Here is a 55,693-nt window from a genome sequence, read left to right as displayed (position 1 = left end):
CACCGGAGGCTGACATCCCCACCCATATGACCCGCGTCGACTTCGAGGAAGCGGTGTCCGACGCTCTCGACACACTGCCGCGAGAACTCACCGACTTCATGAACAACGTCGTCGTCCTCGTCGAGGAGGAACACCCCACCGAGGACATCCTCGGGTTGTACGAGGGAATCGCGTTGACCGAACGCTACGAATACAGCGGCCACTTGCCCGACGTCATCACGATCTACCGCAAACCGATCCTCGACATGGTCGACGACGAACACGAGGCTCGACGCGAAATCGCCATCACCGTCGCGCACGAAATCGGCCATCACTTCGGCATCGACGACGAACGCCTGCATCAACTGGGATTCGGCCTGTCTCTTGGTGCCCCTGTCCCACCGCAACAGGCGTGGTCGCAGGCACCCGAACCCGGCCCTGCCGGTTCCGTTCCGCCGAACTCGACGCGCCAGTACTCCCGCGCTGCCGAGGACGAGGCCGGGCGCACCGGGTACGCACCGCGCCAACAACCGGAACCGTACGTCGACGAGCGCAGGCAGCCACCGGCTTCTCCGCAGCGCGCCTTACGACGACCGGAACCAGCTCGGCCACAACGCGATTCACGTCCCCCCAAGGTTGCGAAGCCGCGCAAGCGTCGGCGCTGGGGCCGTCGCTTCCTGATCGTTCTCCTCGTCCTCGTTCTGGGCATCGGCGGCATCGTCTACTACGTCGACAGTTCGCTCACGCGAGTCGACGCCCTGACCTCGTACCCCGGCAGGATCGGCGACACCCCGGGCACCAATTGGCTTCTCGTGGGATCGGATTCACGAGCCGGCCTGACGCCGGAGCAGGAAGCATCTCTCGCGACCGGCGGCGAAGTGGGCCCCAGCCGCACCGACACCATCATCATGATCCACATCCCCGAGGGCGGCGGGGCGACGACGATGGTCAGCCTGCCCCGCGATTCGTACGTGCCGATTCCGGGTAACGGCGAGGACAAGCTGAACGCGGCGTTCGCATTCGGCGGGCCGTCCCTATTGGTGCAGACGGTCGAGGGTGCGACGGGTGTACACATCGATCACTACGCCGAGATCGGCTTCGGTGGTTTCGCCGGAATCGTCGACGCCGTCGGTGGAGTCAACGTGTGTGTGCAGAACGCGATCGACGATCCGTTGGCGGGCATCAACATTCCCGCGGGCTGTCAGGATCTCGACGGTTCCGAGGCACTCGGCTTCGTGCGATCCCGCGCGACCGCATTGGCCGACCTCGACCGGATGAACAACCAGCGGGCCTTCATGTCCGCTCTGCTCGACAAGGCAACCAGCGCTTCCACTTTCCTCAATCCTTTGAAACTGTGGCCGTTGGTGTCCGATACCGCGTCGTCGTTGAGTGTCGACGACGGAGACCACATCTGGAACCTGGCCGGGTTGGCCTGGGCGATGCGCGGTGGGCCGGTGACGACGACAGTGCCGGTCGGCGGCTTCCAGGACTCCGATGTCGGCAACGTCCTCGTGTGGGACGACACCAGGGCACCGGCATTCTTCGACGCCATCGCTCAGGATCGGGAAATTCCGGCAGATCTGCTGACCGGCGGCCCCTGACGGGGGGCGTGCGGCCGGTACGTTGTGGATCATGACATTGCCGTCGCATGAGCCCACCACCTCGTTTCACGATCTACTGCGCGCCCAGGTTCGGTACGAGTTCACCGCCTCGCAGCAGTACGTCGCCATCGCGATCTGGTTCGACCGCAACGATCTTCCGCAGTTGGCGCACCGCTTCTACGCCCAGTCGGCCGAAGAGCGTCGGCACGCCATGATGATGATTCGGTTCCTCATCGACAACCGACTCGAGGTGGACGCGTCGGGCATCGACGACGTGGTGACCGCGTTCGATTCGGTCGCCGAACCGGTGGAGTTGGCGTTGGCGCAGGAGGTGGCGGTCACCGATCGGGTCACCGCGCTCGCACAGGCGGCCAGAGCCGAGGGCGATTACATCGGGGAGCAATTCATGCACTGGTTCCTCACCGAACAGGTCGAGGAAGTAGCCGCGATGCAGAGCCTGCTCAACATCGTGCGGCGAGCAGGTTCGGATCTGTTCGACATCGAGCAGTACGTGGCACGCGAGCTCGGCTCGGTGACCCGCGCCACCAATGCACCCAAAGAGGCCGGAAGCGCGTAACTTACGCCCTGCTCAGAGGGGACATTTAGGATTCACTGTATTAGGCTACGTTCGCCTCAATAAGGCTCGACTTGGATGACAATGCCCTCTGACCAGGCATATTGTTCTCACCATGAGCGCAGACATCAAAGAAACGAACCACACCAAGTTCCACGCACTTCTTCGCGACCAAATCCGCAACGAGTTCAACGCCTCGCAGCAGTACATCGCCACCGCCGTCTACTTCGCCAATGTCGACCTGCCGCAGCTGGCCAAGCACTTCTACGCGCAGTCGGTCGAAGAGCGTAACCACGCGATGATGATCGTCCAGTACTTCCTCGATCGCGACATCACCGTCGAACTGACCGGTGTCGACGCCTCGAAGTCCGTGTTCACGGACCCGCGTGAGGCCATCGCCCTCGCACTGGCACAGGAAGAGACGGTCACCGAGCAGATCATCGCTCTGGCGAGCACCGCCCGCGAAGAGGGCGACTACCTCGGCGAGCAGTTCATGCAGTGGTTCCTCAAGGAGCAGGTCGAGGAAGTTGCCAGCATGAAGACCTTGCTCAACATCGCAGACCGCGCCGGCCACAACCTGTTCGACCTCGAGCAGTTCGTTGCCCGCGAGATGAACACCAGCGTCGTCGCCGATGCAGGCGCACCCACCGTCGCCGGCGGATCGCTGTAATTTCGCTTCACGCGACACGCATCGACGAGTAACGCGAGAGATCTCGCGCTCATACGGGTGGTCGTCGGACAAGCAGCCCCTTGTCCGACGGCCACCCGACGTGCGTTTCGGTGCACCGACTTTCGGGCCGCCGCACCTCTCGGTTGGGCTCGACTGCTCAGCGCAGGGTGACCTGACGGCCACGAAGGCCGTCCCGCGAACGCAGCTGCGCTCCCGTGAGCGGGGCGTCGACGGCAAGAGCCTCGTTCAGCTTCTCCCCGAACTCCTTTGTCGGAGCAGCCCATTCGGTGGGATGCATCTCCGGATCGAGATCGAACACCGGCACCAGCAACCCGTGCGTACGGAACGAGCCTGCGTACCGCGAGCCCTCACCGAGATTCAGGTCTCCGGCAGCGTGCAACCGTGCGAGGGCGAGCATGACGTCGTCCTCGCTCTCCGGGCGAACCCACCGGATGTGCGCCTTGTCGCCGGCATCGACCCACCATGCTGCAACGACACCGTCGGCCTCGATCCGCGCCGAGGGCATGATCGCCTGATTCGCGCGCTCCACGGTTGCGGCCACATCGGCTGCGGGAGTGGCACTTTCCGGGATCCACCAATTGAAATCCTGATGCACGGTGATCTCGAGGAGTGCAGACGGGTCGAGGACATCGGTCAATGCGGGGGTATTCTCGTCCACCGTCGAGGCTTCGAGCGACTCACCTGCGGGAGCGGCGGCGACCCAGCCCAACGCGCTACTGATATCTGCGGCAACGTCTTTCGATTGCAACTGAACCTGCAGGCCGACGAATCCTTCTACAGTGCCCGCCTCTTCGCGTACCAGAGCGGCGACGGCTCCCGGCAATACCGTTGCCAGAGTGACGGTGCGGCCGCCGGAGATGATCGGCGCGGTGGCGGTGGCCGAAGGCACGAATTCGCGCAGCGCCACCAGGTCGCATTCTGCGGCCAGGCCCTCGAACGGCCGCGTCGTCCCCGACTCGAGGCTGGCGCGCTCGGCCTCACGCTGCGCGAGCTTGGCCGCCCGGTTGCTGTCCTGCTTCGGTCCGCTGTTTCTTTTGCTCTTACCCACGCCAGAAAACCTACACGTTCTTCGATTCCAGCCAGGCGCGCGTTCGTCCGGGATGGTTGGTCGCGATCCACCCGACACCGAGTTCGCGGCACAGGTCCACGTCCTCTTTCTCGTCGACCGTCCACACGTAACTGGCACGGCCCGACGCGGCTGCTCGATCGACGAGCGTCGGGTGCTCACGCAACGCCCGGATCGACGGACCGACCGCGGTGGCACCGACGGTCGTCGCTGCTCCGCCGCCCAGATAGTGCGAGCTGTCGCCGAGGAGGACCGTCGGAAGCATCGGTGCCGAGCGGCGCACTCGCCACACGGCCGAGGGCGCGAAAGACATGATGACCGCCCGCGAATGATCCGCCGAGGCAGGCGCTCCGATGCCGAAGTGGTGCAGCTCGGCCAGCACCGAGGCCTCGATCAGCGAGCCGAAGCGCACCGGATGCTTGGTTTCGATGAAGAGCTTGACCGGCTTGCTGGTCCAATCCAGAATCAGCGCGATCAGGTCGTGCAGCGTCAGAAGTTCGGCGGGTTCGTCAGCATCGCCGTAGTTCAACCGGGCGAGCTCGTCGAAGGTCATCTCGCTGACGATTCCGGTGCCGTTCGAGGTTCGGTCGACGCGGCGGTCGTGCACGCACACGATGCGGCCGTCCTTCGTGAGCCGGACGTCGCATTCGACGCCGTCCGCTCCCTCCCGCAACGCGAGATCGTAGGCGGCGAGCGTGTGTTCCTTCTTCGCCGCAGATGCACCTCGGTGCGCGACGACCAAAGGGCCGCGTCGGTCCGGGCTCACGAGACCGTCACCGCCCGGTTGTCCTTCTCGGCCCCGGAGTCCGTATGAGCTGCGTCGGCCGGCTCGGTCTCGGTCCGCTCGGTCTCGGTCTCGGCCTGCTCGGTCTCAGCCTGCTTGGTCTCGGACTGCGTGGTCTCGGACTGCGTGGTCTTTCGCTCGACGCTGGGTGCGATGACCCAGCGGGTGGGACGAGACAACGCCGAACCGCGCAGGGTGCGGCCCTCGAGTCGGCGCATGACGGCCAGCGTCAGCACCGCGGAAACTGCAGCCACGAGCGCCACGACGGCGGCGAGCAGAACGCCGTCGGCGCGGGCTTGCAGTGTGTTGCGCAGACTCCACAGCACCTGCACGACGACCAGCGCGTTGCTCGTCGCCCAGACGGCCCACCAGATCCGGATCAAGGTGAGCTCGCGGTACACGTCGCCGTCGGCTTCGGCTCGGAGGCGGACGATCTCCGTCAGGTACACCCCGGGCATGACGATCCGAACCAGAGGCAGCATCGAGAGCAGCAGCATCCATCGCACCGACCGCGGCTCGGTCGCCCCGACCGATGCGTAGGCCAGCCGGCGTTGCCGAACCAGCCAGCAGGACGTCGTGATCAGCGCGAGCAGACCGACGATGAGCGCGCCGACCTGTGCGAAATAGACCAGCGCATCGGAAATTGCCAGCGTGATCGGCGACAGCAGTCGGGTGCGGTTGTACAGCAGAATTCCGTAGCGAAACAGCTCGGCGAACGCCGCCAGCCCGAGCAGCAGCGCCGTGATCCAGACGAACGTCTGCGCGTTGGCTGCGTACTGCTCGACGCGCCCGGCGGGCGTGTGTGCTGCGGGGTCGCGTGGGGTGTCGCGCAGCCCCCACGTGGGCGTCGAGTCGTACCGCGGAGTGGGGGTCGGTGCCGCGACCCGGGCGGGACCGACGGCTTTTCCCTTCGACGACGCGGGCCGCGCAACCCAACGGAAATTGCGGCGGCCCTGTGCCGGTGCCCGAGCGGACACCGGCGAGAGCAGCACGCCGTGGCAGCGGGGGCACCACGTACCCGGCCGTGCGCCGACCGCCCAGCGAGTGCTGCAGCGGGCGCAGACCTGGAACGCCTGTGCGCGCCCCTGCGGTGCCGACATCTAGATGATTCTCGCTTCGTCCGAATCGTCGTCGCGCTGGATCGGCCTACCGGCGGCATGCCAGTCGAGCATCCCGCCCTCGACGTTGATGGCCTCGTAGCCCACGCGATTGAGGTACTCGACGACCCGAGCCGAGCGCCCGCCGGCTTTGCAGACGACGTAGATCTCGGATTGGTTGTCGATTTCGCCTGCTCTGGACGGAATGTCGCCCATCGGGATGTGCACGGCACCGGGTGCATGTCCGGCCTGCCACTCGTCGTCTTCTCGGACGTCGAGCAGCACTGCCGCTTCCGGGAACGGCACCGGAAGGCGGTCTACGGTGACGGCGGGCGACTGCTCGGGGTGAGACACCTCTCGATCTTGTCACGGGTGCGATCGCGACTGCCACTCGTGCCCGCCTGACGATGGACGGCCCCAGCTATGACGTACGTCACTTTGCCTCACGAAAGTTATCCACAATATCCACAGGTTGATGCACAGAATCGGGGCCCGTGCCGGTTTCTATCCACAGGTCACGGCCTCACAACTGATTGCCGGTGTATCGAGTACCAACGAAGGCTGTGGATCGATCGTGATTTGACACAGCTGTTGTCTGCGGTCGTTTATCCAAGCTGATTACCCTGGCAAACATGACTTCTCACTCCTCGGTCGAGCTACGCGTCTTCACCGAACCGCAACAGGGCGCCACCTACGACGACCTCCTCCGGGTCGCCACAGCCGCGGAGGAATTCGGCTACGGTGCCTTCTTCCGATCCGACCATTACCTCGCAATGAGCGGCGACGGGTTGCCCGGCCCCACCGACGCGTGGATCACCCTGGCCGGCCTGGCCCGTGAGACGTCGACCATCCGGCTCGGCACGCTCGTCACCTCCGCCACATTCCGCTACCCCGGCCCACTCGCCATCAGCGTCGCGCAGGTCGACGCCATGAGCGGTGGCCGCGTCGACCTGGGGTTGGGTGCCGGCTGGTTCGAGGACGAGCACAAGGCGTACGGCCTGCCGTTCCCGGCGCTCGGTGAACGCTTCGACCGACTGGAAGAGTCCCTCGCCGTCATCACCGGGCTGTGGGAAACACCGACCGGCGAGACGTTCTCGCACGCGGGAACCCACTACCCCGTCACCGATTCCACCGCCCTCCCCAAACCGGTCCAATCGCCGCGTCCACCCATCCTCATCGGCGGTGGAGGCAAGAAGCGCACCCCGGCCCTGGCCGCGAAATACGCGGACGAATTCAACATCCCCTTCGCCTCGCTGGCCGACACCGAAACGCAGTTCGGACGCGTCCGCGCCGCCTGCACTGCCGCCGACCGTGACCCCGATTCCCTCGTCTACTCCAACGCACTCGTCCTGTGCTGCGGCCGCACCGAAGAGGAAATCGCCCGACGCGCGGCCGCCATCGGCCGCGACGTCTCCGAACTCCGCGAGAACGGGGCCGCGGGAAGTCCCGCCGAACTGGTCGACAAAATCGGCCGCTTCGGGGCCATCGGCGCGACTCGCGTGTACCTGCAGACCCTCGACCTCACCGATCTCGATCACCTCGAACTGGTCGCCTCCGAGGTCATCCCGCAGCTCTGATCTCCCCCGCCTCCCATCCGCCCCAGTCCACTCAACGTGACATTGACCCCCGAAAAGGCCACCAAATGTCACATTGACTACCCAGCGGGGATGCCTACCCAGCGGGGCTCACTACCCAGCGGGCTGGGGTCAAGCGGCAGATCGGGTGCGTAGTTGTCGGTATCGCGTGCTGATGTGTCGTGCTGCGGGCAGTTCGATCCAGCGGTAGATGATTTCGGCGAGTGCGGCGGTGCCGGTCAGGAAGGCCAGGACGGCGGCGGTGGGTCCGAAGTGCGGTTCCACGGCTGCGTAGATGCGGTAGAGCACGAGTGTGTGGATCAGGTAGATGGCGTAGCTGCGGGTGCCGATCCAGCCGATGATGGGCCAGCGGGTGATGGGTCCGTCGTATCGGGCCAGGATCAGCACGGTGCCGGTGACGACGAGCAGTGACCACAGGTAGGTCTCGCCCATCCAGAAGGTGTGGACGTCGATGGCGAGGCGGATCACTTCGATTTGTGCGACGACGCCGATGACGATCCAGCGCCAGGTGACGAGTTTCGCCCAGCCGAGGTAGAAGATCTGGCCGAGGAACAGGGTGGGCAGTACTCCGGCGACTTTGGTGAGGAACGGGATGGTGTACGGCTGGGGCAGGTAGAGGTTCCAGAGGATCACCAGTGTGCAGAGTGCGGCTCCGATGAGGGGCACGGTGATCGGGCTTGCGCGTAGTGCCGAGCGCATTGCGACGCAGTAGAGGTAGAACACGATCTGTACGACGAGTGTCCAGGTGACGCCCAGTACGGCGACCTCGGGTCGGAGGAAGAAGCCGCCGAGGAAGAAGCTGAGTACGGCCTCTCCGTTGCTGATTCCGGGTTGTCCGCTGAACATGCCGTTGACGCCGAGTTTGACGAGTACGACGGCCAGGGCGATGGCGAACCAGAGGGCGGGCACGAGTCGGGCGAGCCGCGCGACCATGAAGTCCCGACGCGATTGCCGCATAGCTGATCGGGTGATGAGCAGCCCGGTGAGCAGCATGAACATGCTCACGCCCACGAAGGAGAGGTGGAGGTTGAGGCCTACGTCGTCGATGAGGACGAGGTTGACGATGTCGAGCATCCACCAGTCGCCGCCGACGTCGTCGAGTAGGTAGAACGAGATGTGCGAGTAGAGGACGGCGCAGACGGCGATGACGCGCAGAAGATCGGCACCGTTCATTTGGACGCGGGGCGCGGTCACGGCCGGTGCGGCGGCGGACTCGTCGACCGAATTTCGGTTCGGACGGTCCCCTTTCACACCCTCGAGTTTAGGTTCCGTTCATGGTGTGGACCAATTCGGCGCTGTTACGCAACTATTTCGTGACAATCGCAGGTTTTCGCAGCCCAGGAATTCGACTGTCTTGTTCACGTGGATTTATTCCGAGAAAAGCATCTCGGTTACAACGGTTGCACAAGGGGTAGGAATGAGATTGGGTTGAACCCTACGAAAGATCCGCAGTAGGACGAACGTGCCCGCATCACGCGATGGGCACGGCGTCGTTAGAGAAGGGAACCACGTGTCCGAGTACACCTTGCCCGACCTTGATTTCGATTACTCCGCCCTCGAGCCGCACATCTCGGGCGAGATCAACGAGCTCCACCACTCCAAGCATCACGCCACCTACGTCGCCGGTGCCAACACCGCGCTCGAGAAGCTGGCTGCAGCCCGCGAGGCCGAGGATCACGGCAGCATCTTCCTGCTGGAGAAGAACCTCGCATTCCACCTCGGTGGCCACGTCAACCACTCCATCTGGTGGAAGAACCTCTCGCCCAACGGTGGCGACAAGCCCGAAGGCGAACTCGGTGCCGCGATCGACGACCAGTTCGGTTCGTTCGACAAGTTCCGCGCACAGTTCACCGCTGCTGCCAACGGCCTGCAGGGCTCCGGCTGGGCAGTGCTCGGCTACGACTCGCTGGGCAAGAAGCTCCTCACCTTCCAGCTCTACGATCAGCAGGCCAACGTGCCGCTGGGCATCATTCCGCTGCTGCAGGTCGACATGTGGGAGCACGCCTTCTACCTGCAGTACAAGAACGTCAAGGCCGATTACGTGAAGGCGTTCTGGAACGTCGTCAACTGGGCCGACGTCCAGGCTCGTTTCGAGGCCGCCACGTCGAAGACCCCGGGCCTGATCTTCCCGTAGGTTTCGAGATTGCCGCATGACGCGCAATCGCAGACAGGGCCACCGCGTTCGACGCGGTGGCCCTGTCGCATTTCGAAGGTCACGCCCTCCCGGCGGCGGGCACCGACCCGATGGTCGTGACGCCGTGGTCCGGTCTCGCGACGTCCTCGGAACGGCAGGTCGTTCGGCGCGGGGGCTCGGGATCGGGTGTCACGTGTACCTGCACGGTTCCCGACGTCGTCACCACCACAACATCCGACGCGACAACATCCGACGCGACAACATCCGACGCGGCATCGGATGACGTGACATCGGACGGGTGGACGTCGTCGATTCCGGTGAGCCCGTATTCGGTTCGTACTGCGTGTTCGGCGATCTGGGCGACGGTGTCGTCGGTGCAGCGGCCTCGGTAGTGGCGCAGCGTGAGGTGCCCGCGGTCGTGGTCGTCCACGACGGCCTGCGCGTTGGTCGGTTCGAGGTTGCCGTAGTAGCTGCCGTCGGGCAGGGCCACCATGCCCGCTGCGTATCGATCGCCGCCCAGGTGCGTCGATTCCCATACCCGCCCGCTGGGTCCGGCGAGGGCCGCCGCCACCGGCCGACCGAGCACCGCGCAGCACGGATCCTTCTTTCCGTGCGTGCAGACGAGGTAGAGCCGCTGGTCGACGCGAGTCCCGATACCAGGTGGGGTGCCCGCCGCAGCGGCTTCGATCGGTAGTTCGAGAATCTGCTCGACGGTGTCGACCGTGTATCTCTCCAGCCACGGGCCGCGGCGACCCGAGTGCGCAAGAAACACCTGTCGCGTCTCGGTGGGTTCACGCCTGCCGTGCGTTTCTCGCACCAGTTGCGGGCGTACCCCGACGGCCTTGCAGCGACGCGAGAGTTCGGTGCCGATTCCACCCAGCGGACCGTCCGGCCCCCACGGTTCGCGCCCCCACGGGCCTCGGTGCTCGATCAACACCCAGCCGTGTGCCCGTGCAGCTGTCCCGCGCAGCGATTCGTCGTTCTCGCGCGCCACTGCAGCGCAGCCGACCCAGCGTTCGGATGCCGGCACGTCAGCCCCCGATTTCGGTCGCGGTCTCGACCAGGGCCTGGGCGGTCAGCACGTTGCCGAAGAGAAAATCCTTGGACGGCAGCTCGGTCACCCGAGCTCCGAGACCGGTGAAGAGCGGGTTCTGTCGCAGTTGCGCCACGGCGTCCTCCGTCCCGGCATCGGTGAGCAGAAGGATGTCGTCGGCCGCCAGCACGTCGATCAGTTCCGGGCTGACGTCGACCGTCTGCACCGCGTCGGATCCGCGATCCTGCTGTGCGGGCGCGCGGTAGCCCAGATCGGCCAGGACGGCGTAAGGAAACGATCCGTCCTGCGTCATGTACCGCAACGAGTCGGTGCGCACTCGCGCGACGGTCAACGTGCTGTTTTCCCGAGGTGAGCGTGACTCGGATTCGTCGACCGCCTGTCGATAGTCCGCCAGCAAACCGTCGGCGATCTCCTGCCGATCGAAGATTCCCGCCAGCTGCTGCAAGGTGTTCTGCCACGAGGCCGGGGTGTATTCCACGACGACGGTCGGCGCGATCGGGGCGACCCGGTCGTACAGCGCTCGGTTGTCCTCACCCGTCGTTCGCATGACGATCAGGTCCGGTGCGGCAGCCGTCAGAGCCTCGATGTCAACGTCGGCGTCGACGGATCCGATGTCGATCGGTTCGGTGGTGAGCCGATCCCGGACGACGGGTGCGTAGTCACCGGTGAGCGGCGGCTTCACCGCCGCGACGGGCTGGATGCCCAACGCGACGACGGCTTCCAACGTGCGGTCGCCGTCGAGCACGGCCACGCGCTGTGGATCGACGGGAACACTCGTCTCACCGAATGCATGCTGCGCGGTGCGGACCTCGCCGCCGGTCTCGCCCGGGGTCGATGCTTCCCGACTGCATGCGGCGACACTCAGCAGTAGCGCCATGGACAGCAACGAGACGACGGTTCGCCGGGCGGATCCTCTGTTTTTCACCGCAGCAGCGTATCGGCTGCCGAGCCGCAGTGGGCCGGCTACGTTTTCGGCTGGCACTCTCCCCATCTTGTGTGCCAGCCGTTTTCGGGTCATTCTTCTCCTTACCCAACGTCGTGTACCCGGCTTCTGCCTCGTACCTGTCTGGGAGGGATGCGCAATGGACGATCGAGATCTCATCGGTGTCTCGCCTTTTCACGCCGCCGGTCTACTGCGCGGGTTCGTGATCTCCGGTCGTTGGCCGGACACCACCAAGGAGTGGGCTCAATTCCTGGCGCTGGCCGTCCGGGTCGCGTCGATGCCGGGTCTGTTGGCGACGTCGACGGTGTTCGGGGTGCGGGAGGAGCTGCCCGAGGATCCGGAGCCGGGGACGGTCGGCCTGGTGTTGGCCGAGGGACCGGTGATCGGCGATTTCGCGTTGGCTCCCGGACGGTTCTCGGACCATCAGCCGGCCGCATTGCTGATGCTGCACCCACCGTCGGAGACGACGCCTTCTCTGCCGGAGTGTGCAGGCGCGGCCTCGGGTTGCGTTCTGCTGCCCGGTCTTCCGCATCTGGGCCTCGATCACCGGGCCGCGTGGGTGGAGGCAGAATCCGACGGCACCGTGACGTCGATGATCAGTCGGGTCGGCCTCGATCCGATCAGCGATCCCGACACCGCAGTTTTGGCGATGCTCCTCGCATCCTGACCGCTCCCCGTACACGATTTTTCGGGTCCCCAAACTTATTGGCGCATTGGACAATTGGAGAAACGGCACTTAAAGTCGTCTGCAGCGAAGGGGAGTAGCCCCCAATCAACGTGTCGACATACTGGTCGTTTTCCACGACCCGGCACCTGAACCGGTACTTCCGGTGGGCGAGACCTTCGGTCCGTTCGACGACCGAGGAGTCTGCTGTGCTGTCCGCTCTACTGTTGAGTTTCGCTGTCATTTTCGTGGCCGAGCTGGGTGACAAATCCCAGCTGATGGCCATGACGTTTGCCTTGCGCTACAAGTGGTACGTCGTCATCGGCGGCATCACGGTGGCCACGACCGTCGTGCATCTGGTCTCGGTCGCCGTCGGCCATTTCCTCGGTGTGTCCATCCCCACCGAAGCCATCTCGATCGTCGGCGGGCTCGCGTTCGTCGTGTTCGGTCTGTGGACCCTGCGCGGAGATTCGCTGTCCGACGACGAGGGTGCCAAGGCGTCGCGAGTCACCAAGTCGGCCTTCCTGGCCATCGCGTCCGCGTTCTTCCTCGCCGAACTGGGCGACAAGACGATGCTGGCCACCGTCACTCTGGCCGCCGACAACGATTGGGTCGGAGTGTGGATCGGCTCGACGGTGGGCATGGTCGCCGCCGACGCCCTCGCTATCGTGCTGGGTGCCGTTCTCGGAAAGCACTTGCCGGAACGGATGATTCAGTACGGTGCGGCCATTCTGTTCTTCGTCTTCGGCGCGGTCCTGTTCTTCGAGGGCCTGATGCCGGGTACGTCGGCTCCGTACGTGGCGGCCGCAGTCGTGGTGGCGATCTCGGCCCTCGTCGTCGCCGCTGCGTTCGTCCGACGCTCCCGCAGCGACGCACCGCAGGAAGTGGAGAAGCGCAGCACCACCGAAGACGTCTGACCTTGGTTTACACTCCTCGCGGAGGGGTGAATGAACGACAACCTGCAGGCGACGGGTAGCGACGCGGCACACCGTTCGACCGATCGGCTCATCAGGATCTTCGGCCGGTTCGTCGGTACCGGCTACGCGGCATATCTACTGCTGCTCGTTCCCGACATCGCACGCAGCAGCGTCACCGTCCCCGGGTGGTGGACCCCGGCCGCCGTGATCGTCGTGTTCGGTACCGGTCTCGCGTTCGGAGCCTTCACCTTTCACCCGAGCATCAGGGTCAGCCAGGTTGCGGGTTCGATCGCAGCGTTGGCATTCCCGGTCATGGCCCTGCTGTGGTGGGTGGCCTGGGACGGGACCACCTTCGATCGGAGCGGAATGTTCCTGTCCGCATTCCCCGGCCTGGCCTCACTCGCGGCCGCGACCGTGTGGCGACCCATCCCGGCATTCGTGCACACGGCCGTCTCGGTGGTGATCGTGCAACTGATCAATCAAGCTGTGCGAGAGCCGTTTCCTCGCAGCAACATCATCGCCGAAATATTCTTCGGGCTGATGTTCTGCACGGTGTTCGTCGCGGCGACTCTGGCCGCACTGCGTACCGGTCGCATTCTCGACGCCACCATCAGCGCCACCCACGGCGATGCCGCACGGGCGGCTGCGGCGAATGCACGCGAAGTCGAACGGGAACGGTTCGACGCCCTCATCCACGACGAGGTCATGTCGTCACTGCTGGCGGTCGCTCGCCAGGGCCGCACTGCCAGCCTGGCCCGTCAAGCACGTTCGGCATTGGCCCATCTGGACGGACTACACACCGACACTGCGACACACGATTTCACCGTCGACGACACGATCGCTCTGATGCGGGCCTCCGCATCGACGGTCGACGAGTCGATCGATTTCAGGGTCCGCGAGGACCCCGCCGATTCCTCGGCGAACTACCCTGCCGATGCGGTCCGGTCGATCGCGGGCGCACTAGCAGAAGCACTGCGCAACAGCGTCGTTCACGCTCAGGCGTCGACCAGATCGGTGACGGTCGAGCTGGCCCCGTCGGCACTGCGCGTCATCGTGCGAGACAACGGTATCGGCTTCGATCGACGCTCGGTGCCTCCGCACCGACTCGGCGTCGCCGTCAGCATCGAGGGGCGGATGCGTCAGCTCGACGGTGGTTCGGCCGAGATCGACACCTCCCGCCGCGGAACCACTGTGCGATTGAGCTGGGCGCGATGAACGGCGAGGATGTTCGCGACCTGCTGTCGATGAAGTCGGGGGCCGCGTACGCCGTCGCTGGCTTCTACATCCTCGCGTGCGCCGTGTGTGCGTCGGCGACGCTGAAGGGTATGTCCGCGGTGTGGCCGCCGTTCGTCTCGGTGCTGGTGTTCTCGGCCGCGGTCATCCTGCTGCTCAGAGCGCCGGGGGATCCACTGAGCCCACGGTCCACGGCGCTGCTCACGGTGTCCGGGCCGGTGGCCGCGTCGTTCGTCTTCGCCGTGGTGCCGGTGCCGCTGACCGGCAGTCTGCAGTCCTGGCCTCTGGGTATGTCCGTCGTGATCTACACGTTCATGTGTGTCCGTGGCCGCACGCCGGCCGCGTGGTTCGGACTCGCGCTCACGATGTCTGTCGTCGTCGGTTGGGCAGCCTGGACGGGTCAAGGCGCACTGTTCGGGTTGTCGTTCAGCGCCATCAATATTGCTCCGTTGTTGATGGCGACGTTCTTCGCCTTCACCATCCGACCCCTCGGTGCAGCGATCTTCGAGCTCCGTGAACAATCCACCATCCGCATCGCCGCCCAGGCCGCCGCTGCGGCGGTACTCGAAGAACGTGACGCACGCCTGGCCAGTCTCGATACGCTCGCCCGCCCGCTCCTGCAGCGCATCGCGGACGGCCCCGATCTCACCGACGAGGAAGTCCTGGCGTGCCGACTCCTCGAAGCCGAGCTCCGCGACACCCTGCGGGCTCGCGGGCTCGTACTGCCCGAGTTGGCCAGAGCGGCACGCTCGGCTCGCGCCCGTGGCGTCGAGGTCACGATGCTCGACGACCGAAGCCCCACGGCACTGAGCGAGAAGGTCCGCAACGACATCGCGGCGGGGGCGTCGAGCAGTCTGGACGGTGCCGTGACGGGATCGGTGACGGTTCGCTTGCTGCCTCCGGGCCGACCGGCCGCGGCGACGATCCTGCTCGACGACCTCGGTGACGGCGCTCAGCGAGTCGAGTACGACGACTCCGGCCGCATTCTGCCCTGATCGGCGGGTGCCTGGGAGTGGGGTGAGGTCCCCCGCCGGTTATGGTGCAGAACACAGCGTGGTCGCTGCCTGTGCCGCGACCCGACACCGCTAACGAAGGGGATCGTACGACGTGGAGATTTCAGGAACAGCAGCACTCGTCACCGGTGGCGCGTCGGGCCTCGGAGCAGCAACCGCAGCACGTCTGGCAGGCGCGGGCGTCACGGTGTTCGGTCTCGATCTGCCGCAGTCCATCGAGCGCGCCGGAGACAGTGTCCCGGACGGCGTGACCCTCATTCCCGCCGACGTCACCAGTGAGGCCGAGGTCGAGGCGGCGCTGGACACCATCGTCGAGTCCGGTGTGCCGCTGCGCATCGTCGTCAACTGTGCAGGCGTGGGCTGGGCGGGTCGCATCCTGTCCAAGAAGGGACCGCACGATCTCGAGCTGTTCCGCACGGTCATCACCATCAACCTGCTCGGCACGTTCAACGTGATGCGGCTGGCCGCCAACCGCATTCAGTCGCAGTCCACCGTCGACGACGCCGGCCAGCGCGGCGTTGTCATCAACACCGCATCGGTCGCCGCATTCGAGGGTCAGATCGGCCAGATCGCCTACACCGCCTCCAAGGGCGGCGTGCACGCGATGACCATCACCGCGGCCCGTGACCTGGCCCAGGTCGGCATTCGCGTGAACACCATCGCCCCCGGCATCGTCGACACCCCGATGCTCGCCGGTGTCACCGAGGAATACCGTCAGGGACTCGAGGCGTCCGTGCCCTTCCCGTCGCGTCTCGCACAGCCCAGCGAGTACGCCCAGCTGGTGCAGATGATCGCCGAGCACGACTACCTCAACGGCGAAACGATCCGCATGGACGGCGCGATCCGGATGGCACCGCGCTAGAAGTCCTTTCGCGTGTGGCCCCGACTTCTCGGGCGCGGGGTCACACGCGAGCGCGCAGGTCCGCCACGGTCGGGATCTCGTCCTGGGCGCGGTCGGACATCCACTCGCGCAACACTTTGGTGGCGAGCACATCGTCCTCGTTGTAGACGAGTAGCCGTTCTCGCTGGGTGTGATCGGGATCGGCGTCGTATCCGACGGCCTCGCGGTACCAGCCCATCGACGCCTCGCCGCCGGCTTCCTCGTCGCGCCAGGAGAATCCGGCCACCGGGGCAATCTTCTTCAGCCCCTTGCCGTTCGGGCAGATGAACTGGTCGCTGACGGCCTGATAGATATCCACCCACTGCTCGCTGTCGATGAATTCGCGTATCTGCGCCTCGGTGGGCACTCCGGGGACGTCGGCGAAGCGTCGGGCCGAGTCGAGTAGCCATTTGTCCTCGGCTTGTCTCGAATAGCAATACGCTGCAAAGGTTTTGCCGCGAGCCGCGGCATCGGCCCGCGTGTCCATCAACCAGTTCCAGAACACCGCGAACGAGCGTCCCTCGTCGACGGTGGGCAGCGGATCCCACGTGACGAAGCCGCGATACTCCGGCGGCGGTCCGCCTGCCTCGGTGAGGAGCGTGCCCCACAGGTACGCGCCGTGCTCCTGATAGCTCTCCATGTCGACGTCCACCTCCACGTCGGCGCGGTGGACCGTCACGGTCTCCGATCGACGCAGAAGCGGCACGTCGGCGCGCCAGGCCAGCGCCGCGGACACCGCGTCGTCGAAGTTGCCGAAGGGCCACTCCTCGGGAGCCGGACCGGTCCATTGCGCCAGTTCGTCGATCGTCCGCACTCCAGCGCTGCGCAGCACGTCCGCTCGAGATCCCGATGCGACGAGTGAGACGTCGCGGGCCGCCACCAACTGCGGCTTGCAGTCGAACCACCAAGCACACGAACGGCATTCGCTGATCTGCGAGGGAACGGTCACCGCGTCACCGCTCGCGACAGCAAGCCGGTCCGCGAAGCGAATGTCGTATTCGTCGAGCGCGGCAGTCAGGTCGTGTACCAACACGCACTCTCCGCGATAACCCACTGCGCCCCCGACCGGGGTAGCCGTGGCCAAGCCCTCGTGGGCGAGCATGCGGTACAGGTGCGCGAGGCGGAGCTGATCGCGCAGCTGGCTGCGCACCTTGCGGGTCTCGTCGACGGCCGGAGCCCAGTGCGTGAGCGGTGTGGTGCGCGCACCGCGCCCGGGGTCGGTCACCTTGTGATTGACGACGATCACCGGAATGTAGCCGCCCGACGCGTCACGCACGAGAAGCTCGCTGCGTCCGCGGCGGCCGGTATCGCGTTCGAGTGGCAGAACTGCATTCCAGATACGTTCGACGCCTGCGCGGCAGGCCGCGATGGTCGCATCGGCCGCGGCACGGGCCGTGGGCTCGTCGATCTCGGTCCACTGCATGGGGTCGGCCGCTGCCAACTGCGCGCGAATGTTCTCGCGATGCGCCTGGGCCGCCTCTCGGCGTTGCCGCACCCCGGGATTTTCGGGTTCACCGCGCAGTAGCGCCCCGTAGGCGGTGTCGAGATAGAGCCGGTGCCGACATCGCGTCAACGATCCGGCGTCGAGCAGCACAGGTGCGTGCGACGCTGCCGCATCTCGTTGACCGTTCACACCGCTAGACATTAGGTGAGCCCTCCGACAGCCGAAGAAGAACAGCTGCCTATCAGGCGGGAGTGGAGCCTGCGGAATGACCCATTAGGCTGTGTGGAACGCACCGTTACCGCCTAGCAGCACATGTCAGGAGCCTTGTCGATGGGTCTGTTCCGTAAGCGCAAAGGTCGTGCCACTCGCAAGGCGGAGGCGAAGGCCCTCAAGCACAAGGCCACTCTCGAGGCGAAGCTCGGCGCGAAGAACGAGCGCAAGCAGCTGAAGTCGATCGCCAAGGCGCAGCGCAAGCTCAGCGCGGTGGAGGCGAAGTCGCAGAAAAATGTCGAGAAGGCGCAGGTCTCGGCGTTGCGGGCGCAGCAGAAGGCGGCTGCGGCCGGCACGCTGAACGTGGCTCAGATTCGTAAGTATCTCGGTATTGCTCGGCTTCTGCTGCCGGTGCTGGCTCCGATCGCCTACCGCGCTGCCACCGTCGTTCGCGGGCAGCTCGACAACCGCAAGGCGCAGCAGCTGGGTGTCGCACCCGATCAGCTGAGCGAGTACTCGGGCCACGGCGGCAAGCTCAGCGCCCGGATCGCCGGCGCCGAGAAGTCGCTGAGCACCATCGGCTCGCGTCATTCGGATCCGGAGACCAAGAGTTTCGGTGCCGCGATCAGCGAGCGTCTCGACGATCTGACCACCGCTGTGCGCGCCGCCGAGCAGATGCCGCCGGCACGCCGCAAGACTGCCCACGCCGCCATTTCCGCTGAGCTCGACGGCATCGAAGCGGACGTGCTCGCTCGCCTCGGCGTGCGCTGATCTCACCGACCATCCGATGACCGACGGCTCTGCTGCACCGCTTCGCGGCGGAGCTGTCGGTACGGTCACCGCCGCGCTGGCGGTGGCTGCGCACGGAATGGCGGGCGGCGGCTATCTCAGCGGATCGGGATTGGCTCTGCTGATCGTGGTCAGCCTCGGCGTGGGTGCCATGACTGCCGTTCCGCGTCGCTCGACCGTTCTGTTGCCCGCCCTGATGGGTGGCCAACTCCTCGCTCATACCGCACTGAGCCTGAGCGACATGGCCGGCATGTCGGGCTCGTCACACAGCCATTCGCTGCTGCCCAGCGTCGCGATGATCGGCTTTCACGCGGCCGCGTCGCTGGTCGCCGCGCTGTTGATCGCCGCAGCCGAACGTCTCTACGGCCCGATCACATCGATCGTTCGTGCCGTTCTCGCGCTCCTCACTCCCCTGCCCGACGGTTCTGCTGTCGGTCGCGTCCGGTTCTCCGTCGCGATGCCGTCGGCGCACGGTATTGCCCTGGACTGGGCCATTTCTCGTCGTGGGCCCCCGATGTCGGTCAGCTCGTAACTCTGATCCGACATCCCCTTTCACCTTCGTACAGAAATGACCCAACAATCATGAAGAGTTCCATTTCGCGTGCCTTGTTCGTATCCGGTGCCACCGTCGGCGCACTGCTGATCGGCGCAGGCGCAGCCTCCGCCCATGTGGTCGTCTCCGCGCCCGACGCCGCGCAGGGCGGCTACTCGGTCCTGACGTTCCGCGTCCCCACCGAGTCCGATACCGCATCGACCAACTCGGTCAAGGTCACCTTGCCCGGCCTCAATTCTGCTCGCACCCAGCCCATTCCGGGGTGGACGTCCACCGTCGAGAAGGACTCTGCCGATCTCGCCGTGTCGGTGACGTGGACGGCGAATCCCGGTGCCGAGGTCGGTCCGGGCCAGTTCCAGCAGTTCCTGCTCTCGGCGGGGCCACTGCCCGAGCAGGAGACCGTGTCGTTCCCGGCCACCCAGACCTACACCGACGGTGAGGTCGTGCAGTGGAACGAGCCGATGACCGAGGACGGCAGCGAGCCCGAATTGCCCGCTCCCACACTGACCCTCGCAGCATCGAGCGGTGACGCGCACGGCGGAGCCCACGCCGAGACGACGGACGCAGCCGAGCAGACGTCCACGTCCTCCTCGGACACCACCGCCCGTTGGATTGCCGGTGCCGGGCTCGTTCTCGGTGCCGTCGGTGCCGGCCTCGGAATCGGTGCAACCGTACGGAGCCGACGCTCGTGAGGGCGCTGACCGTGTCCGCCAAAGCGGTGGTCGTATCGGCGGTGGCCTTGCTGGCACTGCTGGTCGCGGCTCCGATGGCCTCGGCACATTCGCAGGTCACCGGGTACAGCCCGGCCGACGGCTCCTCGCTCGACGCATCTCCGGCGACGGCATCGGTGACTTTCAACGAGGTGCCGCAGTCGCAGTTCGCCACGCTCAACGTCGTCGGCCCCGACGGCAACATCTGGTCGAAGGGCGATGCTCGCATCGAGGGCCAGAGCGTGGTCGTCGATGTCGGTGATCTGGGCCCTGCCGGCGAGTACACCCTCGCCTACCGGATCACCTCGGCCGACGGTCATCCGGTGAGCGGCACGGCCACGTTCACGCTGACGCAGGAAGGGTCCGGAACACCCGGGGCACCGGCCGATGCGTCGGGTACCTCGGAAGAGTCCGAGGACGGGTTCCTCGGCGGCTACGGTCCCATCGTGCTGGTCGTGGTTGCGGTCCTCGCCTTCGGCGGAGCATTGGCATTCGCACTGCGTAAGCCAAAAGACCAGCGCAAGCCGAAAGACCAGCGCAAGCCAGAAGACCAGCGTAAGCCGAAGAGCGAGAAGTAGATCCGACGTGGCTGCGGTGAGCGAGAGGAGCGTTCGGCTCGTGCTCGCCGCCGCAGCCTCGGCGGTGGTGGGGGTCGCGGCAGCGTTCGCGCTGGCGTACCCCACCTTTCCCAGCGGGTCGTCGTGGCTCCGCGTCATCGCTGTCGCGTCGGGTTCGGTGGTGTTGGGGTTCGGAATTCTCGCTGTCCTGGACGGTAATTCCGCATCTCGACGCCCCGCCCTCGACTCGCTGGTGATGTGGCGGTCGATCGGGTTCCTGTCGGGTCTGTGGGCGGTGGCCGAGTTCGTCCTGTTGGCAGCGGCCGCAGCCGAGGCCGAGGGCCGAGCAGTGACGGCGCTGTCGCCGAGTGCATTTGCGGCCTTCGTCGCGTCGATCTCCGTCGGTCGACTCGGCGCGACGACGGTGCTCCTCGCGCTCGTTCTGTGCGCCATGGGCGTACTCGGATATCGACGAGACGCATCCTGGTCCCCGGTTCCCGTGGTCACGCTGGCGGCGCTGGCCCTGGTCGCGCGACCGATCACCGGACACATGTCGCAATTCGCATTCGGGTCCATTGCCGTTGCCGTGCATGTGGTGTGCGCCTCGGTGTGGCTCGGTGTGCTCGGCGCGATGGCGCTGAGTCTGCGGACCAAGACAGCCTGGGCGACGCTTTTACCGGCCTACTCCCGGATCGCGCTGTGGTGCGTCGTCGGGGTGACCCTGACGGGCGTATTCGACGCGGTACTGAAGTTGGAGAGCCCGGCGGCTGCGATCGAGACTGGTTACGGCCGAATCGTTCTCGCCAAAGTCGTGATGACCGTGATCCTGGTGGCCCTGGCATCTCGGATCCGCCGCACGTGGTTGCCGACCGCCACTGCGCACCGCTCCACGGCGGACTACTCGGTGGGACGAGCTGCCGCCCATGTCTGTCTGCTGACGGTGGCGTTCGGACTGGCGGCGGCGTTGGCGACCACGGCCTAAGCGAGTCTGTCGGGGCTCTGTACTAGCCTGAGTGCATGCCGAAGTTGACTGTGGTGCCGGGTGGTTTCTCGGTGTCCGCGCGCGATCGGATTCCCACGGTCGCCGAGTTCTTCGCAGGTATTGGTTTGGTGCGAATGGGCTTGGAGCAGGCCGGTTTCGAGGTGTGCTGGGCCAACGACATCGAGCGCGACAAGCACCACATGTATCGCCAACACTTCGGTGACGACGCGGCCCATTTTCAGCTCGGGGATGTTGCCGGCACGCGCGGCGACGATCTGCCGGACGGTCTGTCGTTGGCATGGGCGTCGTTTCCGTGCACGGATTTGTCTCTGGCCGGGGGCCGGGCCGGTCTCGCCGGTAAGAACTCCTCGACATTTCGGCACTTCACTCGGGTGCTGGACGAAATGGGTGACGGCCGTCCCGAGGTAGTAGCGCTGGAGAACGTCGTCGGCCTGGCCACCAGTCATGGGGGCGACGATCTGGCGGCTGCGGTCCGTGAGCTCAACGAACTCGGTTATTCGGTGGACGTCCTCACCATCGATGCTCGACGGTTCGTCCCGCAGTCCCGTCCTCGTCTGTTCCTGATCGGTGCGCAACATCCGCCGGAGGATGCCCGCGATCCCAACAGTGAACTGCGTCCGGATTGGTTGCAGGCGGTCTACGGCGATTCGACGCTGTCGACGCATCGGGCTCCGCTGCCCAGCCCGCCGATCCCGTTGACCAGTGGTCTCGGCGATCAGGTCGAGCGGATGGATTACCGCGACGAGCGCTGGTGGGATGCAGACCGCACCGAGGCGTTCGTACGCTCGTTGTCTCCGATTCAGTTGCAGCGCATCGAGATCCTGAAGAAGGCACGCAAGGTCAGTTACCGCACCGCCTACCGTCGTACCCGCAACGGCGTCGCGGTGTGGGAGGCCCGCCCCGACGACATCTCCGGCTGCCTGCGTACTGCGCGCGGTGGGTCGTCGAAGCAGGCGGTGGTCAAGATCGGCCACGGCCGGTTGCAGGTGCGCTGGATGACGCCTCTCGAGTACGCCCGCTTGATGGGAGCCGGCGACTACACGCTCGGCGGTCTGCGGAACAACCAGGCGCTCTTCGGTTTCGGTGATGCGGTGTGCGTTCCGGTGGTCGCGTGGCTGGCGGAGCACTACCTGATGCCCCTGGTGAACGGGACACTCGGTTCCATCGCGCCGAATGCGACTGCTGCGCATGTCCAGTCACGGTAAGTCCTCGCTGCGGGCGTCGGCGGTCGCGCCGCGCAAGAGCAGTCTGCCTGCGGACGATGTGCAGTCATTTCGAGCTGCACTGCGAGAAGTGCTGAGCGAGAAAGACGATCGAGGGCGCGTCTGGTCGGCGGCCAAGTGGGGCGTGTATGCGTTCTACGACTACGACGGCGAGCCGATCTACGTGGGGCAGACCAAGGAGAAGCTCAGCGTTCGGGTACAGCGGCATCTGACCAATCAGCGGACCGACGCCGTCGCGATGCGAGTGCTGGACGTGTTCGAGGTCGCGGAGATCGAGATCTGGCCGCTCTGGCAGTACGAGGACCTCAAGAAGTCCGACGGCGCAGAACAATTCCGCGCAGCCGAACGAGATTTGAACGCCCACGAGTACACGGCGTACCTCGAGGCCATCGACAGGTCGCGCCACAAGGCGATCCTGAACGAGAAGATCCCGCCGGTCTCCGAGCCCGTCACTCTGCCTGCGTCACTGCGGCGCTCGCTGATCTCCGAACAGACCCGAATCGAGCGCGGGCACCCCGACATTCGGATCGCGCGACGCGCGGAGACCATCTCCCGATTGGCTGCGGTCACTCGCGAGCGCGGTGAGGTGTCCGAGGGTCTGCGACGCGTCCTGGTGGTGCAGGCGGTGCGTCTGGCGTATTTGTCTGCGGAGCGACTCGCCTTTGTCGAGGGTCACCCCATTCCCGATCCCGCGGCCATCGACGTCACCGCCCTGGTGGGTTCGGTGCTGCACGAACGTAGCGATCCCGAGGATCCAGACGACCCCGGAGACCCAGAGGACCTACCCGAGCCCGACGCCGAGCTGGACCTGTTCAGCGACTACTGACTCCCGTCGCCGTAGGCTCGACCTGTGCCGCTTCCCCCTCACGTTGCCGATCTCACCAGCATCGATCTGTTGCTGTCGGTGGCAGAGCTCGGCAGCATCGGCCGTGCCGGACACGCCCACGGCATGTCGCAGCCCGCGGCAAGTTCTCGCATTCGCGCGCTGGAGCGCCGCGTCGGAGCGCCGTTGTTGAAGCGGGGCGCACGCGGAACGGTGCTGACCGAGTTCGGCGAGCTCGTCGCGAGTTGGGCAGCGCCGGTCGTCCGGTCGGCCGAGGACTTGGCGACGGCGATCGCCACGCTGCACGCCGAGCGCATCGGCCACCTGCAGATCGCGGCCAGTCAGACTGTCGCCGAGTACCTTCTACCGCGATGGCTCGTCACGCTGCATACAAAACTGCCCCAGATCGTGCCCACGCTGAGCTCGGGCAATTCGGCGGTGGTCGCCGCGACGGTGCTCGCCGGAGACGCAGACCTGGGGTTCATCGAAAACCCCAGTGTCCAGGCCGAACTCACGTACCGCACCGTCGCAACCGACGAACTGGTTCTCGTCGTGGCACCCGGGCATCCGTGGGCGCACTCTGCACCGTCGACCGAGGAGGTGGTCGAGACGGCGTTGGTCACCCGCGAGGCCGGGTCGGGAACCAGGTCCGTGTACGAGAGTGCCGTTGCTGCAGCCGGTCTCGGCCCGCCGACAACTCCTCTGCTGGAAGTGTCGTCGACGACGGCCATCAAGTCCGCTGTCGCGGCTGGGATCGGCGGTGCCGTCCTCAGTTCACTGGCCGTCGCGACGGAGCTGGCGGCGGGCAGTCTGATCGGAGTGCCGCTCCCCGATCTGTCCCTGCACAGAGACTTGCGCGCCATCTGGCGATCGGGCCGTGAGCCCAGCGGCCCGGCCGCAGAACTTCTGACGGTCGCGACGTCCATCCAGCCATAAGCTTCGGTTATGGCTGGCTAGCGAATTGCTGTCTACCGGACGTGGGCCGCGTCGCGCACAGTGAGGTCATGACCGTCCTCGAGTCCGTCTCGTATGCACCCCGGCTGTCGCGCAGGCGGACCGTCGAGCACATCACCCCCAACTGGTTCGCCGCCGTCATGGGAACCGGCATCGTCGCCACCGCGGCCGCCACACTGCCCGTCGACCTTCCTGCGTTGCACGTCTTCGCCGTCGTCGTATGGGTACTCGCTGCCGCAGCACTCGTAGTGATCGGCGCAGCCTTCGTGCGGCACTGGACCGGTTACCGCGCACGCGCAGTCGACTACGCGCAGCACCCGGTGATGATGCAGTTCTACGGCGCACCGCCCATGGCCTTGCTCACCGTCGGTGCCGGGGCCGGCCTGCTCGGCGGAGACCTCATCGGTCCCACGGCGGCGACCGCACTGTTCGCAGTCCTGTGGGTCGCCGGCACGGTCACCGGCCTGCTCACCAGCGTCGCCGTCCCCTTCCGAATGATCACATCCGCTCACCGGGAGCAGGTCACGGCACTGCCCGCGTGGCTGATGCCCGTCGTCCCGCCGATGGTGTCCGCGTCGACCGGCGCGTTGCTGCTCCCTCACCTGCCCGACGGCCAGTGGCGGTTGGCGCTGCTGTGCGCGTGCTACGCGATGTTCGGGCTGTCGCTGATCGTCGGAATGCTCACGTTGACTCTGATCTACGGACGCCTGCTGCACGGCGGTCTGCCGTCCGTCGACGCGGCTCCGACGGTCTGGATCACGCTCGGGTTTGTCGGCCAGTCGGTCACGGCGGCCAATCTGCTGGGCAACGATGCAGCGACGGTGTTCACCGGTGCGCAGTCGTCGATCGCCGTCGGGCTGCACGTCGTCGGGATCGGCTACGGACTGATCATGGGCGGATTCGGCGCGCTGATGTTCGCACTGGCCACTGCGCTGACCGTCCATGCGGCGCGGAGGAAGATGAGCTTCTCACTGACGTGGTGGTCGTTCACTTTCCCCATCGGCACCTGCGTCACCGGAGCGACCGCACTGGGCAATGCCCTCGATTTCGGCGCGGCCCGTGCCCTTGCCGTACTGCTGTACGTCGTACTCGTGACGGCCTGGATCACTGTCGCTGCTCGAACCCTCCGAGGCGTGTGGCGAGGAAACCTGCTGCAGCCCAGCTGATCTCACATGTGCGCGAGTACGTTCACCACGTTGCCGCCTGCGTCTCGGAAGAAGAATCGGCGCACGCCCCACTCCTCGTTGGTGATCTCGTACGCGATTTCGAGATTCGCATCCACCGCGGCGCGGTAGGCCGCGTCGACGTCGTCCACTTCGAGAGACGCCGACGGATTCACCGGGCCGGTGGGGTCGACGGTGATCAGACTCAGTTGCGCGGTGCTGTCCCCCGGTGACGCAAGTGTGGCGATCCAACCGTGGTTCATCACCACCTCCATGCCGGTGACCTGGACATACGCGTCCAGAGCAGCATCGAGATCGGTGACCGTGAGCAGGGGCATCGCGCGCACAACGTCCATCGTCGGACTGTATCGCGCCGAAAGCGTCCCCGCGGGGACGTTCTCGACAGGCATCTCGCACATGGGGGACGATGTTTCGATGCTGACGATCAAGGTGACTCTGGCCGACATCGAACCAGCGGTGTGGCGGCGGTTCACCATCAATTCCGACGCCACACTGCCCGAGCTACACGACGTCATCCAAGATGTCATGGGCTGGGAAGACCGACACCTGCACATGTTCTTCGTCGGCGACGATCCCTATCGAACCAGTCGACGCTACGAGATGAAGTCCGCGCTCGAAGAGTGGGACGACGGCGCCGGGACGCTCGAGGACGGCGTTCGAGTGGACGAAGTCCTCGGTGCCGTCGGGGATCGTCTCGGGTACGAGTACGACTTCGGTGACGGATGGACACACCACCTGGTCGTCGAAGAAATATCGCCCGTTGCCGGTACTGCAGCCTGCCTCGACGGCGCCCGCGCCTGCCCACCCGAGGACTGCGGTGGCACGTCGGGCTACGACGAACTGTTGAAGGTTCTGGCTGATACCGATCATCCTGAGCACAACCATATGAAGCAGTGGGCGGGCAGCTTCGAGGAACGCTTCGCGGTGGCCGACGCGAACAACAGAATCGCGTTGCGGCGCGCGGTGACGGAGTTGGCCGGACGCGTGCGGGAGCGCCTACCCAAACTCGGCTCGCTTCTCGAACGCGGGCCCCTCGAGTATCACCCCGATCTGCCCGATGTCCTCGCACGCGTCGATTTCGATGTGGCACAGCTGGACCCCGTAGCGGCGGCATCGGCAATGGAAAAGCTGACATGGATGCTGGCGCGGGTGGGCGCAGACGGAATCACGCTGACTGCTGCGGGCTATCTCCCACCCAAAGACGTCGCTGCGATGCGTGCAGAGCTCGAGTGGGGTGCCGAATGGTTCGGAAGCTCCAACCGCGAGGTGGACCATCAGCAGGTGCACTGGCTTCGGGCTGCAGTGACGCAACTCGGGCTGGTTCGCGTGCTGAAGGGACGGCTACTTCGCACCCGGTTGGGCAACACCCTGGCCACCGACCCGCTCCGACTGTGGTCGCACGCCGCGGCTCGGATGCCCTTCGGCCGCGAGCAGTACGAGAAGGATGCAGGCCTGCTGCTGCTGGTTTCGGTTGCAGGGGGTTGCTTTGCGACCGAACGCAATTCGCTGATCCTACGAAGCCTCGAGACCATCGGGTGGCGAATCCCCGAAAGCGAAAGACGCTACGCCCAGTACCTCGCTCGACCGACCTTCGACTTCCTCACTCTGATCGGCGCTGTGCCGTCGACTTTGGGTCGCGACGGGGCCGTACCGGATTGGGGACGCACTTTTGCCGTACATGCACTCGGCTCGTGAACCAGAAGGTGCTACCGGCCGCTCGTCAGGTCATGCTGCGCGCCCTGCGCGCCGCAGACGATCTCGATCGAGCGCCTCGAGCAGCAGGGGCGCCAGAAGGTCAGGTACGCAGAACTTGTCGTTCACCTTGACGAGCAATCCGAGGTCGAACATCGACATGAACCGGAGTGTCGCGACGGTCTGAATCACCTTGCTGTCGGACATCTTTCCCAGGACGACACCGTCGGATTCCCCTACCGGATCACCGACGAGGCTGCGCACGAGCACGGTGGTCGCCAACGTCGAGCCTGCCACGAGCTCGGACTGCACGGAATCATCGCCGGAGTCGTACACAGGCGTCAAGCAGGATGCGTACGCCTCGACCACGGCGGCGCGAGTTCGGTCCGCACTTGGAGACACCACCCAAGCTCCGGCTTCGGGTCCGCGGGTGTAAGTCTGGCCCGCGTGCTCGAGAACCCCGACCCTACGGGCGGTATCCAACACCGATCGATAGTTCACCATTGCCATGAAGTCAGGTTGTTCAGGGATGCTGTCGAAACCCGGAATCCCGAGCGCGGCAACGATCTCGGCCGAGTCGTCCCAGTAGTCGATTCGGGCCGATGGCGCGCGGCGCTCGGTCGCAGCCCACGATGCCAACCGTTGCAGGAGTGAGACCATTATCGGTGTACTCAGTGGGCTCGAGCGCCCCGGCGATATCGGAGAACTGGGCACCGACGCGAATGCAGACGGGAACCCGATCTCTCTCGAGATCTCTTCGTTCTGAGATGGCGACAACCGTTCGGCGACGACGAACGTGCCGAACAGATCGATGGCGCGACGTATCTCGTCGCGCTCCCATGGCGACCGCTCATAGTCATCGAGGTCCAAGTACTCGTGATCATCGAGACAGAACATGTCGATCGGAAAATCTGCGCCGTACACGCTCACGTTCCGCTCGCGGACCGACCGATCGACTGTCATTGCTGTCGCAAAAGCCGTCAACTGATCTGCGACCCAAGCATTCTCGATCAGCCAATCGGAGAAGTGAAGAAGCGCGCTCGGCCAAAATAGAGGTTCCCTTTCACGCTGAACCTGACTGTGGGCCTCGCGACTGGTCTTTCTGCTACGCGATCTGCGGTTGCTCATGATGTCCCCCCGGATGTGTGTGGTCGAGAGAGTAGACGAGGGGTACGACAAGCGAGCGAAGGCGGCTGATGACCCGCAATGCCGAGGATCTTCGAGGCATCGAGCAGATCGGCTCACCCGAGGACGTGGTGCGCGCTCCGACATCGGCGTTCGTCGCGCGTTTCCTGTCCGACGCCACCCTCGTCGACGGCGTTGTCGCAGACGGCACCTTCACTTCGGGCTCCCTCACACTCGAGGCGGAGGGCTCCGGACCCGGGACGCTCGCAATCCTGCCGACCGACATCGACATCGTGCCCGGATCTGCGGACGACACTGGTGAGGTCAGTGGCACCGTCACGTCGTCATTGTTCGGCCGCGATGCGAGCGACGTCCTGGTGCACTGCGACGACGTCGACTTCCGCTGCTCGACGCGCGGGCCGCGGCCCGAGGTGGGCGAGACGGTCGGCCTGTCCGTGCGGCGATCCTTCTTCTATCCGCACTAGCGTCACCGGCCCGAAGGATCTGGCCATCCCCACATCGACGCTGTGACCCACCAGACAGGAATATTGTTTGCTTAGCGCATATATGTATATATATGGTTGCAGACAGCAAGTAAATCGAACTCGGCGTTGGAGTACTCATGGCAGTTCAATCCACGACAGCGGAATCGCTCGTCGAAGAGGTTTTCCTCTTCGGGCGCACGCTGAAGCGGGCCGTGACCACCGGAGTCGAGGATTCACCGTTGCCGCAGGCGCTGACCGGAGTTCTGGCCATCCTCGCGACAGAGGGTGAATGCAGACAGACCGACCTCGCCAGCAGGCTCTGCGTCAGCCAGTCCGCCCTCAGCCGGCAGATCGCGGACCTCGTCGAACTCGGCTACATCGATCGGCACCCCGATCCGGACGACAGAAGAGCGTCCCGGGTCTGCGTGTCGGACGAAGGCCAAGCTCGACTGAAACAGATTTGGGACAGGCGAGCTCGTCGCCTGGCAGAGATGTTGAGCGAGTGGAGCGAAACCGAGGCTCTCGATGCCCTCGATTCCATCCGCAAGCTCAACGACACGTTCACCGAAGACGCCCACGCCCAGCGCCAGGACGTGGCCCGCATTGAATTGATTGCGAGATAACCAATGACAACATCCGCGGAGAATCCGCCGAATCAGGCAGTCGCCGATCCCGATGCCATGACGCACCGCCAGATCCTCGAAGCCCTCACCGGTCTGCTGGCCGCGCTGTTCACCGCGCTGCTGAGCACCACCATCGTCTCGACCGCTCTGCCGACCATCATCGGTGACCTGAAGGGTTCGCAGACCGCGTACGCCTGGGTCATCACCACCGCACTGTTGGCCAACGCCGCGTCGACGCCCATCTGGGGCAAGCTCGCCGACCTGTTCAACAAGAAGGTCCTGGTCCAGAGCTCGATTCTGATCTTCGTCGCGGGCTCGCTCATCGCCGGCTTCGCGCACAACGTTCCGGTGCTGCTCGCCGCACGTGTGGTGCAGGGCATCGGCATGGGTGGCCTGACGGCACTCGTCATCGCCATCATCGGAACCATCGTCTCCCCGCGTGATCGTGGCCGCTACTCCGGTTACACCGGTGCCGTCATGGCCGTATCGATGTCCGGTGGCCCCATCCTCGGCGGCGTCATCGTCGACAGCCCCCTCGGGTGGCGCTGGTGCTTCTTCGTCTGCGTCCCGTTGGCTGTCATCGCCCTCGGCCTGCTGCAGAAGACGCTGCACATCAAGACCGTCCGCAAGGACAACGTCTCCATCGACTGGCTCGGCGCACTTCTGCTGACCGCAGGCGTGTCCGTTCTCCTCGTGTGGGTTTCGTTCGCAGGCAAGGCCGACTACTACGCCTGGATCTCTCGTGAGACCGCGTACCTCGTCGGCGGCGGAGTTGCGCTGCTCGTCCTGACGATCATCGTCGAGGCTCGGCACAAGTCGCCGATCATCCCGCTCAAGATCGTCACCGAGCGCACCACCGGCCTGGCCATCATCGCGTCCATCGCGGTCGGCGTCGGCCTCTTCGGAGCCACCACGTTCCTCGGCCAGTACTTCCAGACTGCTCGCGGCTACACCCCCACCGAAGCTGGATTGCTCTCCATCCCACTGGTGTTCGGCATGCTCGTCGCCTCCGTGGGCTCCGGTCAGCTGATCACCAAGTTCGGTCAGTGGAAGCCGTTCATCGTCACCGGCTCCATCTTGCTGGTCATCGGATTCCTGCTGCTGGGCACCATCGACCACGCCACCAGCTTGGTGACGGTCGGCATCTTCATCACCATCGTCGGTCTCGGTACCGGCATGCTGATGCAGAATCTCGTTCTCGCAGTGCAGAACACTGTCAGTGTGCAAAACGTCGGTGCAGCATCGTCGACGGTTGCCTTCTTCCGAACCTTCGGCGGAGCGATCGGCGTCTCGGTTCTCGGTTCGCTGCTGGCAACCCGTGTCGCCGAGAAGTCGGCAGCCGGTCTGGCGCAGCTCGGTGTGGACGGTTCGGCCGGAGGCGGCGGATCGCTCGACCTCACGGCACTGCCTGCTCCGATCGTCAGCGTCATCCGCACCGCATACGGCGACGCGACCGGACGCATCTTCATGATCGCCGGCTTCGTTGCGATCGTCACGCTCATCGCAGTGGTCTTCATCCCGAATCGCCCGCTGCGCAAGACGATCGACATCGCGTCGGCACCGGCGCAGGGACCCGTCGCCGATCCGAACAAGACCGATCTGGACAAGACCGATCTCGGCGCTGATGCTCAGGCACAGCCCGAGCGTCGGGAACAGCTCGCCGAGATCCCGTCCTTCGGGGCGACTCAGGATTACGTCGGAGCGCAGTACGGCAACGAACGGCGCTTCGAGCGTCGCAACGAAGGTCGCCACGAGGCTCAGCCGGGTCAGCGTCCCTTCGATGGACTGAGCACCGATGCCCGTGATCGACTGCTCACGCTGCTGCTGCCCCAGCCCGAGGACACGTTGACCGCTCTCGACGAGGCCGAGGCCATTCGCGCCGAGGTGATCGAGCTGCAGCAGGAACTCGACGCCAAGATGCTCGACTTCGATGCAGTGTGCGAGCGGCTTCGTCGACTCGGACTCAGCGAGCAGCAGGTGGCTCGGGTGTTGGGAGACAACCACATTCCCGACAGCCACAATCACTACGCCAACGCCGGACTGAACGGCCACAGCGTCAACTGATCCGACACAGAACAGCGAAAGGCCCCGCACACCCGAAAGGGAGTGCGGGGCCTTTTCTCGTCCGTCTACCGACTACTACCGGCCGGGAATGTACTTCAGCGCTTTGACGAAGGGCGGCATGATCTTTGCCCACAGCTTCGGCGGAAGTCCGCGCGGTCCACCGAGATTGAGCAGGCGGGTCGTCGCGATGGTCTGCGGCTCGGTGTACTTGAGCAGTCCCTCGTTTCCGTGCCTACGGCCCATTCCGGAGACGCCCATTCCGCCCATCGGTGCACCGGTGGTGCCCCACGTCGGCGCGTAGCCCTCGTCCACGTTGACCGTGCCCGCGTGCAGACGTGCCGCAATGGCCTCGCCCTGAGCCTTCGTCTTGGCCCAGACACTTGCGTTCAATCCGTAGTCGGTGTCGTTGGCCTTCGCAATGGCCTCGTCGACGTCCGCGACGGGGTAGATCGACACCAACGGCCCGAAGGTTTCGGTCGCCGCACACTCCATGTCCTCGGTGACGTTCGTCAGCAACGTCGGCTCGTAGAACAGCGGGCCGATGTCGGGACGCGCCTTGCCGCCCGCGACGACGGTCGCGCCCTTGACCTTGGCGTCGTCGACGTGCGCCGAGACCGTCTTGATCTGGTCCTCGGAGATGAGGCTGCCCATTTCGATGCCGAACTCGTAATCGGCACCCACGGTCATGTTGCGTACCCGCTGGCCGAACTTCTCGGTGAACTCGGCGGCGATCGACTTCTCGACGTAGATGCGCTCGATGGAGATGCAGAGCTGACCGGAGTTGGAGAAGCAGGCGCGCACTGCCGCGTCGGATACTTCCCGCAGGTTCGCGCCCTTCGCGACGATCATGGCGTTCTTGCCGCCGAGCTCGGCGGAGAAACCGATGAGTCGACGCCCCGCCTGCTCGGCCAGGAGCTGGCCGGTGGCCGTGGAGCCGGTGAACATGACGTATTCGGTGTTCTCGACGATTGCGGTGCCCACCACCGAGCCGGGGCCGGGGACCACGGCGAACAGGTCGCGGGGCAGACCGGCCTTGTAGAGCAGCTCGACGCAGGCCAACGCGCAGTACGGCGTCTGGCTGTCGGGCTTGAGCACGACGCCGTTGCCGGCCAGCAGCGCCGGAATGGCGTCGGACACCGCGAGAGTCATCGGGTAGTTCCACGGCGAGATGATTCCGACGACGCCCTTGGGCTGGTAACGAACGCGAGTCTTGGTCAGCACGGGAAGCATGCCGGTGACCTTCTTCGGAGCCAGCAGTTTGGCGGCGGTGCGTGCGTAGTGCCGCGAGGTCATCGAGATGTCGAGGACTTCCTCGAGGGCGGCGGCGCGGGACTTGCCCGTCTCGGCCTGCGCCATGTCCATGAGCTCGTCGCGGTGCGCGAGCACCAGGTCGCGGTAGCGGTGGAAGATCTCTGCGCGCTCGGAGACCGGACGCTTGGCCCACGCCGCCTGAGCGGTGCGGACGCGCGCGATCGCAGCCAGTGCATCTGCAGCCGTGCCGACCGGAATGGTCGCCAGCTCCTTACCGGTGAACACCTCGGTGATCGTCTTGGTGGGACGCGAGTCCGCGTCGGGAATGGCGATGAGATCAGCGAGCCGGGAAAAGGTCGCAGTGGACGGAGCAGGCATTTTTGCATCCCTACTGATGAGTAGTGTTCGGAGTAACAGACAACCTACCTGGTCTTCGGCTCAGTTCACAGGGCCGATGTTCCCGGGCCCTGTGGCACGATGGGCGGTGGTCTACTCCGACGTCGGGGCGTTCGGAAGCAACAGGGTGGGGAATCCATGCGCAAGGCACTAGTTCTGGCCGGAGCAGCAGCACTGATGGTGGCATTCGCGGGGTCTGCGCAGGCAGATCCGGTCCAAGATTTCATTGCTCCACCGAGCGATCCGGCTGCGTATCTCCCCACGTCACTCGGCGATCCGTGGTTCGATCCGCCGGCCGGATACGAGAATCTCGTGCCCGGCACTGTCCTCGCTCGACGCGATGTCGCGGTGACCCCCGAGGCCTCGTCCGTCCAATTGCTCTTCCGCTCGACCGATTCGAAGAATCGTCCCATCGCTGCGGCGACGACGGTGCTGACTCCCGCTGCCCCGTGGACCGCCGGTGGAGATCGCCCCGTCATCGCATACAACGAGGCGACGGATTCACTCGGCAACACGTGCGCGCCGTCCTACACCCTCCCGCGGGGAAACAACAAAGAGATCGATCAGGTCCGGATTCTGCTCGGCCGCGGCTACACCGTGGTGATGACGGACTATCAGGGCCCACGGCAGGCATATTCGGCCGGCCTCGTGTCGGGGCACACCGTGCTCGACGGTCTCCGCGCCTCCCGAACGGCGGGAGTCTCCGCCGATGCCCCGATCGGCATCACGGGATATTCCGGCGGTGCGATCGCGTCGGGCTGGGCGGCCCAGTTGGCCCCCGAGTACGCACCCGAGCTGAACATCGCCGGCGTTGCGTTCGGCGGTCCGCCGACCGATTACAAGATTCTGCAGACCTCGCTCAACGGCCAGATCGGATCGGGCTTGTTCACTGCGGCGACGATCGGACTGTCCCGGGAGTACCCGGAGATGCGGCAGCTCGCCAACGACAACGGCAAGCGACTGGCGCTGGCACAGAAGGATCAATGCGTGGATGTGTTGTCCTACAGCGGACTACTGCTGTTGGACCAGCGAAATCTCTCCAACGTCCCTGATGTCTTCGCGCATCCGATCACCACGGCCGTCGTCGAGGAAAACCGCATGGGCCAGACGAAGCCGGACGCGCCGGTGTACATCTACCAGGGCTTGCAGGACTTCCTCATTCCCAAAGAAGGTGCCGAGGCCGTGCAGGATCAGTGGTGCGCTGCCGGCGCGTCGGTACACCTGGAAGAGGTGCCCGGCGACCATTCACAGGCCCAGACCAACGGCCGTCCCGGTGCCTACGACTGGCTGGCGCAACGACTGGCCGGAGAACCCACCTCGGGTTGCGAACGTGTGATTCGCTAGAGGTCCACAACGAGTCGTTTTTCGTCTTGACCCTCACGCCACGGGAGGCAGCACAGTGTCCTTCGTGAGTGATTCGTCCGCGAACAGTTCGGTTGACGTCCAGGCCGGCATGCAGGTCGGCGCGGTCTCGAAGTTGGTGGGTGTCAGCGTCAGAACGCTGCATCATTACGACGAGATCGCGCTGGTGGTGCCGTCGGGGAGAACCCCCAAGGGCTATCGGACGTATTCGTCGGCCGATGTCGAACGGCTGCATCAGGTATTGACCTACCGGGAGCTCGGGTTCCCGCTCGAGGTCATTGCAGCGTTGCTCGACGACCCGGCGGTCGATGCCATGGCGCATCTGCGGCGGCAGCGAGAGTTGTTGAACGAGCGGATCGATCACTTGCACGCAATGGCTGCGGCCGTGGACAAGATGATGGAGGCGAAGAAGATGGGTATGCAATTGACTCCCGAGGAGCAGCGAGAGATCTTCGGCGACAACTGGCCCGGCGAGGAATACGCCGAGGAGGCCGAGCAGCGCTGGGGCGAAACCGACGAGTGGAAGCAGTCGCAGCAGCGGACGGCGTCGTTCACCAAGGACGATTGGAAGGCCGTCAAGGAAGAGACGGACCTCCTGGAAGCGGATCTCGCTGCCGCGTTGCAGCGGGGTGTGTCGCCGGATTCCACCGAAGCCGGGGTACTGGCCGAGCGTCATCGCGCGTCGATCGAGCGGTACTACGACTGCGGTTACGAGATGCAGGTGAACCTGGCGGAGATGTACATCGCCGACGAGCGATTTGCCAAGCACTACAACGATATCGCCGACGGTTTGGCGCAGTATCTCCGTGACGTCATCGTCGCGAACGCTGCTCGTCAGAGCTGACCCGTCTCGCTCCGCACCCCTTTTCGGAATCCGCGCCTCCTGCAGGGGGTGCGGATTCCGACCCGGGGCGTAGATGTCCGGGCGAACGCTGCTCGTCAGGGCTGACGCGAGCGGCAGGCGGCATTCATCTGCCAATCCCAGTGCTCTGAGAACGGTTGTAGTGCTTGTGCTTTCATCGAACTCCCGTACGGATCAGACACTCAACAGACTGCGGGCATTGTCGGATGTGACGGCGCGCCAGTTCTCCAGCCCACCGTCCGCGGCTCCCGCGTCGAGCGAGCGCAGCTGCTCCTGCACCGCGGCGATCGGGGTGAAGCAGAAGTCGCTGCCGTAGACCAGACGATCGGGCCCGACCGTCGACAGCAACGCCGGCAACTGCCGCGGAACCGGCGTACCGGCGAGGTCGAACCACAAGCGCTGCAGTACATTCGGCGTCGACGGGGTACCGAGACCGACCTGCGTCCGGAAGAAGTCGACCCGATCCGCCAACAGCGGCAGTACTCCACCACCGTGAGTGAACACCCAGCGGATGTGAGGGAACCGATCGACCACGCCCAGCAGAATCAAGTCGATGACGGTTCGCGCTGTGTCGAAGAGGAATTCGACCATCGGAGCGGGCCTACCGAGCGCTACCGCAGCTGCATTCGGCGGCGAGGTGGGATGCACGAAGACCACCGCCGAACGCGCATCGAGCGCGGTGAGCAGTGGCGTCAGCACCGCGTTGCCCAGATACATGCCGCCGGCGTTCGACATCACGGTGACCCCGTCGGCACCGAGCCGATCGAGAGCCCGAATGGCCTCGACCGTCGAGTCGACGACGTTCGGAAGGGGCAGCGACGCAAAGAATCCGAGTCGTGGCTGACCCTGGGCAACTCCGGCTCCGAAGTCATTGACCCGTCGGGCCAGATCGGCAGCCTGGCCGTCGTTGCCGAAGTGCACCCCAGGGCTCGAGACGGACAGGATCGCCCTGTCGATCCCGCACCGGTCCATCATCTGCAGATGCTCGGTCACCGACCAGGACGGCCACTTCGGCATGCCGTCGGGAAAGACCATGCCGGACGCGAGCGCTTCCCGCAGGTAGAAGTCGGGGACCATGTGCGAGTGCACGTCCACTACTCCCCCGGCGGCAGGCGTCGGTGACGCCGACGCGGTCGCTGCGGACAGGGCGACGCCCGAGAGCGTGGCTGCACCGAGCGCGCCGAGCAAGGTTCTGCGGTCGATCACGATCTACGTCCTTGTCGTCGACACCACCCGGTCCGAACTGACGCTATCGTCACATATGAGATTATCCGCAGTCAACGGTGACTTGTACCAACTGATGTAGGACTAACATGGCGCGATGACGACCGAACGTACGAAGCCCAGTCCTGCGCAATTTTTGGGGTACTCGTTCGGTCGGGTGCTGCCCCCGTCGATGCAGGATTGGGTCCGAAACGACCTCGTCGGCAACGGTGCCCAGGTGCGCTACCTGGCTCGATTCACGGTCCCCGTCATCCCGTTGCTGCTGCTGTTCCTGCTGATTCCCGGCCCACTGTGGATGTCGCTGGCGATGATGGCGTTGCTGTTCATTCCGCTGGTGTACTTCGCGATAGCGCTGATGAACGTCTATCGGCGGCACCGGTTGCTCATTCACGGCCTCGATCCCCAGTTGATCAACGCCAAGGCGCAGAGCCGTGTCGACCGCACCCGGGACGACTACGAGCGACGTCACGGCCGCGGCTGACGATCGGACGTTAGTCTTCTGCGCATGACTTCACCTGTGGAATTCAAAGCAACCGCTGATCTGGCCGACGAGATCGGTCCCGACATCCGCAGCTGCGACACCCAGTTCATCCAGTTCGGCAAGCACACCGAGTTCGCCGGACCCATCACCACCATCCGCTGCTTCCAGGACAACTTGCTGGTCAAGCAGACGTTGAGCGAGCCCGGCAACGGCGGCGTTCTCGTGGTCGACGGCGACGCCAGCATCCACACCGCGCTGGTCGGCGACATCATCGCCGGGCGGGGTGTCGACAACGGCTGGGCAGGCGTCATCGTCAACGGCGCTGTGCGGGACTCGGCGATTCTGCGCACCCTCGACATCGGCGTCAAGGCATTGGGGACGAACCCACGCAAGAGCACGCAGACGGGATCAGGCGAGAAGAACGTGCCGGTGACCTTCGGCGGCGTCACCTTCACCCCCGGCGAGATCGTCTACAGCGATCACGACGGAGTGGTCGCGGTCTGATCCGACGCGAAAGGGACGGCCGCGGTGCCGTCCCTTTCTGTTTGCGTCTTGTACGACGTCGTTGCTACTTCACGAATGCGAGAAGCGCGTCGTTCACTTCCTGGAAGTGTGTCCACAGCAGCCCGTGGGGTGCGCCGTCGACCTCGACGTACGTTGCCTCCGGGAACGCCTCGTGGAACGGGCGGCCGGTGGAGTCGATCGGCAGGATGTTGTCGGCCGTGCCGTGCAGGATCAGCGTCGGCTTGCCCGATTCGCGGACCTTCGCGACGTCTCCGCGAAAGTCTTCGAGCCAGGTGGGCACGACGGCATAGGCCGCGACGGGCGCGCTGGTGGTGGCGGTGTTCCAGCTGGCGCGCACGGTGGCCTCGCTGATGCGGCTGCCGAGGTTTTCGTCGAGGTTGTAGAAGTCCTTGTAGAAGTTCTCGAACCAGGTGAAACGATCCTCGCGCGCTGCGGTCTCGATGCCGTCGAACACCGACTGCGGAACGCCGGTGGGGTTGTCGTCGGTCTGTAGCAGGAACGGCTCGAGCGAGGCGAGAAACGCGAACTTGGCGACGCGATCGGTGCCGTACTTCGCGGCATACCGAGCCAGTTCACCTGTGCCCATGGAGAATCCGACGAGGATGACGTCGTTCAGGTCGAGCTCGGTGAGCACCTTGTCCAGGTCTGCAGCGAAGGTGTCGTAGTCGTAGCCGACGGTGGGCTTGCTCGACTGCCCGAATCCGCGGCGGTCGTAGGTGATGACGCGGTAGCCGGCATCGAGCAGCGCACGCGACTGGCGCTCCCAGGAGTTGCCGTCGAGCGGGTAGCCGTGGATGAGCACGACCGGCTGGCCTGAGCCGTGATCCTCGTAGTAGACCTCGACGGGGGTGGAGTTCTCGGTTCCGACGTTGATGTACGCCATGATCCTGCCTTCCTGCGTCCTGAGCATCGAACGGGAGAACGGTCGTTCTCTCTGTGTGTGGACTACTGTAGAGAACGTTGGTTCTCTCGGCAAGGGGTAAGCGATGACCAGTACGGAAATCGGACGGGCACAGGTGGTGAACGCCGCGGACGAACTGTTCTATGCGCGCGGCATCCAGGCCGTCGGCATGGATGAGCTGCGCACCGCAGCGGGAATCTCTCTCAAACGCATGTACACACTGTTTCCGTCCAAGACGGCCATCGTGGCCGAGGTCCTCCGTGGCCGCACTGCCCAGTGGAACGACGGGATCCGCGCCGAGGCGGACCGACACGACACGCCGCGCGGAAAGCTGTTGTCCATCTTCGACTTCCTGGATCGATGGTTCCGAGAAGACGACTTTCGCGGGTGCGCGTTCATCAACTCCTTCGGCGAACTGGGCGCAACCATGCCCGAGGTCGCCGACGCCGCGCATCAGCACAAGAAACGTTTCATCGAGTACGTCACCGCCTTGGCCGTCGAAGATGGATGCGAGCCGACCGTCGGTCTGCAAATCGCACTTCTCGCCGAGGGTGCTCAAACCACCGCCGCCATCACCGAACTGGCCGAATCCGCCTCTGCAGCAAAGACTGCGGCCGAGGTTCTGTTGAATTCGAGCGCGAAGTGACCGGCATCGCGGATCACTGACATTTGACACTGAAATTGTCCGTTTCGGGACGTTAGTGTCGAATCCATGAGCAAGCTACGAGTCCTCGCCGCCCTCACCGTCTCGACGTTCCTGCTGGTCAGTGGATGCACGTCGTCCGACGAGCCCTCAGCCGTGCAGGCGACCACTACGACGACGTCGAGTGGGAACATCAGGACCGACGACGTCCAGGCGGCTCTGGACGCGCTGGTAGCGGCCGGGTCCGTCGCCGCTGTCGCGCAGGTGCGCGACGGCGAGGATTCCTGGTCGGGAGCGGCAGGACTCGTCGAGCGTGATGGCACCGAGCCGGCGGGTGCCGATGATCCGGTGCGCATTGCAAGCGTCACCAAGTCGATGGTCGCGGCGGTGGTGCTGCAGCTCGTCGACGAGGGAAAGCTGCAGCTCGATCAGCGGGTCGACGAACTCCTTCCGGGCCTGCTGTCCAAGTCCGTCACCGTCCGACAACTGCTCGACCACACGAGCGGAATACCCGACTACCTCACCGGACTCGATACGGCGCAGCAGATCGCTTCTCGCGCCGATGATTCCGTCTCCGACGATGAGCTGATCTCGAAGGCATCGGCCATGCCGTGGACAAGTGAACCGGGCCAGGAGTTCAGCTACTCGAACACCAACTACGTTCTACTCGGGCGGATCGTGGCCGATCTCGATGGGAAGCCCGTCGGACAGTCGTTGCAGGACAGGATCTTCGAACCTCTGCAGATGACCGACACCACCTACCCCACCGACACTGATATCGCCGGCGATGCACTGCACGGCTACGTGCTGGAGAACGGGATCTACACCGACGTCACCGAATACGACGCGAGTATCTGGTCTTCCGCTGCTGCAGTGGTCTCCACGGTCGGCGATCTCAACACCTTCTTCAGAGCGCTGTTCGACGGCATGCTCATCCCGCAGAACCTGATCGACGAGATGCAGGTCCTCACGCCGTCCGCGTATGGACTCGGACTGCTGCTCGGCGGCGATGCCTGCAATCCCGGTTCCGGGGAACTGGTATTCGGTCAGCGCGGCAACGGCTTCGGCTACAGCACTCTCGCGTTCGCGAGTCCGGACGGGGAGCGCCAAGTCGCACTGTCGTGGACCTCTGCGGCACCTGACCCCGCAACCGATCCCCTGTTCCAGTACGCCAGCGCCGCGCTCATTGCCGGACTCGAGTCGACCTGCCCGGCGTAGCTAGAGGGTCGTCACCCAGCCGTGCACTTCGTCGCTCGTGAGTGCAGCCTGGTGACGCTTCCGCAGAGTGAGCGTCGTCGGTCCGGTTTCCTTGGTTCCTATTGCGCGGCCGTCGATTTCGTATACCGGGGCAACCCCGGCCGACGTGCCACACACGAAGACCTCGTCGGCGATGTACAGCTCGGTGAGGTCGACGGTGCGCTCCTGAACCATCATTCCTTCTTCGCGCGCAAGGGTCAGGAGTGTTCGACGGTTGATGCCATCGAGAATGTCGCTGGTGACGTCAGGTGTGATGAGCACTCCGTTTCGAACGAGGAAGATGTTGGCGGCACTGAGCTCGCAGACGTGTCCGTTGATGTCGAGGAAGATGCAATCATCGAACCCACTGTCGATGGCATCCTGTTTCGCCAGAACGGAATTGACGTATGCCCCGTTGACCTTCGCGCGCGACGGAATCGCATAGTCAGGGATGCGACGCCACACACTGGTCTTCAATCGCATACCGTTTTGCGGCACAATGGGATTGGCGTCGTAGAGGAAGATCGACACTGTCGTGTGCAGGCCACGGACCCGTGTTCCGGGAATGGACTCGTCGACGTGGACGGTTGCTCGCACGTACACCTCGTCGGTCGGGGCGTTGGCGGCGACGACCTGCTGCGTCACCTGCACGAACCGTTCGAAACTCCACTGCGTCGCGAAGGTGTCGATGCCGATGATCTTGCAGGACTCGACGAGTCGCTGGTAGTGATCGAGCAACCGGAAAGCGGTGCGCCGATCTCCGTTCACCTGCACCGGAAACACGGTGTAAACACTCAGGCCGTAGAGGACGGCCGAGGTCGCGACCCCGAGTGTCGCGTCCTGCGCGTCCACCAAGCGATCGCCGAAATACACCTTCGAGTGCGGGAGTGCCATGCGGCGATGCTAGTCGCCCGGTGAGTCCAAGCGACAACGCTTTTACTTCTCTATGGTCGAGTACATGAGCGAACGCACAGTATCCTGGCCACCCCTTGGTCGTTCCGCAGGCTCCACTCCCGCCCGCACACTCTGGAACAACGGCCCCGAGGTGGGTGCCATCGGCTTGGGCTGCATGGGAATGACCTGGGCATACAAGGCAGACGACCAAACGGAGTCCCCCGATCGCGTCATCGGGCACGCATTGGACCTGGGTGTGAACTTCATCGACACCGCCGATGTGTACGGACCGTTCACCAACGAGGAAGTCGTCGGCGCAGCCATCGGCAGTCGACGCGACGAGGTTGTGCTCGCGACCAAGGGTGGATTGACCTCCCACATCGGCGACGCCGGCGAGCCGGTCATTTCCGGCCCCAATGGCAAGCCCGAGCATCTGCGGTCTGCCATCGACGACTCGCTCCGACGGTTGGGCGTCGACCACATCGATCTGTATTACCTGCACCGTCCCGATCCCGAGGTCGACGTCGAAGACAGCATCGGCGCGATGGCCGAGGCCGTGCAGGCCGGAAAGGTTCGCGCACTGGGTGTTTCGGAGTTCACCGTCGAGCAGCTCGATCGGGCTCAGCGGGTGCATCCGATATCCGCTGTGCAGTCGGAGTTGTCGTTGTGGACACGCGACCACCTTGCAACCTCGTTGCCATGGACGAAGGACAACGGTGCCGCCTTCGTGCCGTTCTCGCCGCTGGGCCGAGGGTTTCTGACGGGCAACTTCCGCGGAACCGCACCCGCTGCAGATGATTTCCGCTCTCGACTGCCGCGCTTCAGTCAGGACAACCTCGATGCGAACCTCGTCATCGTCGACGCCACCGCGGCCATCGCCGACGAGCTCGGTGCGACGCCTGCGCAGGTGGCCCTGGCATGGGTGCTGGCGCAGGGAGAGCACGTGGTGCCGATTCCCGGCACTCGCCGCACTTCACGTCTGGACGAGAACGCCGGTGCCGCCTCGCTCACGTTGAGCTCCGAGCACCTCGCCGCACTCGACACGTTGCCCGAGCCCGCTGGTGGCCGGTATTGAGATAGCGCAGGTCGATCCGTCGACGGATCGGTTGTCGGCCGAGAAAATCCTCGCGGTACAGAGGAGTGCGTACGCGGTCGAGGCCGAGCTCATCGGCGACGACCGCATCCCACTACTGCACGAGTCGGTGGATGATCTGTGCAGCACAGGTCCACTGGCTCGTCGCGCTTGATCTGGACGAAATCCTCGGTGCCGCAGCGTGGTCCGGATCCGAGATCGACCGTCTGGTGGTGGCTCCGCACGCACATCGCCAGGGCATCGGTCGCGGTTTGGTTACCGCGGCACTGAATTACATTGCCGGAGAACGTGTGCTGGTGGCTACCGGGCGAGACAATGCCCCGGCCCGTCGCCTGTACGAGTCACTCGGCTTCGTGCACAGCCAGAATCAAGAGGTGTTGCCGGGACTGTGGCTGGCCCGCTACGAACTCAACCGTTGATCTGTATCGGGCTTACGCGGGCGAGCGACGAACCATATCAGTGCGCCTGAGATGGGCATCAGCAACACGAGCAGACACCACCAGAACGCGGATCCCCGACGAGCCTGATTGCTCCGAAGAATCGACACCCATGCGACACCGACGAGTAGCAGCCACAACACGATCCCAGCCATCCATGCGAGATCGAACCATAACGGCAGAGCCGGGTTACCGTCAGCATCCATGGTCTTCCGACTCCTTTCACCTCAGGGCAAGACTAGCCACGACGCAGGCATAAGGTGCGACCATGACTTCTGCCGGCGGCGCGATTGCATTGGCTCTCTTCGGCATTGCTCTCGTGTCGATCGTCCGTGACACAGGCTCCAACTGGCTCATCAAGCTGGCATGGGTAGTGGTGACACTGATCCTGCCCATCGTCGGCCCGATCCTGTGGTTCGCAGTCGGGAAGCGCTATCCGTATGGGGTGAACGTCGGCAACAGCTGAGAGTTCAGTGTCCAGTCGCATTGCGTAGGTCGATGTTGATCAGATGGCTTACCTGGTCGCGGAGCCATTCAACCGTCTGCGGGTTGGGGGCGGGTGTGTGGGCCAACAGCGTCCAGCGAAGTCGGGTTGCTGCGGTCAGATCGAACTGCACCAGGATGTCGGGAAGACTCGGCCACGGCGAGCTCCACACCACGCGGTCGAACTCACTACTCTCGACGATGCGCGGCAGAGCGGCACCCTCGAACATCACCGGCCAGGCGAACCCTTGATTCTTCGGATGCACATCTGGGCGCATCAGTGCCTTCGAGACGAAGAAGACCGGCGGCGACAACTCCGCAGTCCTGCTGGCGAGAACCATCATCGGGTTACCGTACGCGGGCGCCGACTCGGGAGCCCTCCTATTTTTCGCGCACGCCGGTGCGGTCGGTCGCGATGTACTGACAACAGACAGAGCTGTGCCCTGACGCTTGTGTGGGTCGTCAGGCGGGTTGTCGTGGTTCTTCGTCGCCGGTGTCGCCTGTGTCGCTGTGGTGGTCGGGTGGGTAGAGCACTTCTTCGGGGTGGTGTGCGTGGTTGATCAGCCCACGGCGTGTGGGGTCCATCCCTGTTGGTGGGTGCCACAGGGTGCGGCCCGGGTATCTGTGTCGCGCTGTGGTTTTGGTGGTGGCCCACTTTCCGGGACCGGTGCCGACGAGTGCGTGGTGCATGTCGCAGGCGAAGGTGAGGGAGTCGATGTCGGTGGGTCCGCCCTCGACCCAGTCGTCGAGGTGATGTGACTGGCACCAGGTCGCGGGGCGGGTGCAGGAGGGGAAGCTGCAGCCGCGGTCGCGGGCGATGAGGACGATGCGTTGGTCGGCGGAGGCGATGCGTTTGGATCGGCCGAGGTAGAGGGCTCTGCCGTTGTCGTCGAAGATGGTGAGGTAGTGGTGGGCGTGCGAGGCCATGCGGATGGCGTCGCGGATCGAGACGCGGGATCCGGTGGCGGTCATGGCGTAGCCGCAGCCTGCGTCGAGGTCTTTCAAACTCATGGTGACGATGGCGGTGACGGGTAGGCCGCGGTGGGTGCCGAGGGTGCCGGAGGCGAGGGTGTGCCGGAGTGCCATCTTCAGTGCATCATGACGGCGTTCGTTCTGGGTGCGTAGATCCCGCGCAGCGGCAGCGTCGCGAGCAGCGGTGTCCGATGCGTCGGCGTCGGTTTGGCCGCCGGGTTCAGCAGTGCTGTCGGAGCCGGCATCGTCGTTGGTGTCGTTGGTGTCGGCCGTGCCGTGTGGCGTTGTGCCGCAACCACAATCGCTGCTGTCGGTGCACTCACCCTCACCGCGGCCGTCGCCACTGCGGTTTTCTCCACTGCGGTCGTCGTCACCGTAGAAGTTGGCACCGTTGTCGTCGGTCCCATCCCACAGGTATTCGTCATCCGATCGAGCATCGCTGGATCCTGCCTCGTCGGGCATCGGCCCGGGCTTTGGCGTAGCCGCACTGCCACTCCCGCCGCCGTCCTCGTCGCCGTTGGTCTCATCCTCGTGGACGATCGATGTCGGGTCTGCAGGGTTGTTCACCCCCGGCTTCGCAGCTTTCGAGAACAGGGCTTCGAGGTAGGCCCGTAGTTCGGAGTCGACGCAGAACTTTCCCTCGGACATTCCGTCGGACCCCTGCTCACCGAGGTAGAAGAACGCATCCCGTTTCCTTGGCCTCGGCTTCGCGTTCTTGTCTTCGTCTTCGTCTTCGTTCTCGTCGAAGTCGCCGTCGGGGTCGAGGATCGAGTCCAGGTGCGCGACCAGTGGTGCGAAGTCGTCGGGCCGTCGGGTCGAGGCGAGACCGACCAATTGCTGTTCGGCGCGATCTCGGGTCTGCGGATCGACACTCGAGGGTAGGTGCCGGAAGAATTCGCGGATCATCTGCACGTGCTGGGCATCGAGCAGTCCTGCCCGCAATGCTGCAGCGGTGTGCGGCAACAAGGGAGGCAGCATTTCACCGGACAGTGCGGTGCGATCACCCAATTCGGCGGCCAGACGCACCCGCGCCCCGGCCGCTCGTGGGGTGATTCGCAGCATCCACGCCACCGAGCACGGCACCGAACCCGGATACACATCGAGGCCGTGTTGTGAGATCAGTTCGTTGAGCCAGGTGTGCGCATACGCGGTCACAGACCGCGACAGAGCTTCCATGCGTTGGATCACCGCACGGCGGTCGGTATTCGACCACGACACCGACGCCTGCCCCGCCAACTCGGCGACCGCCGACTCCACACGGTCCACCAGCACCGACAGTTCGGGGTCGGACACGACGGGGGCAGGCGGCACCGTGTCGATGCCGTCCACCCCTGATTCGCCGTCCCCCGAAAGCATGAACAGAATCTACCGCGACCCACCGACAAACTTTCGAACACACGTTCCTATCCAACTCTGTCGCCTCAGGCCGCGGTGACGACGGGCACCACTTCGTAGGCCAGCTCCGGTAGTCCGGTCCACCTCATGGATCGGTAACGTCGCACTAGCGCAAGCCCGGTATCGACCCAGAAAGGGCGCACCATGACCGTGCGACCATCCAGCGATCCCACTGCCGCCGACTGGCTCGTCCACGCTGATCGAGATTGGTGGGACCTCGCCACCAGAGGTCCACTGGGGTACGAGAGCTACGCGCGTCTCCGGTTCATCCCGGATCCGACGCACGCGGATCAGCGTGAGGGCGAGGCCGACGTTCCGTACGACGAGCGTTCGGAGACAAACCAATTGGCGATGGTCGTTGCGACGCTGGCCAAACACACGACGACACCAGCGGACTGCTACTTTTGCGTATGGGAGGGGTGGGGTGGTCTCGAGGTGCACGGTGCCGCGCGAATCCACCTCCCGGAACGGGAAGCATTCTTGTTCCGGGGGGCTGCCCTGGACCTATTGCGCTGGGAACAGGCACTCGATCCCCCTGATCGCGAGGGTCTGCCGATCCCCTCGTTCGTCTGGCCCGCCGACCGAGCCTGGTGCATCGCCAACGACATCGATCCCCACTTCGCCACCATCGGTGCGAGCTCGTCCGCGATAAAGGACGTTCTCGCCTACCGTCGAGTCGACACAGTCATCGACGACCCTGCCAGCCCACAACCCTGGTACAGCCATTGAATACCGGCCGCACAGAATGGTCTAACACTGATCTGCAACAGGATATCTCGGCAACAGGATGGGTGAACGACGGCCTGAAGGTCGTCTCCGAAACCACAGTGGGCTCGCTGGTCCCCACTGTGTTCGACGCCTATGCCCGCATCCTGTATCCCGGGCGCAACGGCACGCCGAATCCCCTTCCGCGGGCGAAACCCATTGCAGCCCGGCATGTTCAGCTGGCATCCATCATCGAGGTACTCGCTGGTAGCACGAACACACCGGACGATTGCTTCTTCGCTATCTGGGAAGGCAACACCGCACTCGACTACATTCGCGATTCGGCACCGACCACGAACATCGCCGGCTACGACTACTTCCTGCTGAGGGGGCCGGTCTCACGTGCAACGGACACCCTCGGTGGGTTGTCACCGAATCTGTGGTGGCCCAACGACCACGCGTGGTGCGTAGCTCAGCACTTCGACTTCCCCTGTGCCTATATCGGGGGCAGCAGGGATGCCGTTGCGGACCTTCTCGCGCTCACAGAGATCGATTCGTCGCCGGTCCGCGTCGACCAGATCATCACCGTGAACTACGACCAGCACATCGACTGAGATACCTCAACCAGTCGATGCAACGGTCTCGACAATCGATGCTTTCCAACGAACTCCGAATCCCGCAGGTATTGAATCCCTTTCGTGGTACTCCAGCGCACCGCTGTACGTCACACTGAACGCGCCGGGATGTCGCGTCGGGATCAATTCCCGTCGTTGCACGAGAAGACCGGCCCGATCATGGATGCGGAGGGTGCCTCGCGGCCGCGTCCGAAAGTCCAACCACAGATACCTGTCCCACACCAGGCAGCCGTGTAACGTCACATCACCGACCAGGCCGCCGTCGCCCATCATCGTGGTGAAGCCGTTCCCGAGATGCGCCACCCACTCCGTCAGACCGTCCACAGTGACAGTCTCGACCCGAGCCGGCACCTCGGCACACATTTGCGCCGGCAGGTCCATCTGGTCGGGTGACGCCCAGTACGTGGTGGGAGTAAACACCGCGCCTACGGCAGGCTCGTCAGGCCACGGTTCCATGTCCTCGAGCATCCACAGTTGCGACATATCAAGCAAACTCACGTCAGAACTGCGCCCTGGGCGCTCCCATTCCCGGGTCGATTTGGAACGGCCCGCTGGCGGACGGCGCTATCGGGAAATCGAAGATTGCGGTGGGGATGTACACGGTGGCACAGGAGTTGGGTATGTCGACCACTCCGGACAGGCGTCCCTCGATCGGGGCCGAGCCCAGCAGCAGGTACGCCTGCTCGGGGCTGTATCCGAATTTGGTGAGGTAGTCGATCGCATGCATGCAGGCGTTCTGGTAGGACAGGTCGGAGTCCAGATACTTCTGCTCGCCGTCGACGGTGACCGAAATGCCCGAGAAGGCAATCCATTCCGAGTACTGCGGTGCGGTGTTTCCGGGCATGAAGATCGCGTTTTCACTGACCCCGTACGTGTCCATGCCGCCCTTGATCAGGTCGACGTGCAGGTCCATGAAACCGCCCATTTCGATGGCACCACAGAAGGTGATCTCGCCGTCACCCTGCGAGAAGTGCAAGTCTCCGAACGACAACTTCGCCCCTGGTACGAACACCGGATAGAAGACGCGAGTGCCCTTGGTGAGATTCTTGATGTCTTGATTGCCACCGTTCTCTCGTGGCGGTGCCGTACGTGCGGCTTCGCCTGCGACACACGAGAACTCGTCGCCGCTCAACGATCCCAAAATTGCCCCGTCGAGTTCGGGTGCTAAAGCCAGCGGGGGAACACGCTGAGGATCCGTGGCAATCAGCGCACCTTCACGGGCGTTCCACTTGGCCAGCAGTGCAGCCGACGGCGCGGTCCCCATCAGGCCGGGATGGGTGATTCCGGTGTACTTCACGTGCGGAACGTGGCGAGATGTGGTGGTCTGGCCGGAAAAGTCCCAGATCGCCTTGTACGCGTCGGGGAATCGATCAGTGAGGAATCCGCCGCCGTTCTGCTTGGCGAAGATCCCCGTGTATCCCCAGCCCTGACCGGCCAGTGGGCCCGAATCTTCCTGTGGGATCGGACCGACGTCGAGGATATCGACGATCAGCAGGTCCCCGGGCTCGGCTCCCTCGATGTGGAACGGCCCGGACAACGTGTGCACGTTGTTGAGCGGCGCATTCAGAATGTCCTCGGCGGAGTCGTCGTTGTGAATGGCCCCGTCGAACCATTCGCGGCAGTGCGCCCGAAACGACGTGCCGGGCTTCACTGTGACCGCCGCCGGGATATCGGGATGCCATCGGTTGTGACCGACGATCTCCTGTTCGGTGAAACTCTTCGTCGAGTCGAGCGGAAACAGCAGTTCGGGCACGAGGCACCTCCGGTTGCGCGGATTCTCCTGCCTCGATCATTGCACCGTCGTGGTGTATTCGGCCCAGTATGACGTGTAAATGTTGTATGACGTTGCGCCGGAACGCCACTGACACGACACCTCGCGCTACCCTCGTGTGCGTGCCCACCTACAGCTTTCGCTGCACACAGCGTTGCGAACCCGTTGAGCAGAGATTCTCCATGGCCGATGTCCCCTCCCAGGTGACGTGCCCGGAGTGCGGCGAGAGCGCTGCACGCCGGATTTCGTCTCCTGCCCTCGGCAGGGGGAACAGCGCTGCGATGAAGGCACACGACGCCTCGCGGGCCACCGCCGACTCACCGACGGTAGTCACCTCCATCCCACGGCAAGGGCGGGCGGCTAGCCCGACGACGTCGAACCCGCTCCACCGTCGCCTGCCACGTCCCTGATCTCGGCGTTTCTCTTTCGTGCCGACGGGGAAGTCCGGGTGCATGTCCCAGCTCCCCGCTCCCCCGTCGATCGCCGACGGCTTCACCACCGACGACGTCGTTTCCTGGGTTGCCGAGCATCTGGGCGACCTGACGCTCGAGCGGCCGGACGACATAACTCCGGGTGGTATTCGCGGCGGCCAGTCGGCGGCCGATGCCGCGCTGGCGCGCTTGGACATCACCGGCTACGCCCGCGACCGCAGCACTGTCCTTCCTGCGAATCGTCGTGGAGCCAGTCGAATGTCGCCGTACATCCGGCACGGTCTGCTCACTCTCCGTGAGGTGTGGGACGCCGTAGCGGACGCCCCTGCGCGCGATCGCACGCGGTACCGGGACGAACTCATGTGGCAGGAATATGCCCGCCACCTCTATGCCCGCGTCGGAACCGATCTGGGGAGATCCCTTCGTCGTGAACAACCACGACCGCACAACTGGACTTCCGAACCCTGGCCCGACGAGATGAACTGCATGTCCACGGTGGTGGGCGAATTGCACAGTGACGGTTGGCTCGTCAACCAAACACGCATGTGGCTGGCGTCCCAATGGGCTGTGCGTGCCGGCGCGACATGGCGCGACGGCGAGGACGAGATGTTCACCCACTTGCTCGACGGCTCACGGGCGGCCAATCGACTGGGTTGGCAATGGACGGTCGGTACCGGAAGCGGCAAGGTGTACGGCTTCAGTCGGTGGCAGGTGAACAAGCGCGCACCATCCCTGTGCCGCAACTGCGCGCTGAAAGACGCCTGCCCCATCGAGAATTGGCCCGACGATGATCTCGGACCGGCAGTCGACGGACCCGATCTCAACAAGGCACCGGTACCCGCGGGCCCCGCGAGCATGGAAGGTGATGGTGCAGAACAGGTCTGGCTGACCGCCGAATCGCTCGGCACCACAGACCCCGCCATGGCTGCGAATCCCGAGCGACCTGCCGTCTTCGTGTTCGACGAACCACTCCTGCACAAGCTTCGGCTGTCCGGAAAGCGACTGGTGTTCCTAGCCGAGACTCTCGGCGAGATCGCGTCGACCCGGCCGTTGGAGGTACGTCGCGGCCGAGTATCCGAGGAACTTTCCGGACGGTCTCTGGCCGCCACCTGGGCACCCGTTCCCGGCTTTTCTCGCATCGCCGACGCCATCGCCCCGGTCGAATTGCATCCATGGCCCTGGCTGACGCGTCCCACCACATCCTCGGTCCGGTCGTTCAGTGCGTGGCGGCGCAGTCACTGACGTGCCCGCACCGTGATCTGCCCTTCCTCGCTGGTGGCGGAGACCGTCTTCGGCGATCTGGGGTCGTTGATCACGTCGACGACGACGTCGCCTTTGTCGGATGCCGCGTCGACGGCATAGAAGTCGGCGGGCGGAAGCCCGATCGTCGTGTCGCCGATCACGTTGCGCGCCTTGACCGATTCCGGTGCAGTACGCGATTCGACGCTGATCTCGCCGAACGTCGTGCTCACATCCACGATGGACGCAGTTGCATCACTGATCTTCACGTCACCGAACCGTGTGTCGACCCGGATGGCTCCCGCCGATCCACGAGCGAACACCGATCCCGACGCTGTCGAGACGGATACGTCTGCACCGACATCCGACAGCACGACATCACCGCCCGCACCGTTCACCGCGAGGGTCAGGCCTGCGGGTATCTGCAATTCGACGTCGGCGTCACACGTCTTGTACCTGCCGTAGGAACATTCCACAGCCACGCTCGACCCGTCCGCACCGACGTCGACCGTGGGGGCGTCCCCTCGGTAGATCCCGTGCGCTCGAACATGCAGCGAATCATCGGGGCTGGGCACGAACTTCAGGTGCGCGAACCCGGTCGTCACAGTCAGCTGCGAGCCGTCGATCGCGTGATCTACCGAGTAGTCGTAGTTCTGAGTCTTCGGAACGGAGAAACCGAGCGCGATCGCCGCAGTGGTGCCTGCTCCGGCCGCACCGACCACGACGGCCGCTGTGGTGATCGCCAACGTGTAGCGCAACAATGGAATTCGATTCATCGAATAGCTCCCAGGTATCGTAGGACTGCCATGACCCGGCGGTGATCCGCACTGTCGCCGAGCAATCCGAGTTTGGCGAAGATGTTTCCGATGTGCTTCTCGACGGCTGCTTGGCCTACGACCAGAGTGGAGGCGATGCCGGCATTGGACTTACCTTCGGCCATCGCCGTCAGCACATCTCGCTCTCGCGGTGTCAGCGAGTCGAGTGGATCCGATCGTGGTGCGCGCGCCAAAATCTGTTGCACAACTTCTGGATCGATGACGGTTCCGCCGTCGGCGACCGTTTTCACCGCGTCGGAGAATTCGTCCACATCGGCGACGCGATCCTTCAGCAGATATCCGACGCCGTCCGTGCTCTGCCGAATCAGTTCTGCCGCATACCTTTCCTCCACGTACTGCGAGAGCACCAGTACTCCGACATCGGGCCAACGCTCACGAATGACCAGTGCCGCTCGCAGACCCTCGTCGAGAAATGTCGGAGGCATCCGCACGTCGATGACGCAGACGTCGGGCAGCGGCTCGGTGGACGACATCAGCGTCAACAGCTGCGCCGCGTCACCAACTTTTCCGATCACCTCGGCACCGGAGTCGACCAACAAACGCGCAACACCCTCACGTAGCAGTACCGAGTCGTCGGCAATGATCACTCGCACGGGATGGTCACCTCCACTCGTGTCGGGCCGCCCGACGGCGAAGTCACCGTCAGGGTTCCGTCGATTCCGCTGAGCCTGTCGGCCAATCCGGCCAATCCGCCGCCGGGCTCGAAATGCGCACCGCCGCAACCGTCGTCGACCACGGTGACGGCGACGGAGGACTCGCCGCGAGCGACATCGACCTGCACGTTTCCGGCGTGGGCGTGCTTGCCGACATTGGTCAAGGCCTCGGACACCACGAAGTACACCGTCGACTCGGCGGTGGCGTTCAAACGTCGCTCGCCGGTGAGGGCCGGGTCGATCCCGATCGTCACCGGAACCGTCGACAACGCGGCGACCGACGACAGTGCCGCGTCGAGTCCGCGATCGGTCAGGATCGGGGGGTGCAGTCCGCGCGTCAACGTTCGGATCTCACCGATCGCGTTCTTCGCCTCCCGATGAGCATCGTCGAGCAAACCCTTCAAGACCACGTCGTCCGTAGCCGATGCGCGAGACTTCGCTTGCCCCAATGACATTGCCACCGAGACCAGCCGTTGCTGGGCACCGTCGTGCAGGTCTCGTTCGATGCGTCGCCGCTCGGCATCGGCGGCGTCGACGACGCGAGCACGGCTCATGGTCAGCTCGTTCACCCGCTTGCTCGACTCCGACTGCCCGAGAAGTGCTGCAGCGCTCCACCAATCGAGCTTGGCAATCAGGGTCGTCAGTGGCGGAACGCCGGCAACCAGGACTACCAGAGCTGCCACTCCGATCACCGCAACCAGCGGAAAGTCCACTCGTTCGGCTATCTCCAACCCGGTGCCCTCGGGATCGGTGACCAACCACGCGACCGGGGCGGCCGCCAGAACCGGAAGCGCCAGGAAGAGCGCAGGCAGCAAGAACAGCAGCGCAGCCGAGATCGGAATACGAATGATCCAGTAGACGAGCGACTTCCACAGCCCGACGTCACGAACACACCACACCAACCTTCGCCAACTGGTCGGATAGACGATGGTGTCCGGTTTCGTGATCTCGATGCCACTGGTCAGGTCGATGCCCGCTCGCGCCGCGATGTCCAGCCAACGAAGGACCACGATCGTGAACACGAAGACGAGCACACCGCTGAGGGCGAACGGCAACGCGAACACCGCGAGCAGGAGCAGACCTACGATCAGCCATCCGCCCAGTCCGGCGAACGTCGTCGCCAACAGCGACGCCATTGCCAACCACCACTGCTGCGAAATCCACGCTCTGAGCGGATTGAGGGGAATCGGTAATGCCTGGTTCATGCGGATGAGCCTAAGTGGGCAGTCGCCGGGGCGTCCTCACTGCGAACCCACGAGGTGAGGTAGGGCCAGCCCTACCCTCGGCGCGCAGGTCCATGTGAGTTCGCCCAGCTCAGGCGTCGAACACGCCCTTTGCTTCCCGAACTTGTCGGTAGCCGGTGATATCAAGGAAGTACACGACTACAGAAAGGGTTCCCATGTCCGCCAGTGTCGATACCTGCCACGGAACGCTCGTGATCCACGCAGTCGGTAGTGCGGAATGCACGGAACCCGATTGCGTGGATCTCGAGTACGTTCGCCACTTCCTGGTGCTCGAGTGCGAGGAGATCACCGGCGGCTGCCAGTGCACAGCGCTGGTTGAGCTCGCTCAGGCGTCCTGACGCCGGACGACCGGCTGCTGCAGCTCCGTCACCCAGTTCTCCTGCGGCGCAGGCTCGGAGACCAGGTAGTACTCGCGGCAGATGCCGGAGAGCTCGTAACCGTTGGCGTCGATCCAGGCCATGAACTGCTCCCAGGTTTCCCCGATCGTCGCCATCGAGCCGTGGTGCACGGTCGTCAGCGCGAGGTCGATCGCGGGTAGCTCGGTGACGTCGTAGTCCTCGCCTGCATCAACGTCGGGGGTGATCTCGAACGCGGCATGCACCGTGATGCCGGTGCCGTCACCGTCGTCGACGGCCTCGTAGAGGGCGATCGACGACGGTCCGAATTCGACTCCGTCTCGTGCCAGAGACGACGCGAGCCGGGCGTACATCGGACCGATCACCGGGCCGATGTTCTGTGGCCCGTAACCGGCAGCATTCTCGGTGACGACGGCGACGCGGGTGGCCGGCAGCGACTTGGTGTCCACAATGATCATCGAATCTTCTCCCTCTACGGCGCGGAGGCGCGCATCGATCCGACGCAGTCGGGCGGCGTCGAGATCGAGTCGATGGGCGACGTCTTCACGTTTGGCGACGAGCATCCGACGCAATCGGTCGGCGCTGACCTGCGCATGCACGATCTGCTTCACCTCGTCGAGCCGAAATCCCAGGTCCTTGAACATCAGGATGCGGCCCAACTCCTCGAACTGTCTACCGTCGTACGACCGATATCCGGTGAACGGATCCACCCGTGCCGGCGTCAACAGCCCGATCTCGTCGTAATGCCGAAGCATGCGAACCGAAACCCGGCCGATCGATGCGAACTCTCCGATACTGAACATGACCCTCCGAGACTGCCGTCTCACACTGTGTGAGGGTCAAGTATCGCGCGCCGTGCGGTGGCTCGACCCGTTCTGCGCGCACCGATCAACCACTTTCGCCGGTCGTCGCATCGATCGAGTGCGCTCCCTGATAGTCACGAAAAATTCGGACCAGGCCATTCGCCAGGTCTACGGCACCCCAGCGGTCACCGTAGCGCAACAGGCGTTGAGAAACCAGGCTTGGCAGTGAATTCCCGACACATCTCGAGACGGCCTCCCGGAGCCGCCTCGATAACCGACCGGGCGTCTGTAATCAAATGTTGAACGACCCTGTGAATGGGACGTCGCAGCGGTTATGGTTCGTTTCGATGCTCCTCCCCCGAACCCACAAGGACTCGCCATGAAGAGACGCCTGATCGCCTATTCCATTGCTGCACTTGCTATCTCCGCCACCGCAGTGGCGCTTCCCACCGGAGTGGCCTCGGCCGCGCCGTGTTCGGATGTGGACGTCTCGTTCGCTCGCGGCACCGGGGAACTTCCCGGCCTCGGCATCACGGGTACTCCTTTTGTGAGCACCGTCAAATCGCAACTCTCGGATCGCTCGGTCAGCACGTACGCCGTGAACTACGCCGCCGACTTCACCCAGGCCAGCGCGGGACCCGGATCTCGCGACCTCGTGGCTCATCTCAATTCCGTTGCGGCATCGTGCCCGTCGACGAAATTCGTGATCGGCGGTTACTCGCAGGGGGCGACCGTGGTGACCAACGCAGTCGGTCTGCGCACTCCCAGCAGCTTCACCGGTGCCGTCATCCCGGCCGCGATCGCCGACCGTATCGAGGCCGTTGTGGTGTTCGGCAACCCATTCTGGCTTACCGGCAGGAAGATCGAAACAGCCAGCAGCACATACGGTTCACGCACCAACAGCTTCTGCAACTTCGGCGACCCGGTGTGCCAGATCGGTGGCTTCAACACCTTCGCTCACCTGACCTACGGCACCAACGGCTCGACGACGCAGGGTGCCTCGTTCGCGGCCGCTCAGGTACGGAGCTGAATCGACTCACCGAAATCGGTGCGCGGGCCCCGATGGTTCTGCGGATAGAAAAGTCGGTTCCGGTAGCCCGGATTGCTGTGCGCTCGTGAAGATTTCCTCAGCGACTGCATCGACCCGAGCTATCGGAACCAACGCAATGGCCGAACCCCCGAACCCCCCACCCGTCATACG

General features: G+C 64.6%; 62 protein-coding genes (1 of these 62 cut by a window edge). 39 read left to right on the top strand and 23 right to left on the bottom strand.

The window, feature by feature from the left end; translation table 11 throughout:
• The 4 genes from J1M81_RS19450 to J1M81_RS19435 all read left to right on the top strand — a co-directional run.
• Positions 1–13, top strand: partial view of a septum formation family protein gene (locus J1M81_RS19450; protein WP_027494837.1) — the 3' portion only. 1,070 nt of this gene lie to the left of the window's left edge; the window shows 13 of its 1,083 coding nt (coding positions 1,071–1,083); its start codon lies off the left edge, out of view; it ends in the stop codon at positions 11–13.
• 13 nt (positions 14–26) lie between these two features.
• Positions 27–1,580, top strand: a complete 1,554-nt coding sequence (locus tag J1M81_RS19445) for an LCP family protein (protein WP_206498632.1) — start codon at positions 27–29, stop codon at positions 1,578–1,580.
• Between the two features lie 31 nt (positions 1,581–1,611).
• Positions 1,612–2,157, top strand: a complete 546-nt coding sequence (locus J1M81_RS19440; RefSeq protein ID WP_032371710.1) for a ferritin — start codon at positions 1,612–1,614, stop codon at positions 2,155–2,157.
• A gap of 112 nt (positions 2,158–2,269) precedes the next feature.
• On the top strand, positions 2,270–2,824 hold the full coding sequence (locus J1M81_RS19435) for a ferritin (RefSeq protein ID WP_027494851.1): 555 nt from the start codon (positions 2,270–2,272) through the stop codon (positions 2,822–2,824).
• A gap of 157 nt (positions 2,825–2,981) precedes the next feature.
• Here the strand turns inward: J1M81_RS19435 and J1M81_RS19430 are convergent, their stop codons facing one another.
• From J1M81_RS19430 to J1M81_RS19415, 4 genes are read right to left on the bottom strand one after another with little or no spacing between them, the layout of a single operon-like run.
• Complete coding sequence (locus J1M81_RS19430; RefSeq protein WP_206498631.1) at positions 2,982–3,893, bottom strand: DUF5926 family protein; 912 nt, start codon at positions 3,891–3,893, stop codon at positions 2,982–2,984.
• Between the two features lie 10 nt (positions 3,894–3,903).
• Positions 3,904–4,677: a glycerophosphodiester phosphodiesterase gene (locus tag J1M81_RS19425; protein ID WP_032388116.1), complete on the bottom strand. Its 774-nt coding sequence runs from the start codon at positions 4,675–4,677 to the stop codon at positions 3,904–3,906.
• Positions 4,674–5,795 (bottom strand): DUF4328 domain-containing protein, encoded by a 1,122-nt coding sequence (locus J1M81_RS19420; RefSeq protein WP_206498630.1) that lies wholly within the window; start codon positions 5,793–5,795, stop codon positions 4,674–4,676. The genes J1M81_RS19425 and J1M81_RS19420 overlap by 4 nt, the downstream gene beginning before the upstream one ends.
• Positions 5,796–6,146 carry a rhodanese-like domain-containing protein gene (locus J1M81_RS19415; protein ID WP_027494854.1) on the bottom strand — a complete coding sequence of 117 codons (351 nt, stop codon included), beginning with the start codon at positions 6,144–6,146 and terminating at the stop codon, positions 5,796–5,798.
• Positions 6,147–6,424: 278 nt separating this feature from the next.
• Here J1M81_RS19415 and J1M81_RS19410 point away from each other — a divergent pair, with 278 nt between their 5' ends.
• A complete protein-coding gene (locus tag J1M81_RS19410) occupies positions 6,425–7,369 on the top strand; it encodes an LLM class F420-dependent oxidoreductase (RefSeq protein ID WP_206498629.1) in 945 nt (314 codons plus the stop codon).
• A 129-nt stretch (positions 7,370–7,498) separates the two neighbouring features.
• On the opposite strand, the gene J1M81_RS19405 is transcribed toward J1M81_RS19410, so the two are convergent.
• Positions 7,499–8,638: an acyltransferase gene (locus tag J1M81_RS19405; RefSeq protein WP_032381964.1), complete on the bottom strand. Its 1,140-nt coding sequence runs from the start codon at positions 8,636–8,638 to the stop codon at positions 7,499–7,501.
• A gap of 259 nt (positions 8,639–8,897) precedes the next feature.
• Between J1M81_RS19405 and J1M81_RS19400 the strand changes: the two genes are divergently transcribed.
• Positions 8,898–9,521, top strand: coding sequence for a superoxide dismutase (locus tag J1M81_RS19400; RefSeq protein WP_019667073.1), 624 nt, complete (start codon positions 8,898–8,900; stop codon positions 9,519–9,521).
• 79 nt (positions 9,522–9,600) lie between these two features.
• Here J1M81_RS19400 and J1M81_RS19395 read toward each other — a convergent pair whose 3' ends face one another.
• Positions 9,601–10,551, bottom strand: a complete 951-nt coding sequence (locus J1M81_RS19395; RefSeq protein WP_206498628.1) for a sucrase ferredoxin — start codon at positions 10,549–10,551, stop codon at positions 9,601–9,603.
• 1 nt (position 10,552) lies between these two features.
• Positions 10,553–11,500: an ABC transporter substrate-binding protein gene (locus J1M81_RS26690; RefSeq protein WP_206498627.1), complete on the bottom strand. Its 948-nt coding sequence runs from the start codon at positions 11,498–11,500 to the stop codon at positions 10,553–10,555.
• Between the two features lie 157 nt (positions 11,501–11,657).
• Between J1M81_RS26690 and J1M81_RS19385 the strand changes: the two genes are divergently transcribed.
• The 5 genes from J1M81_RS19385 (at position 11,658) to J1M81_RS19365 (ending at position 16,207) form a co-directional block, all read left to right on the top strand.
• A complete protein-coding gene (locus tag J1M81_RS19385) occupies positions 11,658–12,185 on the top strand; it encodes a hypothetical protein (protein WP_027494858.1) in 528 nt (175 codons plus the stop codon).
• Between the two features lie 206 nt (positions 12,186–12,391).
• Positions 12,392–13,099, top strand: coding sequence for a TMEM165/GDT1 family protein (locus tag J1M81_RS19380; RefSeq protein ID WP_032388118.1), 708 nt, complete (start codon positions 12,392–12,394; stop codon positions 13,097–13,099).
• 312 nt (positions 13,100–13,411) lie between these two features.
• Positions 13,412–14,314 (top strand): sensor histidine kinase, encoded by a 903-nt coding sequence (locus tag J1M81_RS19375; RefSeq protein ID WP_371827933.1) that lies wholly within the window; start codon positions 13,412–13,414, stop codon positions 14,312–14,314.
• The gene (locus tag J1M81_RS19370; protein ID WP_045841519.1) at positions 14,311–15,327 is read left to right on the top strand and encodes a hypothetical protein; all 1,017 of its coding nucleotides are present in this window, start codon (positions 14,311–14,313) and stop codon (positions 15,325–15,327) included. Before J1M81_RS19375 ends, J1M81_RS19370 begins: the two co-directional genes overlap by 4 nt.
• Positions 15,328–15,439: 112 nt before the next feature.
• Positions 15,440–16,207 (top strand): SDR family NAD(P)-dependent oxidoreductase, encoded by a 768-nt coding sequence (locus J1M81_RS19365; RefSeq protein WP_027494862.1) that lies wholly within the window; start codon positions 15,440–15,442, stop codon positions 16,205–16,207.
• 40 nt (positions 16,208–16,247) lie between these two features.
• On the opposite strand, the gene J1M81_RS19360 is transcribed toward J1M81_RS19365, so the two are convergent.
• Positions 16,248–17,870, bottom strand: a complete 1,623-nt coding sequence (locus tag J1M81_RS19360) for a TM0106 family RecB-like putative nuclease (RefSeq protein WP_206498626.1) — start codon at positions 17,868–17,870, stop codon at positions 16,248–16,250.
• A 129-nt stretch (positions 17,871–17,999) separates the two neighbouring features.
• On the opposite strand from J1M81_RS19360, the gene J1M81_RS19355 reads away from it, so the two are divergent.
• From J1M81_RS19355 to J1M81_RS19315, 9 genes are all read left to right on the top strand, one after another.
• Entirely contained in the window at positions 18,000–18,650 is a 651-nt protein-coding gene (locus J1M81_RS19355; RefSeq protein ID WP_027494864.1) for a DUF6474 family protein, read from the top strand.
• 16 nt (positions 18,651–18,666) lie between these two features.
• On the top strand, positions 18,667–19,200 hold the full coding sequence (locus tag J1M81_RS19350; RefSeq protein ID WP_032401098.1) for a hypothetical protein: 534 nt from the start codon (positions 18,667–18,669) through the stop codon (positions 19,198–19,200).
• 50 nt (positions 19,201–19,250) lie between these two features.
• A complete protein-coding gene (locus tag J1M81_RS19345; RefSeq protein ID WP_032401097.1) occupies positions 19,251–19,913 on the top strand; it encodes a YcnI family protein in 663 nt (220 codons plus the stop codon).
• Complete coding sequence (locus J1M81_RS19340; RefSeq protein ID WP_371828121.1) at positions 19,910–20,509, top strand: copper resistance protein CopC; 600 nt, start codon at positions 19,910–19,912, stop codon at positions 20,507–20,509. The genes J1M81_RS19345 and J1M81_RS19340 overlap by 4 nt, the downstream gene beginning before the upstream one ends.
• Positions 20,510–20,525: 16 nt before the next feature.
• Positions 20,526–21,470 carry a copper resistance D family protein gene (locus tag J1M81_RS26890; protein WP_032381960.1) on the top strand — a complete coding sequence of 315 codons (945 nt, stop codon included), beginning with the start codon at positions 20,526–20,528 and terminating at the stop codon, positions 21,468–21,470.
• Positions 21,471–21,505: 35 nt separating this feature from the next.
• Positions 21,506–22,696, top strand: a complete 1,191-nt coding sequence (locus J1M81_RS19330) for a DNA cytosine methyltransferase (RefSeq protein ID WP_241258281.1) — start codon at positions 21,506–21,508, stop codon at positions 22,694–22,696.
• On the top strand, positions 22,665–23,540 hold the full coding sequence (locus J1M81_RS19325) for a GIY-YIG nuclease family protein (RefSeq protein WP_204879137.1): 876 nt from the start codon (positions 22,665–22,667) through the stop codon (positions 23,538–23,540). Before J1M81_RS19330 ends, J1M81_RS19325 begins: the two co-directional genes overlap by 32 nt.
• Positions 23,541–23,564: 24 nt before the next feature.
• Positions 23,565–24,473 (top strand): LysR family transcriptional regulator, encoded by a 909-nt coding sequence (locus J1M81_RS19320; protein ID WP_032401096.1) that lies wholly within the window; start codon positions 23,565–23,567, stop codon positions 24,471–24,473.
• A 68-nt stretch (positions 24,474–24,541) separates the two neighbouring features.
• Positions 24,542–25,657, top strand: coding sequence for a TDT family transporter (locus tag J1M81_RS19315; RefSeq protein WP_052061669.1), 1,116 nt, complete (start codon positions 24,542–24,544; stop codon positions 25,655–25,657).
• 2 nt (positions 25,658–25,659) lie between these two features.
• Here the strand turns inward: J1M81_RS19315 and J1M81_RS19310 are convergent, their stop codons facing one another.
• Entirely contained in the window at positions 25,660–26,010 is a 351-nt protein-coding gene (locus J1M81_RS19310; RefSeq protein WP_032401148.1) for a VOC family protein, read from the bottom strand.
• A 61-nt stretch (positions 26,011–26,071) separates the two neighbouring features.
• Here J1M81_RS19310 and J1M81_RS19305 point away from each other — a divergent pair, with 61 nt between their 5' ends.
• Positions 26,072–27,370 (top strand): plasmid pRiA4b ORF-3 family protein, encoded by a 1,299-nt coding sequence (locus tag J1M81_RS19305; protein ID WP_032401095.1) that lies wholly within the window; start codon positions 26,072–26,074, stop codon positions 27,368–27,370.
• 30 nt (positions 27,371–27,400) lie between these two features.
• Here J1M81_RS19305 and J1M81_RS19300 read toward each other — a convergent pair whose 3' ends face one another.
• Positions 27,401–28,297, bottom strand: coding sequence for a hypothetical protein (locus J1M81_RS19300; protein WP_155288750.1), 897 nt, complete (start codon positions 28,295–28,297; stop codon positions 27,401–27,403).
• Between the two features lie 266 nt (positions 28,298–28,563).
• Here J1M81_RS19300 and J1M81_RS19295 point away from each other — a divergent pair, with 266 nt between their 5' ends.
• The 3 genes from J1M81_RS19295 (at position 28,564) to J1M81_RS19285 (ending at position 31,664) form a co-directional block, all read left to right on the top strand.
• Positions 28,564–28,977: a hypothetical protein gene (locus J1M81_RS19295; RefSeq protein ID WP_027494874.1), complete on the top strand. Its 414-nt coding sequence runs from the start codon at positions 28,564–28,566 to the stop codon at positions 28,975–28,977.
• Positions 28,978–29,114: 137 nt separating this feature from the next.
• Positions 29,115–29,600 (top strand): MarR family winged helix-turn-helix transcriptional regulator, encoded by a 486-nt coding sequence (locus tag J1M81_RS19290; RefSeq protein WP_206498625.1) that lies wholly within the window; start codon positions 29,115–29,117, stop codon positions 29,598–29,600.
• A 57-nt stretch (positions 29,601–29,657) separates the two neighbouring features.
• A complete protein-coding gene (locus tag J1M81_RS19285) occupies positions 29,658–31,664 on the top strand; it encodes an MDR family MFS transporter (RefSeq protein WP_206498661.1) in 2,007 nt (668 codons plus the stop codon).
• Between the two features lie 75 nt (positions 31,665–31,739).
• On the opposite strand, the gene J1M81_RS19280 is transcribed toward J1M81_RS19285, so the two are convergent.
• Positions 31,740–33,293, bottom strand: coding sequence for a succinic semialdehyde dehydrogenase (locus J1M81_RS19280; RefSeq protein WP_027494877.1), 1,554 nt, complete (start codon positions 33,291–33,293; stop codon positions 31,740–31,742).
• A gap of 156 nt (positions 33,294–33,449) precedes the next feature.
• Between J1M81_RS19280 and J1M81_RS19275 the strand changes: the two genes are divergently transcribed.
• Both J1M81_RS19275 and J1M81_RS19270 read left to right on the top strand, forming a co-directional pair.
• On the top strand, positions 33,450–34,655 hold the full coding sequence (locus tag J1M81_RS19275; RefSeq protein WP_241258279.1) for a lipase family protein: 1,206 nt from the start codon (positions 33,450–33,452) through the stop codon (positions 34,653–34,655).
• A gap of 109 nt (positions 34,656–34,764) precedes the next feature.
• Positions 34,765–35,517 carry a MerR family transcriptional regulator gene (locus tag J1M81_RS19270; RefSeq protein ID WP_206498660.1) on the top strand — a complete coding sequence of 251 codons (753 nt, stop codon included), beginning with the start codon at positions 34,765–34,767 and terminating at the stop codon, positions 35,515–35,517.
• A gap of 192 nt (positions 35,518–35,709) precedes the next feature.
• Here J1M81_RS19270 and J1M81_RS19265 read toward each other — a convergent pair whose 3' ends face one another.
• The gene (locus J1M81_RS19265; protein ID WP_283348118.1) at positions 35,710–36,741 is read right to left on the bottom strand and encodes an amidohydrolase family protein; all 1,032 of its coding nucleotides are present in this window, start codon (positions 36,739–36,741) and stop codon (positions 35,710–35,712) included.
• Positions 36,742–36,856: 115 nt separating this feature from the next.
• Here J1M81_RS19265 and J1M81_RS19260 point away from each other — a divergent pair, with 115 nt between their 5' ends.
• Positions 36,857–37,240, top strand: a complete 384-nt coding sequence (locus tag J1M81_RS19260) for a DUF5313 family protein (protein WP_032366711.1) — start codon at positions 36,857–36,859, stop codon at positions 37,238–37,240.
• A 24-nt stretch (positions 37,241–37,264) separates the two neighbouring features.
• Complete coding sequence (gene rraA, locus J1M81_RS19255; protein ID WP_027494882.1) at positions 37,265–37,744, top strand: ribonuclease E activity regulator RraA; 480 nt, start codon at positions 37,265–37,267, stop codon at positions 37,742–37,744.
• 64 nt (positions 37,745–37,808) lie between these two features.
• Here the strand turns inward: rraA and J1M81_RS19250 are convergent, their stop codons facing one another.
• Positions 37,809–38,648, bottom strand: coding sequence for an alpha/beta fold hydrolase (locus J1M81_RS19250; RefSeq protein ID WP_032366710.1), 840 nt, complete (start codon positions 38,646–38,648; stop codon positions 37,809–37,811).
• A gap of 103 nt (positions 38,649–38,751) precedes the next feature.
• On the opposite strand from J1M81_RS19250, the gene J1M81_RS19245 reads away from it, so the two are divergent.
• The gene (locus tag J1M81_RS19245) at positions 38,752–39,312 is read left to right on the top strand and encodes a TetR/AcrR family transcriptional regulator (RefSeq protein ID WP_032366709.1); all 561 of its coding nucleotides are present in this window, start codon (positions 38,752–38,754) and stop codon (positions 39,310–39,312) included.
• A 66-nt stretch (positions 39,313–39,378) separates the two neighbouring features.
• The gene (locus J1M81_RS19240; protein WP_206498623.1) at positions 39,379–40,527 is read left to right on the top strand and encodes a serine hydrolase; all 1,149 of its coding nucleotides are present in this window, start codon (positions 39,379–39,381) and stop codon (positions 40,525–40,527) included.
• Here J1M81_RS19240 and J1M81_RS19235 read toward each other — a convergent pair whose 3' ends face one another.
• A complete protein-coding gene (locus J1M81_RS19235; protein ID WP_206498622.1) occupies positions 40,528–41,439 on the bottom strand; it encodes an aminotransferase class IV in 912 nt (303 codons plus the stop codon).
• 64 nt (positions 41,440–41,503) lie between these two features.
• Between J1M81_RS19235 and J1M81_RS19230 the strand changes: the two genes are divergently transcribed.
• Positions 41,504–42,514 (top strand): aldo/keto reductase, encoded by a 1,011-nt coding sequence (locus J1M81_RS19230; RefSeq protein WP_257886046.1) that lies wholly within the window; start codon positions 41,504–41,506, stop codon positions 42,512–42,514.
• Positions 42,515–42,645: 131 nt separating this feature from the next.
• Complete coding sequence (locus J1M81_RS19225; RefSeq protein WP_206498621.1) at positions 42,646–42,951, top strand: N-acetyltransferase; 306 nt, start codon at positions 42,646–42,648, stop codon at positions 42,949–42,951.
• Here J1M81_RS19225 and J1M81_RS27035 read toward each other — a convergent pair.
• Positions 42,933–43,124, bottom strand: a complete 192-nt coding sequence (locus J1M81_RS27035; RefSeq protein WP_032371728.1) for a PLDc N-terminal domain-containing protein — start codon at positions 43,122–43,124, stop codon at positions 42,933–42,935. The genes J1M81_RS19225 and J1M81_RS27035 overlap by 19 nt on opposite strands.
• A gap of 113 nt (positions 43,125–43,237) precedes the next feature.
• On the opposite strand from J1M81_RS27035, the gene J1M81_RS19215 reads away from it, so the two are divergent.
• Positions 43,238–43,435 (top strand): PLD nuclease N-terminal domain-containing protein, encoded by a 198-nt coding sequence (locus J1M81_RS19215; RefSeq protein ID WP_206498620.1) that lies wholly within the window; start codon positions 43,238–43,240, stop codon positions 43,433–43,435.
• A 4-nt stretch (positions 43,436–43,439) separates the two neighbouring features.
• Here J1M81_RS19215 and J1M81_RS19210 read toward each other — a convergent pair whose 3' ends face one another.
• Positions 43,440–43,796: a hypothetical protein gene (locus tag J1M81_RS19210; RefSeq protein WP_206498619.1), complete on the bottom strand. Its 357-nt coding sequence runs from the start codon at positions 43,794–43,796 to the stop codon at positions 43,440–43,442.
• 118 nt (positions 43,797–43,914) lie between these two features.
• The gene (locus J1M81_RS19205) at positions 43,915–45,780 is read right to left on the bottom strand and encodes an HNH endonuclease signature motif containing protein (RefSeq protein WP_206498618.1); all 1,866 of its coding nucleotides are present in this window, start codon (positions 45,778–45,780) and stop codon (positions 43,915–43,917) included.
• Between the two features lie 183 nt (positions 45,781–45,963).
• Here J1M81_RS19205 and J1M81_RS19200 point away from each other — a divergent pair, with 183 nt between their 5' ends.
• Both J1M81_RS19200 and J1M81_RS19195 read left to right on the top strand, forming a co-directional pair.
• Complete coding sequence (locus tag J1M81_RS19200) at positions 45,964–46,548, top strand: hypothetical protein (protein WP_032374599.1); 585 nt, start codon at positions 45,964–45,966, stop codon at positions 46,546–46,548.
• 62 nt (positions 46,549–46,610) lie between these two features.
• Positions 46,611–47,138: a hypothetical protein gene (locus J1M81_RS19195; RefSeq protein WP_052061615.1), complete on the top strand. Its 528-nt coding sequence runs from the start codon at positions 46,611–46,613 to the stop codon at positions 47,136–47,138.
• A 6-nt stretch (positions 47,139–47,144) separates the two neighbouring features.
• Here J1M81_RS19195 and J1M81_RS19190 read toward each other — a convergent pair whose 3' ends face one another.
• A complete protein-coding gene (locus J1M81_RS19190) occupies positions 47,145–47,657 on the bottom strand; it encodes a hypothetical protein (RefSeq protein WP_230593515.1) in 513 nt (170 codons plus the stop codon).
• A gap of 1 nt (position 47,658) precedes the next feature.
• Positions 47,659–48,912 (bottom strand): formamidase, encoded by a 1,254-nt coding sequence (fmdA, locus tag J1M81_RS19185; protein WP_032400935.1) that lies wholly within the window; start codon positions 48,910–48,912, stop codon positions 47,659–47,661.
• A gap of 68 nt (positions 48,913–48,980) precedes the next feature.
• On the opposite strand from fmdA, the gene J1M81_RS26885 reads away from it, so the two are divergent.
• Positions 48,981–49,340, top strand: a complete 360-nt coding sequence (locus tag J1M81_RS26885; protein ID WP_306438637.1) for an FmdB family zinc ribbon protein — start codon at positions 48,981–48,983, stop codon at positions 49,338–49,340.
• A gap of 42 nt (positions 49,341–49,382) precedes the next feature.
• Positions 49,383–50,603 (top strand): FAD-binding domain-containing protein, encoded by a 1,221-nt coding sequence (locus J1M81_RS19175; protein ID WP_206498617.1) that lies wholly within the window; start codon positions 49,383–49,385, stop codon positions 50,601–50,603.
• Here J1M81_RS19175 and J1M81_RS19170 read toward each other — a convergent pair.
• The 3 genes from J1M81_RS19170 to J1M81_RS19160 are packed head-to-tail and all read right to left on the bottom strand — an operon-like array spanning position 50,597 to position 53,294.
• Complete coding sequence (locus J1M81_RS19170; protein WP_027494896.1) at positions 50,597–51,376, bottom strand: DUF4097 family beta strand repeat-containing protein; 780 nt, start codon at positions 51,374–51,376, stop codon at positions 50,597–50,599. The two genes, J1M81_RS19175 and J1M81_RS19170, sit on opposite strands and share 7 nt — an antisense overlap.
• Positions 51,373–52,029 (bottom strand): response regulator transcription factor, encoded by a 657-nt coding sequence (locus tag J1M81_RS19165; protein WP_027494897.1) that lies wholly within the window; start codon positions 52,027–52,029, stop codon positions 51,373–51,375. The genes J1M81_RS19170 and J1M81_RS19165 overlap by 4 nt, the downstream gene beginning before the upstream one ends.
• Complete coding sequence (locus tag J1M81_RS19160; protein WP_206498616.1) at positions 52,020–53,294, bottom strand: histidine kinase; 1,275 nt, start codon at positions 53,292–53,294, stop codon at positions 52,020–52,022. The genes J1M81_RS19165 and J1M81_RS19160 overlap by 10 nt, the downstream gene beginning before the upstream one ends.
• A gap of 194 nt (positions 53,295–53,488) precedes the next feature.
• Between J1M81_RS19160 and J1M81_RS26445 the strand changes: the two genes are divergently transcribed.
• Complete coding sequence (locus J1M81_RS26445; protein ID WP_027494898.1) at positions 53,489–53,671, top strand: hypothetical protein; 183 nt, start codon at positions 53,489–53,491, stop codon at positions 53,669–53,671.
• Here J1M81_RS26445 and J1M81_RS19155 read toward each other — a convergent pair.
• Positions 53,659–54,492 (bottom strand): MerR family transcriptional regulator, encoded by an 834-nt coding sequence (locus J1M81_RS19155; RefSeq protein WP_032374602.1) that lies wholly within the window; start codon positions 54,490–54,492, stop codon positions 53,659–53,661. The two genes, J1M81_RS26445 and J1M81_RS19155, sit on opposite strands and share 13 nt — an antisense overlap.
• Positions 54,493–54,871: 379 nt before the next feature.
• On the opposite strand from J1M81_RS19155, the gene J1M81_RS19150 reads away from it, so the two are divergent.
• The gene (locus J1M81_RS19150; RefSeq protein ID WP_032374603.1) at positions 54,872–55,522 is read left to right on the top strand and encodes a cutinase family protein; all 651 of its coding nucleotides are present in this window, start codon (positions 54,872–54,874) and stop codon (positions 55,520–55,522) included.
• Positions 55,523–55,693: the final 171 nt, after the last annotated feature.

The sequence above is a fragment of the Rhodococcus sp. KRD175 genome (assembly GCF_017168275.1).
Lineage (GTDB): Bacteria > Actinomycetota > Actinomycetes > Mycobacteriales > Mycobacteriaceae > Rhodococcoides > Rhodococcoides fascians.
This window is presented reverse-complemented; position numbering and strand designations above follow the sequence as displayed.

Coding starts and splice junctions, on each gene's coding strand:
- J1M81_RS19325 (WP_204879137.1), top strand. CDS start 22,665: ATGCGACTGCTGCGCATGTCCAGTCACGGTAAGTCCTCGCTGCGGGCG.
- J1M81_RS19445 (WP_206498632.1), top strand. CDS start 27: ATGACCCGCGTCGACTTCGAGGAAGCGGTGTCCGACGCTCTCGACACA.
- J1M81_RS19310 (WP_032401148.1), bottom strand. CDS start 26,010: ATGGACGTTGTGCGCGCGATGCCCCTGCTCACGGTCACCGATCTCGAT.
- J1M81_RS19250 (WP_032366710.1), bottom strand. CDS start 38,648: ATGGCGTACATCAACGTCGGAACCGAGAACTCCACCCCCGTCGAGGTC.
- J1M81_RS19155 (WP_032374602.1), bottom strand. CDS start 54,492: ATGTTCAGTATCGGAGAGTTCGCATCGATCGGCCGGGTTTCGGTTCGC.
- J1M81_RS19260 (WP_032366711.1), top strand. CDS start 36,857: ATGACGACCGAACGTACGAAGCCCAGTCCTGCGCAATTTTTGGGGTAC.
- J1M81_RS26445 (WP_027494898.1), top strand. CDS start 53,489: ATGTCCGCCAGTGTCGATACCTGCCACGGAACGCTCGTGATCCACGCA.
- J1M81_RS19275 (WP_241258279.1), top strand. CDS start 33,450: ATGCGCAAGGCACTAGTTCTGGCCGGAGCAGCAGCACTGATGGTGGCA.
- J1M81_RS19435 (WP_027494851.1), top strand. CDS start 2,270: ATGAGCGCAGACATCAAAGAAACGAACCACACCAAGTTCCACGCACTT.
- J1M81_RS19410 (WP_206498629.1), top strand. CDS start 6,425: ATGACTTCTCACTCCTCGGTCGAGCTACGCGTCTTCACCGAACCGCAA.
- J1M81_RS19330 (WP_241258281.1), top strand. CDS start 21,506: ATGCCGAAGTTGACTGTGGTGCCGGGTGGTTTCTCGGTGTCCGCGCGC.
- rraA (WP_027494882.1), top strand. CDS start 37,265: ATGACTTCACCTGTGGAATTCAAAGCAACCGCTGATCTGGCCGACGAG.
- J1M81_RS19270 (WP_206498660.1), top strand. CDS start 34,765: ATGCAGGTCGGCGCGGTCTCGAAGTTGGTGGGTGTCAGCGTCAGAACG.
- J1M81_RS19360 (WP_206498626.1), bottom strand. CDS start 17,870: ATGTCTAGCGGTGTGAACGGTCAACGAGATGCGGCAGCGTCGCACGCA.
- J1M81_RS19205 (WP_206498618.1), bottom strand. CDS start 45,780: ATGCTTTCGGGGGACGGCGAATCAGGGGTGGACGGCATCGACACGGTG.
- J1M81_RS19290 (WP_206498625.1), top strand. CDS start 29,115: ATGGCAGTTCAATCCACGACAGCGGAATCGCTCGTCGAAGAGGTTTTC.
- J1M81_RS19235 (WP_206498622.1), bottom strand. CDS start 41,439: ATGGCACTCCCGCACTCGAAGGTGTATTTCGGCGATCGCTTGGTGGAC.
- J1M81_RS19315 (WP_052061669.1), top strand. CDS start 24,542: ATGACCGTCCTCGAGTCCGTCTCGTATGCACCCCGGCTGTCGCGCAGG.
- J1M81_RS19170 (WP_027494896.1), bottom strand. CDS start 51,376: ATGAATCGAATTCCATTGTTGCGCTACACGTTGGCGATCACCACAGCG.
- J1M81_RS19295 (WP_027494874.1), top strand. CDS start 28,564: ATGACCCGCAATGCCGAGGATCTTCGAGGCATCGAGCAGATCGGCTCA.
- J1M81_RS19350 (WP_032401098.1), top strand. CDS start 18,667: ATGACCGACGGCTCTGCTGCACCGCTTCGCGGCGGAGCTGTCGGTACG.
- J1M81_RS19230 (WP_257886046.1), top strand. CDS start 41,504: ATGAGCGAACGCACAGTATCCTGGCCACCCCTTGGTCGTTCCGCAGGC.
- J1M81_RS19345 (WP_032401097.1), top strand. CDS start 19,251: ATGAAGAGTTCCATTTCGCGTGCCTTGTTCGTATCCGGTGCCACCGTC.
- J1M81_RS19245 (WP_032366709.1), top strand. CDS start 38,752: ATGACCAGTACGGAAATCGGACGGGCACAGGTGGTGAACGCCGCGGAC.
- J1M81_RS19440 (WP_032371710.1), top strand. CDS start 1,612: ATGACATTGCCGTCGCATGAGCCCACCACCTCGTTTCACGATCTACTG.
- J1M81_RS19240 (WP_206498623.1), top strand. CDS start 39,379: ATGAGCAAGCTACGAGTCCTCGCCGCCCTCACCGTCTCGACGTTCCTG.
- J1M81_RS19280 (WP_027494877.1), bottom strand. CDS start 33,293: ATGCCTGCTCCGTCCACTGCGACCTTTTCCCGGCTCGCTGATCTCATC.
- J1M81_RS19225 (WP_206498621.1), top strand. CDS start 42,646: ATGATCTGTGCAGCACAGGTCCACTGGCTCGTCGCGCTTGATCTGGAC.
- J1M81_RS19285 (WP_206498661.1), top strand. CDS start 29,658: ATGACGCACCGCCAGATCCTCGAAGCCCTCACCGGTCTGCTGGCCGCG.
- J1M81_RS19355 (WP_027494864.1), top strand. CDS start 18,000: ATGGGTCTGTTCCGTAAGCGCAAAGGTCGTGCCACTCGCAAGGCGGAG.
- J1M81_RS26885 (WP_306438637.1), top strand. CDS start 48,981: ATGACGTGTAAATGTTGTATGACGTTGCGCCGGAACGCCACTGACACG.
- J1M81_RS19200 (WP_032374599.1), top strand. CDS start 45,964: ATGACCGTGCGACCATCCAGCGATCCCACTGCCGCCGACTGGCTCGTC.
- J1M81_RS19420 (WP_206498630.1), bottom strand. CDS start 5,795: ATGTCGGCACCGCAGGGGCGCGCACAGGCGTTCCAGGTCTGCGCCCGC.
- J1M81_RS19215 (WP_206498620.1), top strand. CDS start 43,238: ATGACTTCTGCCGGCGGCGCGATTGCATTGGCTCTCTTCGGCATTGCT.
- J1M81_RS19305 (WP_032401095.1), top strand. CDS start 26,072: ATGGGGGACGATGTTTCGATGCTGACGATCAAGGTGACTCTGGCCGAC.
- J1M81_RS19370 (WP_045841519.1), top strand. CDS start 14,311: ATGAACGGCGAGGATGTTCGCGACCTGCTGTCGATGAAGTCGGGGGCC.
- J1M81_RS19210 (WP_206498619.1), bottom strand. CDS start 43,796: ATGATGGTTCTCGCCAGCAGGACTGCGGAGTTGTCGCCGCCGGTCTTC.
- J1M81_RS27035 (WP_032371728.1), bottom strand. CDS start 43,124: ATGGCTGGGATCGTGTTGTGGCTGCTACTCGTCGGTGTCGCATGGGTG.
- J1M81_RS19385 (WP_027494858.1), top strand. CDS start 11,658: ATGGACGATCGAGATCTCATCGGTGTCTCGCCTTTTCACGCCGCCGGT.
- J1M81_RS19175 (WP_206498617.1), top strand. CDS start 49,383: ATGTCCCAGCTCCCCGCTCCCCCGTCGATCGCCGACGGCTTCACCACC.
- J1M81_RS19160 (WP_206498616.1), bottom strand. CDS start 53,294: ATGAACCAGGCATTACCGATTCCCCTCAATCCGCTCAGAGCGTGGATT.
- J1M81_RS19150 (WP_032374603.1), top strand. CDS start 54,872: ATGAAGAGACGCCTGATCGCCTATTCCATTGCTGCACTTGCTATCTCC.
- J1M81_RS19375 (WP_371827933.1), top strand. CDS start 13,412: ATGGCCCTGCTGTGGTGGGTGGCCTGGGACGGGACCACCTTCGATCGG.